The sequence below is a fragment of the Mesorhizobium oxytropidicola genome, assembly GCF_056174625.1.
In genome coordinates, this window is the sequence record NZ_CM149692.1 from 6510059 (window position 1) to 6567729 (window position 57671).

Here is a 57671-nt window from a genome sequence, read left to right on the forward strand (position 1 = left end):
CTATTGGCCTGCTTGCGGTCGATCGGCATTCCCGTGCCCGTCGCGTTGAAGTAGCCAAGCTCGAACACGGCGCGGACGTGGCCTTTGTCGGCTGCCGCCTGGACGGCTTTCTTGGCTTCCTCGACCTTACCGGCCGCAAGCAGCGCCCGGCCCAGTTCGTAGCGGAAGCGGGCGACATCGGGATAGACCTTCACCGCCGCCTCGCAGGCCTTCACGGCTTCAGTGCCGATTTCATTCGGCAGCAGGCCAGGGACGACGCCTTGCAGGTCGAGAGGTTCGCCGGCGGCCTGGTCGCACGGGTCGACGCTTGGCGACAGCTTCATCGTGGCGGGCTTGGATGAGCTGCTGTCGGCCCGGATCTCGAAGCCGACCTCGACCGGCGCGGCGGCACCGATCTGGGGTTCGTAGCGCAGCTGGTCGACCTCATCGGCCATCAGGCTCGACTCCGGTGACAGGGCACGATCCGGCAGGGACAGGGTTCCCGTTGCCGGATAGCTCGCAAGTTTCAGGCTGACCGCGGGATCGTTTGTCGGGAAATCCAGCTTCAGCGGAACCGGTCCGACACCGACCGGAACGCTGATCTGACGGTTTTCGATCGCCTCGGCGGCACCGGTGATATGGATGCCCCGCTCCAGCACCTGCTGCTTCTGCTCGGTCTCGAGCGAGGCGACAATCTGTTCGCCTTGGGCGCCCTCGCCGTTCTTGACACGGAACACCATGATGCCCTGGGATTGGCCACCCCAATTGTCATGCGTGGCGTAGGCCAGCATGTCGACCTCTTCGGGTGTACCGACGCCCTTGGGCACATCCATCTTCAGGCGCGGCAGGTCCCGGCCCTCGATCGGTTCGCCGACCGCGACAGCCTTGCCGTCCAGCAGCAGGCGCCCAAGTGCTGGCGGCCTTTCGATGCTGACGGTGATCGATCCGCCATCGACATCGACCGGTTCCGGCAGGTCCAGGGCAACAGGTCCGACGCCCGACGGGACGACCTTCTCAAGAACCGGCGGCAGCGAGGGCCGGCTGGCGCGGCGCATCAGCACGACTTCGTCGATGAGCGAGGAGTTTTCCCAGGGGACCTGCTTGCCGTCGGTCGCCTCGACCACATCGCGGCGCACAGCGGCCATCACCGAGCGTATCTCCTGGTTCGGCGCCAGCGCACGACGCGAGAATGCGGATGAGAACGGGCTGAGGTCTCCCGCGCCATCATAGGCGACCGCCCCCGGCTCGGTGGCAAAGGCAATCAGCGTGTTCAGCGAGCTTTTGACCTGCGCAAGACCGGTGTTGCCCGCCGTGATCAGCTGATCCCGCAGCCAATAGTCCTTGCGCGGAAACGGATTGTTGCGACAGGCATCGAGGATGATCACCTGGATCTTCGATTTGGCGCGCAATTGCTGCAGGACGTCGTCGAGCTTGACTGCCTGGACCTCTATGTCGGCCGCGTTCTTCAGCGAAGCATCGACGGGGATCAGGAAATTCTCGCCGCCGATCTGAAAGCCATGGCCGGAATAATAGACGACGGAAAGATCGGCGCCGTCCGCCGCCGCGAGGTAGTTGCGGAACTGCTCCTCGAACTGCAGCTTCGTCAGATCCTTGGCAACGAACACTTCGAAGCCGGCCAGCCGGAATGTCTTGGATACGTCCTCGGCATCCTTGTCGGGGTTCTTGAGAGCGGGGATTTCCCGGTACTCGGAATTGCCGATCACCAGGGCGACCCTTCGATCGGCCGACGCATCGAAGCTCGCAAGGGCCGCTACAAGGAAGACCGCGATCAATCCGCAAAGTCGGAGCATGGCAACTGCCTCAACCGCCGCGACCTGACGACCACAAGCTCCCCAGATTGCGGTATCAAGGTCTGTTGAAGAACTCACAATCCGCCGCGACAGGAACGGAAAAAGACCGAAAAACCGTCGCGGCAGCAGGCACCTTCCTCATCCGGATGTGTAAACTACCTCAGAGCCGAACCGTCCGCAATGAGTGTCGAACCGCCCCGGCGTCCGGCTCCGAAGCACAATTTTTTGAGCAGAAGGGTACGGCAGGCAACCTCGTGTAGCAGCCGCCTGCTACCAACGAGGTGAATTTCGGCGCTACCTATTGTGAATGGCGCATCTGGCGATGGCAGTGTAGGGTTCGCTGCAAATAAGAGCGACCGTACTCACGGCACCGCCAAGCCAACGAATCTGGGAGGATTCATGGTCGAGATCATCTCCAAGCGGGACGGCCCGCGTCGCGAGGATGTTCAGGTCAAACGACTGATCGAACAGAACCGCTCGACCATCACTCGCATTGCCGACCAGATCAGCGGCGGCGGCTATTCGGCTTCGAAGAAGCCACGCCAGCAACCCAAGGCGGAAGGACTGATCATCCATGTCGGCGGCAGCGCTGCAACCGCTGCCGAAGCGAGCCCATCCATCCGCGTCACCATGAACGGCCGTGTGATCTCCAAGGATCAGAACAGCGGCCGCCAGCTTCATCATATCGGCGACGTCCGCAATCGGGACGGAGAGCAGATCTTCGTGCTGGCAACGAAACACAACGGCTTCTTCTCGCCGGTCGACGAAACCATCGCCGAGGCGCTCGCCGGGCTGGACGGGTCCCGGCTGACCGCGACCTATACCGAGGACCAACTGGCAGCCGACATCGGCGCGAAACTCGGCATCGACTGACGGCAGGCAGTTGGGCGTCGCTGCGCACGTCCAATCCGCGACAGCATACAGAAATGGCATACCTCAAAGGTACTGTGATGACTGAATGAGACACGCGAGCGGCCCCAATCCGATGAAAACCGATGCTCTTTCGACGCATGCGTCGATGGCCACCGGACAACTGGTTCTGGACAGGATCGACTATGACGAGCGCGCCACCATGCGCGCCTGGGAAAGTTTTCTCTCCGACGAGCCGACATCCGCGCGCGATCCGGTCCACGTCCGCTCGCTGATCCACGATTCCTGGTATCGCAGCGCCACCGGCGGCATCAATGCTCAAGGCATCGAAGCGCCGCTGAGCAGCGATCGCGACGAGATCGAATATCTGACCCGCGCCAATGCGGAACTGCTTTCGGCGGCACGCCGGTCGTTCGCCTCGCTCGGCCAGTTGCTGGACGGCACAGGCGCGATGCTGGTACTCGCCGACAGCGACGGCGTGCTGATCGATGCCATCGGCGACAAGAAAACGCTGCATGACGGCATGGACATCCACCTCGCCATCGGTGGCAAATGGAATGAGGGCGCCGTCGGCACCAACGGCATCGGCACGGCGCTGTGGACCGGTGAGCCGACTTTCGTCCATGCGGCCGAGCATTTCTGCGCCGGCATCAAATCCTGGACCTGCGCTGGCGCGCCGATCCGCGATCCGCTGGACGGCAAGATCATCGGCGTCGTCGACCTGTCGGGCTATTCGCCGATCTTCCGGCCGCACAACACCGCGCTGGTCGCCGCCACCGCCAGGCAGATCGAAAAGGCGCTGGCCGAGCAGCAGCAGGAACAGCGCACGCGGCTGCTCGAAGCCTTCATTTCGTCGGCTCCAAGCTACCGCCGGAAGGACGGGCTGGTGATCGTCGACCATCGCGGCCGCGCCATCTTCTGCAACAACGTGCCCAATGGCGACACGACGGAGATGATGGACGGCCCGATGGAACCTGGCCGTGGCCGCTGGCTGATGAACCTGCCGGCCTCCGGCTCGGACACCGATCTCGCCAACGCGCTGCCGCCGCATCTGCGCTCCTGTCATGTCACGCCGCTGAAGCTCGATGGCGACCTTCGCGGCGCGGCCCTGGTGTTCCCTTCGGTGCCGGCCGTCTCCAGCACGACGGTGATCCGTCGGGAGGAGAACAAACACCTGCGGGCCGCCGCGGCGATGATCGTCGGCGAAAGCGAGAAATTGCTGGCCGCCGTCGATATTGCTTCCCGGGTGGCCGGGTCGAACGGGGTCACCTCGTTGCTGATAGAAGGCGAAACCGGTGTCGGAAAGGAGCTGTTCGCGCGACTTGTCCATGCCGGCAGCCGGCGCAGCGAAAACGACCCGTTCATCGCCATGAATTGTGGCGCGATCACCAAGGAATTGTTCGGCAGCGAATTGTTCGGCCATGTGGCCGGCGCCTTTACCGGCGCTTCGCGCGACGGCAAGCCAGGCATCTTCGAACTCGCCAATGGCGGCGTGCTCAGCCTCGACGAGATCGGCGAGTTGCCGCTCGAAATCCAGCCCTTCCTGTTGCGTGTCTTGGAAGAACGTGTGGTCCACCGCATTGGTGACTCCCGGGGTCGGCCGGTGGATGTGCGGCTGGTCGCCTCGACCAATCGCGACCTCAAGCAGGAGGTCGCGGCCGGACGCTTCCGCAGCGATCTCTACTACCGCATCGGTGCGGTCTCGATCCATGTCCCGGCGCTGCGCGAACGCGGCGACGACGTGCTGTTGCTGATCGAGCATTTCAACCGGCAGATCGCTAAGCTGGCCGGCAATGATCCGCTGGAGTTTTCGAACGAGGCGCTCGACGCGCTGCGGGCCTATCGCTGGCCTGGCAATGTGCGCGAACTGAAGAACCTGGTCGAACGCCTGCACATATTGGCGCGCGGCGGGACGGTCGAACTCCAGGATCTTCCCGGAGAAATCAGTGCAGGCAATCGCAACGCCATGGCCACGCATGGCGACCATCCCGCAACCATGCTCGAAGCACCGGTATGCTCATTCGAAGATGCGGAACGCCAGGCGATCAAGAATGCGCTTGCCGCGGAGAGCGGCAATCTCAGCAAGGTTGCGCTGCGGCTCGGCATTTCGCGGCCGACGCTCTATCGCAAGCTCGGCCAATACGGCATCCGACGCGGCTTCCTCTAGTCCTCACAGCGGCATTGGATTGAACTATTTGGGTACGGTGTAGAACTCGTGGGTGTTCATCTGAGCATTGATCCCCGGCATGCCGTCGGATTGGAAGGAGCCGCCGGCGACATGGAACTCGCTGCCAATGAAGCCGGCTACGAAGCCGTGGCGGGCAATCTGCATATGCGGTAGCGTCTGCCACGTGTCTGTTGCGGGATCGTAGGCCTCAAGAGCCCAGAATGTGCGTTTGCCCGCCGCGTCCTGGTACTCGCCACCCGTCACATAGATCTTCCCGCCATAGACACCGCCCGACACCCCACCGCGCGGTGTTGGGGAACGGCCCTTGTAGGTCCAGGAATCGGATTCGGGATCGTATTCCTCGACCAGATCGGTGACGTCGCTCTTGGTCACGAAGGGCAGACCAATTCGACCGTCAATCGCATAAATCTTCCCACCGACAGCAGCGGCGAGAAAGTGATTGCGGCCGGTCTGCATGGGAGCCCGGCTTGTCCAAGTGTTGGATGCGGGGTCGTAGACCTCGACAGTCCTCCCGACGATGTTGGGAACTTCGGCCCAAAGGGGCTCCTTCATGTCGCGGCCATGCTCGTGGGCATGCGCGCCGCCGACGACATAGATTTTTCCGTCGAGTACCACAGCCGCAGCCGCTCCGCGGGCAGTTGGCATGGGTGCAAGCCTGGACCAGCTGTCGGTCTTCGGATCGTAGACAAAAGCATCAGCGGTCGGTTGCCATTCCTTGGTGCCCGGCTCTCCGACGAAACCACCGAACACGTAGACTTTGCCGTCGTAAGCCACCGTTGCTGTATGATGGGCCGGCTCAGTCATTGCCGCTCTCTGCGACCAGGTTTTCGTATTCTCGTCATACATGACAACCGTGCCTACAGGCATAACCTCCGGCACGTCGATGCCGCCAATGACGAACCATTGATTGCCCACCACGGCGCTGGAGTTCTCGCTCTGAGGCTCCGGCATCGGCGTTCCCATCCGCCACGTGCCCGCCTGGGCGAACGCTGGCGCGAGATTAAGTGCCAGATTGATCATCGCTGCGGAAACCAGCCATTTCGTCTTCATTGGAAGCTCCTCGGTTGCGGTTGGGCGCCGACCGGGAATTGCCTGAGCGCCTTCGCCTCGCAACGGGAGGTAACTGACCGTATGAACAATGAGAATTATCGAATATGGAATGGACCCTTTGGACTCGCCAAACAATGCGACGGCAGGGCCTAGCGAGGAAGACAAATGCACAAGCCCGAATTGCGGGAGCTCATCGCCTTCGCGGAGGCAGCTCGGCACTTGAACTTTACCCGGGCCGCCGCCGCACTGGGGGTGTCGCTACCCAGCTTCAGCCAAACGCTGAGGGGTCTGGAAGAGAAGCTCGGCGTGAGACTGCTCACTCGAACCACCCGTAGTGTGTCGTTGACCGCGGCGGGCGAAGAGCTTCTTACCAACATAGGCCCGATATTGAGCGGACTGGACAGTGTCCTCGACGGATTGAACAAGTTCCGTAGCGCTACGGGCGGAAAACTGAGAATTCTGGGTTCACGGACGGCAACAACCGTCCTGATAGCCCCTCTTATCGGCCGCTTCCTTGCAAAGCATCCCGAAATTGAGCTCGAAATCCTCGTCGATGATCTTCACCTCGATCTGGTGGAACACCGCATCGACGCGGGCATTCAGGTCGGGGAACGCATCGAGAAGGATATGATTGCCGTTCGGATCGCCGAACCCTTCAACGAAGTTCTTTTTGCTGCGAAGGACTACCTGGTGGCTCATGGTGAGCCAAGCGAGCCCAGCGCACTGGCGGATCACTGGTGCGTTCGCCTTCGATCCCCGTGGGATGGCACAATCCAACCCTGGACCTTGCACAAAGGGGCTGAGAAGGCCGAACACGCCACCGGCATGCACGTCGTGGCCAACGATCTTCGTGCGGTCGCCAGTGCGATTGCCGGAGGCGCCGGAATCGGCCTGGTGCCAACCGTTCTTCTGCAGGATGAGCTGCGGTCGGGGCGCGTCGTGACCGTCCTCGATGGGTGGGGTTCCCAAATCTCCGGGATCTACTTGTACTATCCCAGCCGCCGGCAGATTCCTGCAGCCCTTGCTGCCTTCATAACATTCATGAAGCAGAACAGACCCGCGCCGATATCTGCCTGCAACGAGAAGGCCGCGGGCGCGGTGGAACCCTAGAAAAGCAGCGGCAGCCTTTTCGGGTGGCCGCTGCCCTCCAAGCAAAGCAGAGCTCAGGGCTGCGGAACAAAGATGCCGCGGGAGTAGACAGGCAACGATACGACCGAGACAAGGCTCTCGCTGCCGTCGAAGATCGCGGTCAACTTTCCACCTTCGGCCTTCATGGACAGGCTGCGGAGATGGTTTGCGTCGCCGGACCTCACGACGTCAGCGGCTTCATTGTAGCGATAGATGCGCGAGAATTCTGGCTTGAGCTGCGAGTAGACGTGACTGTCGCCCTTTTCCAGGGTCACCGGGCCACGTTCGAATTCCGTTTGCAGTGAAACCTTCTCACCGCCACCTTCGAAGTTCCAGGTCTCGCTCACCGTCGTCGGGCCCGAGTTGTAATGAACCTCACGATTGACGTCGTCGTTGGCCGTTTCGGCAATGCCGTAAGGACCGGCTCCACCGCGCGAAAGGCCATCGAACAACATCAGCACGCTCTCGCTGCTTCCGGTCTTGCGAACGGGGATGCCGAACAGCACGTAGCGGTACGGAGCCCCGACGGTACCCTTGGGATCCACCGCATAAAGCTGGTCCACAAATTCAACCTGGAGGTTGGCGCCGGCGGCAGGTGCTGTCGTAAACGGGCTGAACTCCCAGCCCGCTGGCAGGAACTTGGAGAGCGTGGCGGTCGAAGCCTTGTAGTAGAGAATCGTACGGACATCGGAATTGCTTCCGCTGTAAAGCTCGGCGGCGTTTGCCAGAGAAGGCAATGCAAGCGCAACGACGAACGCGGCGGCCAGGGCAAGACGGTTGCCCGGCGATTTGTGTTTCATCATTTCAATGGTTCCTTTGGGGTACGTCGGCTCCGTCGGGTGCCGTCGCTGAAAAGAGGATCAGAAGCCGGCGAGGCCGGCCTTGGCGCACTGCTCGTCCTGCGCGCCCGTGCCGCCGCTGGCCGAGATCGCACCGATGATCTTGTCGTCCTTCATGACCGGAATGCCGCCAGGCGCCGCGATGACGTGATCCATGTTCAGCATGAACGGCCCCATCTTGGCGGTGACATCGAAGAAGTCGCGTGTCGGACGCTTGTAGAGGGCTGCCGAAGCTGCCTTGTCCAAGGCGATCTGGGCGCTCGCCACCTCGGTGTTATCCGCCTTCTCGTAATAGACCAGGGCGCCGTGCGTATCGACGACGGCGATGGCCATGAGCCACTTGTTGGCTGCGCATTCCTTTACAGCGCCGGCGGCAACCTGCTTGGCCTCCGACAGAGTGATGTCGGGACCATAAACATCAGCGTCGCTGGCAAATGCGGAGGTGGTAACCGAAAGAAACCCAATGGCTGCGGCGGTTCCGGCCCATTGTGATATAGACATGTTGAAACCTTTCATTGGTCATGCGACCTTGTTTCGTCGAGACGAAGCGAAGGTCGCTGCCCGCCTCACGAGAAAACCAAACGGGCACTCATCAATCCTTGGCGGATTTGAGAGTGAATGCCGTTGGTCACTGGACAGGGATATGCCTGCCTGTCCCGCGAATGAATGACGAATTGCGAAATGGCGTATTTGGGGATGTGAAAGAATGGGCGAGATGACAGTTGGTGATCACTGAAAATCCCGCATCTTTGCGACTCCGCGAACCAAGCCCAGCTCCTTTCACCTGCGCTACAAAAAACCCGCGGCATTCGCGCCGCGGGTTGGGGAAATTCGTCTACCGAAATTGCCCTCAGGCAGCGGCCACGGAGATGATCAGGTCTTTACGACCGCACCGGTCACTTTCTCCGAGACGTAGCCGAGGGTGTTACCGATGATCAGCGAAATCACCACGGCGGCCGCGACCTTGACGATGCCGCCGATGCCTTCGCCATAGGCGGCGGCACCAAGCAGAAAAAGCGCGGCGGTCGTTGCGTAGCCATAGACCGCCGACGGAATGACGCTCAACAATGGCAGTTTGGCCGCGAGGATCAGGACGATGATTGAAATGCCGACGCAAATGCCGGCCGTGATCGCCGTAACGCCAATGGACGTCAGCGCTATCAGTGCGCCAGCCGCGCAAATCGCACCCCAAAAATTGGCAACCGCCGAGTTCTTGAGCCCGGCTTCCTTGCCGCCACAGTGATAGAAGCTCCCCCAGCCGACGAATACCGCCCAGATCAGCAGATAGGGGCTGCCGACCGTGATCGCCGCCCATGTTGCAATGCCACCCATAATGCCGATGACGACGGCCAGCCCTGTAACAAGATCCATGTTGTCCTCCCGTTTTTGCGCGAAGCAAGGAACTCGTTTCAGGATCGCGCTTCGCTGACGTCCCGATACGGAAATGCCATGGCATCAACCACGGAGCTCAAGAGGGAAGGCTTGCCGGGTCAGGCAAGCGGTCAGATCGAACTGGACGCGGCACCGTTCGGCGCCGCATCCGGTCCAAATGCTTCAGGGTACGATGACGCCGCGGCCGGTGAACCGGCGGTTCTTGAAATCGTCGAGCGCGGTGTTGATGCTGGCGAGATTATATTCGGTGTAGTGCATCTTCACCTTGCCGTCGGCGTTGAGCTCCATCAGTTCGACAAGCTCGGTGAAATTGCCGACCAGGCTGCCGCCGATGTTGATCTCCTCGATGACGAGATGCGCGGTCGGCACGTTGATGTTGCCGCCATAGCCGACGACGAACAGTTGCCCGCCCTTGCGCACCATCTTCCAGCAGATGTTCTCGACACCGAGCTCGCCGACAAAGTCGATCACCACATGGGCGCCGCCGCCGGTGATCTGGCTGACCTCCTCGACGACATTCGGGCCGCCATCGAGGACGAAATCGGCGCCCAGATCCTTGGCCAGCACGCGCGCCGCCGGCTCGCGGTCGACGGCGATGATGCGGCAGCCCGAAATCGCGTGCAGCGATTGCAACGCGATGTGGCCGAGCCCGCCTATGCCGAGCAGCACGCAATAGCTGCCGGGTCGCAGCAGTTTGGCGGCACGCTTGGCGGCGCGGTAGGCGGTGATGCCAGCGTCGGCCAGCGGCGCCACTTCGATCGGCGTGATGTTGGCGTTCAGCTTGATCAGCGAGCGCTCGCTGGTGATGAAATACTCGGCGAAGCCGCCATTCATGCCGAGGCCGGGGAATTGGCCGTTGTCGCAATACATGTCCTCGCCATGGCGGCAGTTGAGGCAAATGCCGCATGAGCGGAAGGGATGGCAGATCACCGCATCGCCGCGCTTGACCGACCTGACGCCGCTGCCGACCTCCTCGACCCAGCCGGCATTTTCGTGCCCCATAATGTAGGGCAACAGCGTGCCTTCGGGATCCATGGTCGGCTTCCATACGCCTTCGATGATGTGCAGGTCGGTGCGGCAGAGGCCGGCGGCTCCGACCCGCACGATCACCTCGTCGGGCGCGGTGATCGTCGGCGCCTTGACCTCCTCGATCTTGAGCTGGACGTTCATCTTCGGATCGTATTCGTAGAGTCTGGCAGCTTTCATCGTCGTGTCCTTTCAACGTCGAGATTGTCTGGATTGCTTCAGGCGCGCCCGAGTTTTTCGGAGCCGCCGCCACGCGCCGGCCCGGCCGTCGGATCCTCATCCTCGGCGAGATCGCCAATCAGCGTTTCGGTGGTCAGGATCAGAGTCGCCACGGACGCCGCGTTGGCGAGCGCGGTGTAGGTGACGCGGACGGGATCGATGATCCCTGCCTCGAACATGTTCTGATACGCGCCGGTCGATGCGTTGTAGCCGTAGCCGCCATTGATGCGAGTGACCTCGACCACCACGGCTTCCGGATCGGCGCCGGCATTGGCGGCGATGCGCCACAGCGGCCGCGACAGCACCGACCGCACCAGGCGTACACCCTCGGCGACATCGCCATCGACGCCGGCCGCCACCTTGTCGAGCAGCGGCGCGATCTGGGCGAGTGCCGAGCCGCCGCCTGCGACCACGCCCTCTTCCGATGCGGCGCGCACCGCGTTCAAGGAATCCTCGATCAGCTGGATGGTCCGCTTCTGTTCGACCGGCGTGACGCCGCCGGCATAGAGGATCGCGGTGCCGCCCGAGAGCTTGGCCAGGCGTTCGCGCAGCTTGTCCTGGTCGATGTTGGGCTGCGAGGCCTCATACTGCCGCTGCACCTGGGCGCGGCGCGAGGCGATCGCCGCATGGTCGCCGCCGCCGCGGATGATCGAGGTGTAGGACGAGCTGGTCTTCACCCGGTCGGCCGTGCCGAGATCGTCTGCCGTGATATCCTCGAGCCGGCCGCCGAGATCGCGGGCGATCACCTTGCCGCCGGTGATGATGGCCAGATCCTCCATCATCGCCTTGCGCCAGTGGCCATATTCCGGCGGATGGACCACGAGGTATCGTCCCGGTCCCTGCTTGCCGAGCAGCGTCACCACCACTTCCGGCGACATTTCCTCGGACACGATCAACAGCGGCCGGCCATCCTCATCGGCGATGCGGCGAACCGCATCGAGCTGGCCGGGCTCCTTGATCTTGAGATCGGTCATCAGGATGTAGGGCCGGTCGAGCACGGCCTCCATCTTCTCCTGGTCGGTCACCATGTGGTGCGAGAGATAGCCGCGTTCGAAGGACATGCCCTCGACGACATCGAGCGTGGTTTCGGTGGTGACGCTGAAATCGGTGGTGATGACGCCTTCGATCCCGACGCGCTGATGGGCTTCGGCCACCAGTGCACCGAGCTTGCTGTTGGTCGCGGCGATGTTGGCGACCGACGCCAGGATGCCGTTGCCTTTGGCAGGTTTGGCCGAAGCCTTGAGCGCGGCCACCACCGCCGCCACGGCAAGGTCGATGCCCTTGCACAGATCGACGGATTTCACGCCGCGTTCATTCGCTTCGACGCCGCCCTGGATCAGTGCGTTGGCGAGCACGATGGCCGTCGTGGTGCCGTCGCCGGCGATCTCGTTGGTCTGCATCGACACTTCGCGGACGACTTGCGCGCCCATGTTTTCGAAACGGTCGTGCAGCTCGATCTCCGAGGCGATGCTGACACCGTCGCGGGTCACCATCGGCGTGCCGATCGGCCGGTCGATCATGGCGTTCATGCCTTTGGGGCCGAGCGTCGGCTCGACGGCGGCGGCGAGCCGGAAGACGCCACGGGCGAGCGCGCGGCGGGCCTCGGAATTGTGAAGCATTATCTTGGGCATGATTCCTCCTTCCGCCTTACGGGCGGGTTGTTGGTTAGGGGCCTCGTGCAAGGGAGGCCGTTGCTGTCGGCTCTGCTTCAGGCGGTCGGCGCGGTTCGTGCCGGCACGCGATCCATGATGAAATCGACCAGCGTCGGTTCGCCGTCGACCACATCCAGTTCCTTGTATCGGGTCTGCTTGAGCCCACGGCACAGCGCGCCGTTGAACTCCATGTTGATGCGCACACCGCGCAGTTCGGCGAGATGGGCACTGAGTGCTCCGGGCGGTATGGGCTGCCCTTCCCAGGTCACGAAGACCGGATCGTCGGCCCTGCGATCGGGAAACCGATCGAGCAGCGCCGCCCGGTATCGCGGCTTCTGTTTGGCCGCCTCGCCCGGCTCGAACCTTGCGACGTCGTAGGCCGGCAGGTCCATGCCGACGATTTCGCGATCGGTCAGGCCGTGCGCCTTGAGGCCGCGCAGGACCGCCTCCTGGCGCCGCTTGAAGGCCTTCATCGCAAAGGTTTCGCGCAAGCCGCCGAGATCCTGATCCTCGGCAAGCCCGGCGAAGACGTCGCCGAACGCCTTGCCTTCCGCCATGCCGCGATTGACCTCGTCGGCGAACATGTGGTCGTGCAGCTTGACGCGATAGGCTGGCGCCCAGGAGAGCTGGTCGAGCGCCTTGCGCACGCCGTCCAGCATCAGGAACGCGAAGTTGGGCGAGCACCAGTAGGTCGGCAGGCGGAAGTCGATCTCCACGCTGCCATCGCCCCTCACCTCAGCCCGCTCGACGAACCCCATCTCGGTGATGGGTTCGTCGAGTTCCGGGTCGTTGACCTCACCAAGGCGCCGCCAGAGTTCGTTCTGGCGGCCACCGGAAACGCTGGCGGTGGCCATGGCCCCTACTCCGCCGCGATGCTGAAGGGCGAGCTGGCCAGCGCCTTCTTCTTGGCTTCGATATCGATGTTGTACAGACGTGCGGCGTTGAGGCCGAGGATCTTCTCCTTGATCTCGTCGGTCAGTTGCACACCGCGTTCGGCGGCGATGTCCTCCGGTATCTGGTAGGCCCAGAATTTCTCGACCAGCCAGCGCGGCGTCCAGATCGCGTAGTCGGAGCCGAACAGGATCTTCTCCGGCCGAGCCAGAACAGCAGTTCGGCGATGACCTCGCCGAAATAGCGCGGGCGCGCGTGGATGAAGGGCAGCGCCACCGCCAGGCCGCCATAGACATTGGTTTCCTGCGTCGCGATCCAGCAGAAATCGTCGAGGCGCGGCAGGCCGCAATGCTCGACAATCCAGTTGAGGTTCTGGAAATCCGTCGCCGCATGGTCGACGTCATGGACGTCGAACGCGTCCTTCGAGAGCGGGATGATCGTCGGGCCCTTGTGGACATGGATGTTCCTGATGCCGAGCTTGTCGCAGAGTTCGAAGCATTTGTAGGCATCGGGATCGGTGAGCTTCCAGCCCTTGGAGGCGCCGTTCCACTCGGCCGTGTACATCTTCACGCCCTTGACGTTGTAGGTCTCCTTGAGGAAGTGGATGTACTCCAGCGCCTTCTCGCCATCGCGCGGATCGAAGGCACCGTTGACGATGAAGCGCTCGGGATAGCGTTTGGCCACCTCAGCGTTGCGCTCGATCGTGTTGAAGCCGTTCTTGTAGAAATCCTTGAGATAGGTCGACTGGACGATCGCGACATCGTCAGGGCCGTCGATGAACAGGTCGCGATAGAGATCGTCGGCGCTGTATTTCTCGAACTTGCTCTTCTCCCACAGCTGTTCCTTGGGGCTCAAGCCGGTGTGATAGGCATAGAAGCACTCGATGAACTGCTTGCCGTGGATGTTCTTCTGGTTCTCCGGGCTGCCGTCCCAGAAATGGGTGTGGCCGTCGACCACGAAAATGTCCTTGCCTTCCGGTGTTCTGTACATGGTTGCCTCCGCAGCAATCGCGTTGATCGGTTGGGCGCGCCGCACCTGGCGGCGCGCCGGATTTCTTGGGGCGGCTATTCGATGTACTCGAACATCTCGTCCATGTTGCCGAACAGGATCACGGTGTTGTCGTCGACGCGGACCATGCGGCCATAGTGGGTGGAGGTGTTGACCTCGAAGGTCTCGGCCGAAATCTCGCGACCAAGATACTCGCCGATCGCATCCATCTTGAAGATCAGCTTGCCGTCACCGTCGATGCGGATCAGCGCCGGCTGGTAGGTGATGGTCACGCCGGGCTTCTGGCCCATGAATTCGGCGATGGCGCGGGCCTCGACCGAGTCGTTCATGGTGACGCCGCACTGATGCGAGATCGTCTGCTCGAAGGTGATGTCCTTCATCGCCTTGAAGATGTTGGAATGCGTTGCGTCGCGTGCTGCTAGTGACATGACGATTTCTCCCTGTTTCAGCGCTTGAGGCCGAGTTCGCCGAGGATCTGGCCAATCCGTTCCTCGGATTTGGCGCGGACATCGACGAAAGCGACCGGCTTGGAATGCGGCATCGACCAGATCGGCTGCAGGCCGGTGGCTGCCTTGTCGGCGAGCGCGCCGTGTTTCTTGACCCAGCCCTGGAAGAGCTTCTTGTTCGCCGCGCCATGCTTCTCGTCATTGGCGAGCATGTGGATGAGGTCGATCGTGTTGGCGAGGTTGCGCTCGTAGTCGGCCTCGGCCGCCGAAATCACCGCCGGGGTGATGAAGTCGTGGTTGGCGGCGGCGATCTGCATCAGGAAGCCGGAGCGGAACACCTCGCCAACCAGCGGCTCGAAGACGATGTTGATGGCGAAATACTGCTCGAGATAATCGGTCGCGCCCATGATGGTCTCGACCGCTTCGCGCGTGCCTTGCCAGTTCTTGTCCTCGAGCCAGGCCTTCTTGCCGAGTTCGTCGTCCCAGCCGGGCAGGTCCATGCCGATCTCGGCAAGGTAGAGTGTGATGTCCTGGGCAAGCCGCAGCTTGTAGGACGAGTTGGTCAGCGTCGCGTTGTTGATCATCTGGGTGTAGCCGTAGCGTTGCGCCTGCATCAGCGAAGTGCCGAGCCCGAATTCGGCATGCTTCCAGGCGCCGAGCTGGGTCTGCAGGATCTTCACCCAGGCCTTGTCGAAGGTTTTCGGCGCGCCCGACTTGCGGGCATTGTTGATGACGCTCTGCACCATCGTCTCGATCTTCGACTGGCGCTGGTAGTGTGTGCGCTCCCATTCCTGGTCGGGGGCGCGGAAGGCATGCCAGTTGGAGCTCTGGGCGGCGGTGTTCTGCTTGACATAGGCGCCCTTGCCGTCGGCGAAGGAGATGATCCAGTCCTGGATCAAATAGCGTTCCGGATCGGGCTGAACGTCGACCGTCATGTCCTCATAGTGGGTGGCACGCTGGCCTTTCGGCTCGAAATACCGGTATTTCCGGCTGTCGGAGTCGGCGAAGATCGCAGCACCGGCGGCTCCGGATCCGACTGAACTCGAGGTTGCAGGCATAGTCTCTCTCCCTTGTTGCAGTTGTGGTTGGCTTGGCATGGCCGCCCTCAATGGGCCGGCGTTGCACCCGCCGAAGTGGTGAACTTGTCGAAGAAGATCCGCTCGGTTTCGAAGCCGTTCATGAACAGCACCGGCTGCAGCGCATCGATCATCGGCGGCGGGCCACAGGCATGGACATCGCCCTGCCCGTCGACCGCCAGTTGCTTGAGCTTGGCGTCGACACTCTGGTGCACGAAGCCACGCTCGCCCTGCCATTCGGCGTCGTCATTGGCGTGCGACAGCACGGGAATGAAGGTGACGTCGGAATGATTGCCGACCAGCTCGGCGATCCTGTCGAGGTAGAACAGGTCGTTGCGGGTGCGGGCACCGTAGAAGAAATAGACCGGACGTTTCTCGCCGCTCTTCAGGTGGTCGTTGAGGATCGACCAGATCGGCGACATGCCCGAGCCGGCGCCGACCAGGATCAGGGGTCCTTGCCGCTCGTCGCGGCGGAAACAGGTTCCGTAAGGTCCGACGACGGTGACTTCGGCTCCGGCCCTGATGCCTCCGGAATCGAGTTCTCCCGAGAACTTTCCCTCAGGGTATTTTTTGATGATGAAGGAGAGTTTTTGGGTTTGGTCCGGCGTATTTGCCATGGAGAACGAGCGCGTAATCGTCTCCCCTTTTTGCGTGGTAACCGTGATGTCGACATATTGCCCCGCCCAAAACTTCATCGGCGAGCCGAGTTCGATCTCGATGCCGCGAATGTCGTGGGTCAGGTGCTCGATGCGAGCAATCCGGCCCTTGTACGTTTTCACGGCGATCGCTTTCGCCAGAATCTCCTCGTCGTAGTTGAGAAGCTCGACTTCCAGGTCGGAGTAGGCGATGCAGCGGCACAACAGCACGTGCCCGCTTTCCTTCTCCATGTCGTTCAGTGCGAAGGTCGAGTATTTCAGCATGTCGACTTCGCCTTCGAGCAATACGCTTTTGCAAGCCGAGCATTGCCCTTCCTTGCAGCCGTGCGGCAGGGCGATGCCCTGGCGGAATGCGGCGTTGAGCACCGTTTCGCCATTCTCGACCTCGAATTCGACGCCGACCGGGCTGAGCCTGACCGTGTGGGTTTCCGACATACGGACCTCCAGTGAAAGGAAGGGGCGGGACGAACCCGCCCCCTTTTGGCCTGATCAGTTGCAGGGGTTGATGGTGAAGCCGGCCCGGTATTCCGCCAGGTGCTTCTCGCGATCGGCGGGCGACATGGCACGCAGCGCGTTGAGCGGCGATCCGAGCGTGTTGCCGCGCACATCGTCGAGCGTCCACATCTCCTTGTCGTCGAAGCGCAGATGCGGCTGCGGAACCAGCGTCTTGCCGTCGGAGCGGACGAAGTTCAGGTCCTTGATGGCATCGGCCAGATCCCAGCCGTCATAGAGCGTCTCCCATTCGCGCTTGCCGCTGAAGCGGCCCATCGCGGGCGTCGGACGGCCCTGATACTCGTCGGCGAAGGCGACCGTTGCGGTCCAGCGGTCGAGCTCATGGGCGAAGGTGTAGAGTTCGCCGTTGATCTCGCCGACCACCATGTCCTCGCGGATCAGGCAGGGAACCAGGCACGACCAGCAGCGGTGCGGATAGACGTAGCCGACATCGCTGTTGAACAGCAGCACCTTCTCACCCTTGTGGCTGAGCTTGGCGTACCATTTCCAGAAGTCGCCGAACTCGGCGTACCAGCCCGGATACTTGTGCTCGAACCATTCGAAGTCCTTGTCGGTCTGGGCTTCGATGCGCCAGAAATTGACCGGCCAGCCGACCGCGAAGAACTGGCCGACCTTGTGGACGTAGTTCTTCTTGGTGATGCGTTCCCAGGCCGCCTGGACGTCGTCGTGATGGACCTTGATGCCGTATTTCTCGAGCGGCAGCATGTAGGTGCGGTAGTAGTCCTCATAGATCCAGCGGTGCCACATTTCCGCGTAGGACTCCTTGTTCTTGTCGCGGTTGGTGGTGCCGTATTCGATGAAGGTGCCGATGGCCGCATCGACGATGGCGTGGTTCTGCCAGAAGGCGTAACGCAGGTCGCGCTCGAGCAGGAGATGGTTTTCCGGCTCCTTGAGTGCTGCCATCAGCAGCGAGTGGCCGTTGCCGATATGCCGGCTCTCGTCGGACTGCACCGACAGGAAGACGGTCGGCAGCGCATAGTCGCCGTTGCGGGCGGCTTCCGAAGGCATGGCGACGAACAGCGTGTTGGTAAAGGCGGTCTCGGCGACCACGGTCAGGTACATGCAGGCGGCGGTCATGGTGTCGCCGGTGATGAAGCCTTCGGCGAACTGGCGGCCGATGGTGGTGGCGTAGCACTTTCCGAAGGCTTCCTCGGTGATGTCGAAGCCGGCCGGATCGATGTAGTTCTCCATGTACCATTTCTTGAGATTCATCTGGATCGTCGAGTGACGGAACTCGTCGATCATCTGCATGGTGAAGCCGGTCCGGAGTTCCTCGCCAGGTGCGATGCGGGCGACCATCGCCATCGAGCGGGCGGCGGAGATTTCCGGGAAGGGGATGATGGCCAGGAAGAGCTTCATCCACTCGACCCAGCGCGGTTCGACATTGCGGAACATGTCGCCACGCAAGGCCGCATCGAGCGCGCCATAGACGCGGTTGTCCTTCTCTTCCTGCATGGGGAAGTAGGACCGCAGGACCTGCTTCATCGGGTCGCGCGGCGTCTTGTTGATCTTGTAGTCGGTCGGAAACGTCATCGCTTCCTGGACGTAGGAAGGATTCCAGCCGAGATCGGCAATCTTCTTCGTCGCCTCGCCAACGGAAATTCCGCGCTGCGAGGTAATCTTGTTGAGCGTCAGAGACGTCATGGTCATAAGCCTCCACCAGGTTTGAGCCGCAGGTCCCTTGACCCCGGCATGAAGCGGCAAAGCACCGCCAGTGAGAGTGCGAGCGGCATGACAAAGGGTTGCGCATCGAGGCGCGACCCGAGGTCCGGCCGTTCAAGTGGATCGGGGCAAAGGTTTCGAGGCGTCTGGCAGGGAGCCGCGGCGCCAACCGCAATTGCGATGGCGTATCGAAGCGGTCCTGCTTCCTCCGTTCCTTCGTTCTTTTGGCACCGCGTCAAGCGCGATGGGCTTCTTGTGAAAATGAACAAAGCAAGCGCCGTGCCAGTTTTGAAATGGCGCTCGTGGCCGGTTCTCAAAACAAGATCGTAGCTCTTTCGGCGCACGACCTAGCATCCAACTGTAACGTTCTTTTACAGATGTAACTTACGGCTGTAATATTTAACATATATTCGCATGTGCAATATATTTAGTTAGCAATCGCAGCAAATATCAAAACTCATATTATCTGTTTAACTATTGGTCTTTCCGGACTATTTGAAGGCGACGGCCCGCCGATGGGCCTCGCGCTGGAGAAAGACCATGCCGAACGACAAGGACAGCCGAGGATCACCCGAGCCAATGTCCAGCCATGCTGACGGCGTCACCGGCGATCTCGTCAAGCTGATGCCCCGCGATCTGGTTTTCGTCATGCGCTTCATGGGCGAGAGCCAGCACCGCCTGCAGAGCCACTTCCAGGACTTCATCCGGGCCGAGCTTGCCGCCGGCGGCGTCACGACGGAGACGCATCCGATGATCCATCTGTTCATCGAAAGCCATGCGATCCTGTTGCGCGACTTCGTGTTCTCAGGCGTTTCGCTGACGCGCCAGTTCCGCGTCGAGGAGATCGAGCGCCTGACCGGCGACAAGACATCGATGATCCGCGTCGACATCTGGGACCAGCTCAAGAGCCACATCGAGACGGCCGAAAAACAGTTCCAGTCGCAGGCCGGCACGTTGCCCAAATTGCTGTCCGCCTTCGAAAAACCGCAGGGATCTTCGGAGCGCGAAAAATGACCAAAGGATCCGAAACTGCCCGGCGCGACGCACTGCTCGCTCGCCGGCTCGATCTTGTCGCCAGCGTCTCCGCCCTCACCGCAGAGGCACTGCGGCTCAATCAGAAACGCGCCGGTATCGAGATGGAGGTGCTGCGCCTGGAGCTCGAAATCGACAGAAGCGGCGCCAGCGCGCAACTGGTGCGGGACTTGCATAAGGCTGAAGAGAGCGCCGCGGCAATCATGCAGGCGTGTGCGGCTTGCGAGGATCGCATCTTGGCGGCCGAAGGTGATGTCGAGGACGTCGATCGGCGGCTGGCCGCAACGGCGAACGAGACCTGACGGGAGAGACAGCATGAACCAGCAGACGATGCAGAACCTGACCTTGTTCGACCTTCTGGCCCGCAGTTGGCAGCGGCCGGCGGCGATCGCCGATCTGCGCTTCAGCGACGACGGTTCGGCTGTCGCTTTCACCGCGGTGGACGGGACCGTCGCCATTGCCGCGGTCGCCGATCACGAACCGCCGGAAGCGCGGATCCGGGTGAGCAACGATCTCGGCCAGACGACGATCCGCCCAGGGAAAAGCCGCCAGTGCCCTTGATTGCCATGGCGGCATTCGCTGACGGCGATGTCCCGCTCGCCGTCTATGGCGATTCCGGCTTTCTGGTCGGTGCGGCCAGCGGCGAGGTGCTGCATCTGACCGCCGGCGGTGAAGTCGCGGCCCCCCGGCTCAAGATCGACGGACCGGTCGTCGCCATCGACCACAGCGCCGCAGTGGGCAGGACAGCCGTCAGCAACGGGCACGATGTCATCCTGTCGCACGGCCAAGGCGATGCCGTGCGACTGGAACGCGATGCGGCATCGTCGACGGATGCCCTTGCCTTCTCGCCAGGCGGGCGGCGCCTTGCCTGCGGCCTTGATGAAGGGCTGTCGGTCTGGGCGGTCGACGGCGACGCGGCCTTGATCCGTGACATCCCCCTTTCCGCGCGCCCGGTGTCGATCCGCTGCAGCAGAGACGGCACCTGGCTGGCCTGCGGGCTCGAAGCCGGCGGCTTTGCGCTGGTCAACCTCGCCGATGGCCGCGCCGACATCGTCTCGGGGTTTCCATCGCCGGTCCGCACCGTGTGTTGGAGCCAGCCGGCGAATGCACTGTTTGCCTCGGGCGCTTTTCGGATCGCCGGCTGGTCGATGACCGCCCCGCCTGTTGGCGGCGAAACCTCGGGTGCGCTGGAGACGGGCCGCGCCGGGCTGGTTCTGGTCGAGACGGTGGCGGCGCACCCTGAGAAGAAGCTGATTGCCGCGGGCTACGCCAACGGCCGGATCACCATCGCCCAGATCGGCGCGCGGGACGAACTCCTGGTCAGGCCCCTGGGCAGCGCGGTCACGGCTCTCGCCTGGTCCGGCGACGGACGGCACCTGGCGATGGGGTCTGTCGATGGCACCGCCGCAATCGTCACTTTTCCCGCGCAGATGTTCAAATAGCGGACGCTGTCCGCTGATACAGGAGGACAAAATGCAGACCGAACTCACCCCAGAGGACAAGAGCAAGGACGAATTTTTCGAACGGCTGGCCGAATTGTCGGAAGAAATGGTGGCCAAGCATGGCAAGGATTTCAGCATGGGCGCGCTGGTGCTCGCCGCCCGCTGGATCGCCGAAAACCGCGTCGGCAGGCTGAAGACCAACTGACCGCCGCAGGCGGCTTCACCAACTATCGGGACCAATCGAGCGATTTTTTTCGGCTCGCGACATTGTGATGACGCGCTCAGGCCGTCTCGAAAAGTACCGTCACCGCCCCGGCCAAGGCGCCAGTCAGAAGCCCTAGAGATCGACAGGCAGCCGGTGTCGCACACACACCTGCCGCAGGCTGTGTGTCGTGAGCGCCGGCATCCTCTCGATTCCTGCCGAGTTTCCGGCTAGCTTGGGCGATAGATGGCTCAGTTCCGGTGGGTGAATCATAGTCAGACCGACCGTCAAGAGATTGACGGGCAGCACCTTTGGTCTCCCAGGACCGAGAGCAATCGCGCGCGAAGTGAGGTCTACAGCAATATGCGCCGTGCGACGCCCGGCGCCACTTTCAGTAACGAGGCGCTTTGTCGCGGCGGCGCGAATAGCCTGACCTTTGAAGTGATTAATAAGCTTGGACGACATTGTCGAACGTCGTATAGCGGACGACGATCAGCTTGAAGGCACTATCAGGAAGAGCGTCACCCTTGGACCGTTTGGTTGTACAACTTGAAATTGCGGCCTGATGTTCAAAACAGGTCGGTAGGCCCGCGAGGGTGGTTTCCAAGCCTGCGGGGTCGCCCACGACCCTCAAAGCGAGAGTTCTAAAAGACGTTCACTAATGACCCAGCACGCACAAGACGCTCGAATTCTGATGTACAGCCACGACACGTTCGGGCTCGGCCACTTGCAGCGCTGCCGGACGATCGCGCATTCGCTGGTCGAGGATTTCCGCGGACTTCAGGTGCTTATCATTTCGGGTGCGACTATCGCCGGCGCCTTCGACTACCGCGCCCGTGTCGACTTCGTGAAGATCCCCAGCGTCATCAAGTTGCGCAACGGCGAATACACCTCGCTTGAAAAGGATATCGATCTGCATGAGACGCTAAGGATGCGTCAGTCGATCATCCGCCACACAGCCGAGACCTTCCGCCCGGATATCTTCATCGTCGACAAGGAACCGCTCGGCCTGCGCGGTGAGATTGAGGACACGCTGTCCTACCTCAAGACGCGGGGCACCACGCTCGTGCTTGGCCTGCGCGAGGTGATGGACGCGCCGCATCTGCTCGAAGCAGAGTGGGCACGCAGGGATGTGATGCGCAAGATAGGTCTGTTTTACGACAAGGTCTGGGTCTATGGCCCGCCGGATTTCTACGATCCGTTGACCGGCCTGGATGTGCCGCCGGCTGTCAGGGCAAAGATGAGGTTCCTGGGTTTCCTGCAACGGAGCCTGCAGCGGAACGAGTTGCCCGGCCACCGGCCCGAGGGCGACTATATCCTGGTTACCACCGGGGGTGGCGGTGACGGCGCCGAACTCATCCACGACGTCATCGACGCCTATCAGCAGGATCCGCAATTGCAGCACAGGGCGCTGATCGTGCTTGGGCCTTACATGCCGGCGCGCAAACGCAACAAGCTGCTCAAAAAGGGGGCCAAGATCCCCTACGTCAAGATCATCGAGTTCGACAACCGCATGGAAGACCTGATTGCCGGCGCCAAGGCGGTGGTGGCGATGGGCGGCTACAACACCTATTGCGAGATACTGTCTTTCGACAAGCCGGCGCTGATCGTGCCGCGCGTCACGCCCCGCGAGGAACAACTGATCCGCGCTCGGCGCGCCGCCGAACTCGGCCTCGTCGAGATGCTTTTGCCGGAAGAAGCCAAGGATTCCCAGCGGTTTGCCGATGCACTGAAGGTGCTGTCGGACCGGCCCCGCCCATCGCAGAGCAATCCGCATCTGACGCTGGAAGGGCTGCCTCATATTTCCGAAATCGTCGCGGAACTGCTCGACCGGCGGGCCGGCCATCACCTGTCGGTCATTGAAGGCATGAACTGAGTTGCAACATCGCAAGATCGTCGTGGTTCTGAAGGGCTATCCGCGGCTGTCGGAAACCTTCATCGCGCAGGAACTGCTCGGTCTGGAGCGTGCGGGGTTCGACCTGATACTCGTCGCGCTCAGGCGGCCGACCGACGCAAAACGCCACCCCGTGCATGACGAGATCAAAGCGCCCGTCCATTATCTGCCGGAATATCTGCATCAGGAGCCGCTGCGCGTGGCTCGCTCGCTGTTTGCTTGTCTGCCGCGGCCGGGCTTCTGGCGCGCGCTCGGATCGCTGGCTGCCGATTTACCCCGCGACTTTACGCGCAATCGCGTGCGCCGCTTCGGGCAAGCGCTCGTGCTGGCGGCCGAATGGCCTGAAGACGCGGGATGGTTGCATGCACATTTCGCGCACACGCCGGCATCGGTGACGCGCTATGCCAGCCAGCTTCGTGGCCTGCCCTGGAGCTGCTCGGCCCATGCCAAGGACATCTGGACTTCGGCGGACTGGGATCTGGCCGGCAAGCTTTCCTCGGCGCGCTGGACGGTCACTTGCACGAAAACCGGCTTCGACCGTCTGAAAGCACTCGCCAACGGCAATTCGCCTGTGCATCTGAGCTATCATGGACTCGACCTTGATCGCTTCGGCAGTTTTAGCGAGGCGCGAAAACAGCATGACGGCTCGGCGCCCGGCGAACCGGTTGTCGTTTTGAGTGTCGGGCGCGCCGTTGCAAAGAAAGGCTACGATACGTTGCTGGAGGCCCTTGCCCTCTTGCCCGGTGATTTGGCGTGGCGTTTCGAGCATGTCGGCGGCGGCGAGGAACTGGAACGGCTCAAGGCGCTGGCGCGAAAGCTCGGACTGGATGGCCGCATCTCCTGGAAAGGCGCGCTTGCGCAAAAGGAGGTGCTTGAGCACTACCGAGGCGCCGACATTTTCGCCCTGGCCTGCAGGATCACCGCCAATGGCGACCGGGACGGCCTGCCGAATGTTCTGGTGGAGGCGGCCAGCCAGCGGCTTGCCTGCGTGTCGACCGATATTTCCGGCGTGCCGGAGCTTCTATCGCCGGAGGAAACCGGGCTGCTGGTTCCGACGGAAAACCCGATTGCGCTCGCACAGGCGCTGGAGCGCTTGATCCGCGATCCCATGCTGCGCGCCCGCCTCGGCGACGCCGCGGAGCGGCGCGTGCGAAGCAATTTCGATCATACGGCAAGCATTGGACAGCTCAAGCAACTGTTCCAGCAGGAGTGGCGGGCTGCCGAATGAAGCAGCTGCGCGCTTTCTTCTATGTCCAGCACCTGCTCGGCATCGGCCATCTCGCGCGCGCCAGCCGCATTGCGGCGGCCCTGGTCGATGACGGGTTCGACGTCACCGTCGTGACCGGCGGAGCGCCGATCGCGGGGTTTCCGGGACCGGGGGTAAAATCTGTAGCCCTGCCGCCTGTCACCTCCGGCGATGAAGGATTTTCCGGACTGGTCGACCTGCAGGGCAAACCCATCGGCGATGATTTCAAGACATTGCGTTCAGAGATGCTGCTGCAGGCATTCCGCGATTGCAGGCCGGATATCGTCATCATCGAGGCGTTTCCATTTGGACGCCGGCAGATGCGTTTCGAGCTCTTGCCGCTGATCGAGGCGATCGAGGCGACGTCGCCCAGGCCGCTGCTGGCGACCTCGGTCCGTGATATCCTTCAGGAGCGCGTCAAGCCGGGCCGAAACGAGGAAACGGTCGATCTCATCAACAGGCATTTCGACCTTGTCATGGTCCATGGCGATCCGGCTTTCGCAACCATCGACAAGACATTTCCACTGGCTGCGGCGATCAGCGTCGAGGTCACTTACACAGGGCTCGTTGCCGCACCGCCACCACCCGCGGCCTCCGAGCGCTTCGACGTTCTGGTGTCGGTTGGCGGCGGGGCTGCCGGAAAGAGCCTTGTCAACGCCACCATCGCCGCGGCACGGAATGCCGACAACGGCTGGAAATGGTGTTTGATCACCGGCCCAAACCTGCCGAAAGACGAGTTTGACGCGATCACACGCGATGCCACGCCGGGCCTGTCCATCTTCCGGTTCCGCGAGGATTTCGCCAGCCTGCTGACCGGCGCCCGCCTGTCGGTCTCGCAGGCGGGTTACAACACGGTCTGCGATGTCCTGCGCGCGGGTTGTCGCTCGCTACTGGTTCCATTCGCAGCCGGCGGCGAAACCGAACAGACGGTTCGCGCCCGGATGCTCGAAGAACTCGGTCTTGCAACGGTGCTGACGGAAAACGACCTGACGCCTGAAGGCTTGGCGCGAACGATCGAGCAGGCGCTTATGGGACCGATGCCATCCGCGCATCGTCTCGACCTGGAGGGTGCGCATCACTCGGCGCAAATCCTGCGCGAGCGGTATCGGACATGGTCCCTAAAAATCGGGGTCCGGTTTCGGAAAGGCGCAGGATCAAACAGACGAATCCTAACGGTTCATCGGCTTTCACGCACATCGTGTCCGGCAGGTGCGACGCGTTAAGTCCTTGGTTTATATCGTTGTCCCAAAACCGCTGCGCACTTTTGAGCGAAATGCATCAAACAGTCCCGATCAGCATGAAGCGCGTATATTTTTTTGTCGGCAGTTCGCCGGAAAACCGCACCTCGCGCAGCGCCGCCATGGCTTCGAAGGCCGCAAGGGAAGCCACGCAATTGATATGCGTCGGCTCGCTGAAATAATCGTTCGATTGCAGCAGTACATTCGTGCCCCGCGGAAGCAGGGCAAGCCAGGCGGGGAGATCGGCTATGTGTTCGCAGCTCGTATTAACCGTGAGGTCGGCCCCCCCGGCCGCATAGTCGAGTGCGTACATATCTGCCGTCAGCGCCTGGAACCGATCTCCGGCTTGCCGATTGAGGGTCCGGGCGACCGCCGCGACTTCGGGATCGATGTCGATGCTGTCGACCGCCGCGATGTCGAAGCGGGCGTCGTTGAAAAGCATTGCCGGCAAGACGCCGTACCATCCACCCAGGACCCATATGCGCGCGAACCGGCCGCCGCTGCTTTCGAACAGCTTGTCGAGCGCCCACATCTTGCAGGCGACCTGCTTGTGGTTGAAGGCATTGGCGATATCGGCCTCTGGGTGCTTGGCGATGACGCGCGCCAGCCCTGCCACGAGAGGATGGTTGACATAGGCGGCAATTCCCCGCGTGAGGTCCAGGGCCTGCTCGTGCCCGTCCGTGCCGACATTGCGTGGTTGCGTGACATCCATCATATTCGCCTTGTATGTTGGGATTTCGGGCGACACAACGCAATCTTGCCCGCAAAGCCGCCTCGCAGGCTTCGAGCGTGTCGCCGGCGACGATTGCCGATGCGCCGTTCACCAGCCGGTGCTTTTACTTTTGTTCTTTAAACTGAAGGCCCACAGTCGCATATGGAACCCAGCCTAGCCCGCTATATCTGGACACACACCAAGAGGCAGCAGGTCGGGATAGTGTTGATCGTCTTGCTTTCGATGATCCCGTATTTCATGTCCTTCGACCTGCCGAAGCTGATCGTCAATGGCCCGATCCAAGGTCGCGGCTTCGAGCAAGCGGACGCGACCCGGCCATTCCTGAAGCTGCACTATGATCTGCCGTTCTTTGGAGAGGTCCAGTTCTTTTCCGGTTTTCAGCTCGACCGCAAGGAGACGCTGTTTGCCCTCAGCTTTGTGTTCCTGTTGCTGGTCGTTATCAACGGCCTGTTCAAACTCTACATCAACACCTACAAGGGCCGCCTCGGCGAGCGCATGCTGCGGCGTATCCGCTTCGATCTGGTCGATCGTGTGCTGCGCTTCCCGCCGAGTTACTTCACGCGAGTGAAATCCGCCGAAGTGGCGACCATGGTGAAGGACGAGGTCGAGCCGCTGGGCGGCTTCATCGGCGATGCCTTCCTTCAGCCAGTGCTGCTCGGCGGCCAGGCGCTGACCGCCATGCTGTTCATCATGGTTCAGAATGTCTGGCTCGGGATGATAGCGCTTGTCATCGTGGCGATCCAGATCGTGCTCATCCCGCGAATGCGGCGCCGGTTGATCGTGCTCGGGCGCGAACGGCAGCTGACGGCGCGCGCGCTTTCGGGCCGGGTCGGCGAAATCGTCGACGGCATCGGCACGGTTCACGTCCACGATACATCAAACTACGAGCGCGCCGACATAGCTGCCCGGCTCGGGCTCATCTTCAAGATCCGCTTCGATCTTTACCAATGGAAATTCATGGTAAAGTTCCTCAACAATTTTCTCGCGCAGATCACGCCCTTTCTGTTCTACATGATCGGCGGGTATCTGGTCATCCAGGGGCGGCTGGACGTCGGCCAGCTCGTGGCCGTGATCAGCGCCTACAAGGACCTGCCCGGACCGATGAAGGAACTGATCGATTGGGATCAGGCACGGCAAGATGTCCAGGTCAAATATCAGCAGGTCGTTGAACAGTTTACCGTTGAGGAGCTCATTGCGCCGAGAATCGGGGCATTGACGATGGACGATCCCGATCCGATGACCAATCCCCTGTCGGCGATCAGTCTGTCCATAGCAGACGATGGCGGTGCAATGCTCCTCGACCGTATCTCCCTCCAGATCAAGCCGGGGGAGACGGTGGCGCTGGTCAGCACCGCAACAGGTGGAGCGGAGGCGCTTGCGGAAGCCTTCGCCCGCCTGAACTGGCCGGACAGCGGAAAGGTCGCTTCGGGCGCCGACGACCTGCTTGAACTCCCTGAAGCCGTCACCGGCCGGCGCATGTCCTATGCGTCGTCGGACGTTTTCCTGTTCCAGGCAAGCCTCCGCGATAACCTGCTCTACGGGTTGAAGCATGCACCGCTGACGTCGGTGACTTATGACGGGGCCGCGGCTGATCAGCGCCGCTGGAACATCAACGAGGCGCGCCGGTCCGGCAATACGGATCTCGATATCCACAGCGACTGGATCGACTATGCTTCCGCCGGCGCCACCGGCCCGCACGACCTCTTCGAAGCCGTGCGCCGGGTGCTCGACGCGGTTGTTCTGTCGCGCGACATTCTGGATCTTGGCTTGCGCTCTTCGGCCAACCTCGCCCGCCACACGGAGCTTCCCAGGCGGATCGTCGAACTGCGTGTGGCGCTGCGAACCCGGCTGGAACAGGAAGGGCTGAGCGGACTGGTGGCTCCTTTCGAACCAGGCGCCTACAACAAGGAAGCAACGATCGGCCAAAACCTGCTCTTCGGCGCCGCCGCCGGCCCCGAACTGGCCGACAAGGCCCTGGCGGCCAATCCCTATTTCGCTTCCGTGCTGGGCAAGCCGGCCTCGACCGCACGTTCTACGAAATGGGCATGGAGATCGCCGAACAGGCGATCGAGCTGTTTGCCGATCTGCCGCCCGATCACCAGTTCTTCCAGCAGCTCGCCTTCATGAGCGCCGAGGAGATACCCGCCTACGAAACCTTGCTGCAACGGCTCAAGAACCGTCCCTACGAGGCGGTTTCGGAGAGCGACCGGGCCATGATCGTCACCTTGAGCTTTGCCTATATCGAGCCCCGGCACCGTTTCGGCCTGCTGAGCGACGAGTTGATGAGCAAGATCGTCGCTGCGCGCAACCAGTTCTATGAAAACCTGCCGCCCGAGCTGCAAAATGCGGTCGAACGGTATGATCCTGCCAAATACATTGCCGCGGCCACCGTCATGGACAATGTCCTGTTCGGGCGTGTGGGCAACAACCATCCCGACGCGCCGGATCGCATACGCTCCATCGTCTATGACATTCTCGACGAGCTGGGGCTTTATGCCGAGCTTCTGGATGTCGGGCTGGACTTCAACGTCGGCGCCGGCGGCAGGCGGCTGACCGGCGCACAGCGACAGAAGCTCGATGTTGCCCGGGCCCTGCTCAAGCGTCCTGATTTTCTCATTCTCAACCGGCCGCTGTCGGCACTCGATCAGCGCATGCAGGATAGGGTGCTGCGAAACGTGCTCGAGGAAGCCAGACGCGACGGCCATTCACCGGCAATTGTGTGGGCCGTGACGAACCCGGCAATGGCGATGATGTTCGATCGCGTTGTCGTCTTCGACTCGGGTCAATTGGTGGAAGACGGAACACACGAGACACTTCTGGCAGGGAGCGGTATCTTTAAGGACCTGCTGTCATAGAGCAACGGACGTTCAGATGGGATCATTGCGCCGGTGAAAATTTGCTGCAAGGTCAAGGGATTCGGCGAAGGGCGTGGCGAGAATACATCCGCGCCGAAAGCCCGAAGGATTTGCCTAAACTTCACCCGGCTCTTCGGATCCGGCTGGCGGATGCCCATTTTGTCAGGCGGCATCGCCCGATCGCACAACATCGGGCTCGCCACCTTTCGCGTGGTTCGTCTCGCCATCCCGGGAAACAGAATTGATTCCATCCGGGCGGCCGTTGCTCTAGTCTGGCAAACGCGAATTTTTGGGAAGGTTTGCGACAATGCTGCTCAAGGATGAGGTTGGAATGCTGCAACGCGTTCCCTTGTTCTCCGGCATAGAGCCGGCAAAGCTCAAGCTGCTTGCGTTCACATCCGATCGCGTGAGCTACAGCGCCGGCGAGATCCTTTCCGGCAGGGCGACGAGGGAGACGCCGCCTATGTCATCCTTTCAGGCAGGGCGGATATTCTGGTCGATTCCGACAGCGGACCGATAAAAGTTGCCGAACTGGTGCCAAATTCGATTGTTGGCGAGATCGCCATATTGTGCAACAGCTCCCGCACCGCCACCGTCAGAGCCGCAAGCCAGCTGGAAGCCTTGAGAATCCGCAAGGATCATTTCCTGAGGCTTATGAAGGAGTTCCCGGAAATGACCATCGAGATGGTGCGGGTTCTTGCCGATCGCCTGAGCCATACGACCGCGGATCTGATCGACGCACGAAGCGCCAAGTGACGCGTGACGTGAGCTTAGTCCTCGCCGCCGTGATGGCACTGGCTACCATGGGCGACTTGACTGCGAAGGGGTAGCATGGACGACGACGTTTTCCTGGTCAGGTTTTGGGGCGTGCGCGGCAGCATTTCGGTATCTGGGCCAGAATTCGCTCGCTATGGCGGCAACACAAGCTGCATCGAGATGCGGTGCGGCAAGGATACGCTTTTGTTCGATGCGGGCTCTGGCCTGCGGCCTGCCGGCAGGGCGCTTCGGGCGTCGGGCGTGACCGATTTCGACCTGTTTTTCACCCATTGCCACTACGATCACATCATCGGGCTGCCAGCCTTCAAGCCTATCTATGAAAGGGGCTTCAAGGTTACACTTTGGTCCGGGCATCTCGCTGGACGCATGACGACCCGCGAGATGGTCGATGAGTTCATTCGGCCGCCGTGGTTTCCGGTGAAACTGGACATCTGCAAGGCAAATCTCGACTACCGCGATTTCGTATCCGGAGACGTGCTTCGGCCGCGCGAAGGGGTGGTGGTGCGAACCGGCAGTCTTACCCATCCGGGCGGCTGCATAGGCTACCGGGTCGAATGGGGCGGCCGCGTCGTGGCGGTGATCACCGACACCGAGCACGAACCGGGCAAACTCGATCAGGCGGTGCTCCGGCTGATCGAAGATGCCGACCTCGTCATTTACGATTGCACCTACACCGAGGAGGAAATGGAGCGCTACCGCGGCAACGGGCACTCGACATGGCAACAGGGCGTCAAGCTCTGTGAGGCCGCCGGTGCGCGCGGGCTTGCGCTGTTTCACCACGAACCGTCGCGCACCGACGGGGAATTGGACGAGATGGAGAAACTGGCCAAAGACAGGTTTGCCGGCGCTTTTGCCGCGCGGGATGGCCAAACGCTCAAATTTCCGATCTCATTAGACAAAAAGCGCTGAGCTATTTTCCTGAGCTGGCGCCGCGCTCGATCAATGTCCTGATCGGAAGCCATGCGCAGGCCTCGGTTTGTGCAGTGATGGTGAACAGCCGTTCGAGGAAAAGCCAGGCCGATTCATCATGCACGAGATGGTGGGTGAGCAGGCCGACCGGTTCGCCGCCGTCGAACGTATGCTGCAATTGCGCGGTGATAGCCTGAACCAACAGGCCATGATCGCGGCAACCGCGCGTGCCATGCCAATCCATGATGTCGACATTGCTGTTGATGACCGCCAGCGAAGCCGGCTTCGGCGGCCCATAGACCGACAATGCCGCAAATCCTATCGATCCAAGGTCGGATACCAAGCCGGCGTCGATCCTGTTCCAGGGTGGCACCAGCATCGGAACGGCACGTGCGCCGTGCAGGCCGGTTACGTGCGACAGCCCGCGTGCCAGATCATCAAGCACCGCCTCGCGTGGCCGATGCGGGCCGAGCTCCTGCTTTTTCTGGTCCTCGGGCGCATGATTTCGGTGCGTCCAGCCATGGATGGCGACCGTGGCATGCGGCGCCTGGTCAAGCCGGACGACAAGCTTCTCATCAGTCACGGCCGGAATGACGGCCAGAGTGACCGGAACCGCGAATTCAGCCGTGAGGTCGAGCAGCCGATCAAGCGCAGGCGTTGGATCCACGGCGTCATCGTCGCGCAGCCAGAACTCTGCCTTACGGCCCGCCCGTTGCCGGCGCACCAGTTCTTCCACCAAAGGCCGCCAGATTTGATCGGATGTCATGAAACCGGTATCTTCGCGAGAAATTCGGACAGACGCGCCGCTGCACCACCGAGGGAACGTTCTTCGAGGACGAACCGTCTGGCTTCTGCGGCCATGATGGTTCTTTCGTCGTTACGGGCCAGCAGCCTTTCAATGGCGGAAGCGAACGCCGCCACATCGCCCGGCGGGGTGAGAAACCCGGTCTGGCCATGCCGCACGACCTCCGGCACGCCGGCGATGTCCTGAGCCACCACCGGAAGGCCGGCGGCCTGCGCCTCAAGATAGGCAACGCCATAGGCCTCGCCGTAACCCGGCCAGACGTAAATTCCCCCACTGCACAGGATATCCGGCACGGCGGCTGGCTCAATCGCGCCAAACCATTCGATACGATCGGCGGGCAAGCCGGCGAATTGCGCTTTGACCTCGTCACGGGCAGGCCCGTCCCCGACGACCGACATGGTCCAGGGCAGGTGGCGGATCGAATCGAGCGCTTGCGCCAGCATGCGATAGCTTTCGACTTTGTCGCCTGAGCGCATCATGGCGACGGTAACGAGGCGCGTCGGACACCCCCGTGCCGGCGTTTCCTGGAACACCGATGTATCGATGAAGGGCGAAAGCATGCCGAAAGCGGCGTCGGGTATCGCATCTGCCAGTCCCTGACGATCCCTTTGCGTGAAGCAGATGTTCAGCGCCGCCTGTGCGACGGCTCGCGCCACCAACGCTTGCGCATCGGCCCACAGGCCGGCGTTTCGCCGCCTCGAATAGGAGGCTTCCGCTGTCACATAGGGGACAGCAAAGGCCGACGCCAGCTCGGGCCCGATCAGGTCGGGCGCCTTGTAGTAGGGATGATAGGTGAACCAAAGATCGGGCTTGCCGTCACGATCCCAAAGCCTGGTCAGCCGCGCGGCTTCTTCTCGGGCCTCGATCTTGAGCGCTTCGAAACTTTTCAATTCCGGATCGCGTAGATAGAAGCGTAATTCGGATGCCAGTTCGACGCTGTGCCCTGCGTGCTCCAGCGCCTTGATGAGCATCCGTGCCATCTGGCGGTCGCCGGAGGCAACGGGATGGTTGGGCGACTTCAGCGCCGCGTAGAAGGCAATTCGCATCGCCGGACCTATCCCCAGAAAGCCTGCGCAAGTCAATTTCAAAGCATGATCGCCTTCGCCTTCAAGCCGTGGAATGTGCTATCTGATGCTCATGGAAACAGCTGCCGCGTCCGACCCGTTTGTCGCTTCCCTGCCGGTCTTCGCAAAGTTCGAAAGCGTTGCCGATATCGACAACTATCGGCCTCTCCCTGATGGCTGGGCGCTGGCCACCGCCGACATCGTCGGCTCGACCAAGGCGATCGAGGCCGGGCGCTACAAAACCGTCAACATGGCCGGCGCCAGCGTCATTTCGGCGCTGCTCAATGCGCTGGGTCGGCAAGATCTTCCCTTTGTCTTCGGCGGCGACGGCGCGCTCGTGGCGTTTCCCGGCTCGGCGCTGGAGGTCACCCGCAACGCGCTGGCGGCTGTCCAGAGATGGGTGGCGGACGAACTGGACCTGACCTTGCGTGCCGCAATCGTGCCGATAAAGGACATAAGAGCGCAAGGCCTCGACGTTCGCGTGGCGAGGTTCCAGGCCTCGGAAGCGGTCTTCTATGCCATGTTCGCCGGCGGTGGCGGCAGTTGGGCGGAAGCCGAGATGAAAGCCGGGCGCTACCGCATCGATCCCGCGCCGGCCGGCGCGCGGCCGGATCTGACCGGCCTCTCCTGCCGCTGGAACCCGATAGAAGCCCGGCATGGTGAAATCGTCTCGATCATAGCCATACCGGGGCCGTCGCGCGACTTGCGCGGTTTTCAGTTTCTGGCTTCCGACATCATCGCCCTTGCCGGCAGGCAGGAGCGCGATGGCCACCCGGTGCCGGTGGACGGTCCGGGCTACAGTCTGCTGCCCGCCGGCCTCGATGTCGAGGCGCGGGCCACGGCGCCGCCAGGGCGGCGGTGGCTAACGAAGCTGTGGGTGATATTCCTGATGACGCTTACGGCGGTCACCGACAGATTTGGCTGGACCATCGGTCGTTTCGATCCGAAGATCTACAAACGCGAGGTGGCCAGCAATTCGGATTTCCGGAAGTTCGACGACGGCTTGAAGATGACGATCGACGTTGACGCGGATGTGTTGCAACGGATCGAGAGCCGGCTGAAACAGGCGGAAGAGGCGGGCATCTGCAGCTACGGCCTGCACCGCCAGAAATCGGCCTTGATGACATGCCTCGTCGCCTCGCCGCTGCAGCGCGATCATATTCATTTCGTCGATGGCGCCGCGGGCGGCTATGCGATGGCTGCCGCGAGCCTGAAGGCGAAGGCGCCAGTTTGATGACGGCTTGCGGAAATTGATCTTCCGCAATATGCCTCGGCCATGGTCCTTGGGACCGAGTGAGCCTCGCCATGGCAACGGACAGCCTGTCCGAATTGACTGGAAAGCAGACTTTTGGACGCCTCACAATCGATATATGACCGTCTTTTGAACCGGATTTCGACGCGCGCCGCGCAGGTCGGCGTGATCGGACTGGGCTATGTCGGGTTGCCGCTGGCGGTTGCGGTCGCACGCGCCGGCTTCCCGGTTTCCGGCTTCGACATCGAAGCCCGGAAGGTCGAGAGCCTGAATAACGGCCAATCCTACATCGAGGCAGTGACGTCGGCAGCCCTTGCCGGCCAGGTGGCGAGCGGACGGTTCCGCGCCACCGCGGATTTTACCGAACTGGCCGTCTGCGATGTCATCATCATCTGCGTTCCGACACCGCTGACGAAACACCGTGAGCCGGATCTCTCCTTTGTCACGAACACGGCAGGCACCATCGCGAAACATCTGCGTCTCGGCCAGCTCGTCGTGCTGGAATCGACCACCTATCCCGGCACCACCGACGACGTGATCAAGCCCATACTGGAAGCAACCGGCTTGCAGTCGAAGATAGACTTCTTCCTCGGCTTCTCGCCCGAACGCGAGGATCCCGGCAACCGCAGCTTTGAAGTCGCGACGATCCCCAAGGTCGTGGCGGGCGACGGCATTGAAGCGGCGGCGCTCGTGCAGGCTTTCTACCAAAGCGTGGTCAAGACCGTCGTTCCGGTTTCCACCACCGCGACTGCCGAGGCGGTCAAGCTGACGGAAAACATCTTCCGTTCGGTCAACATAGCCCTCGTCAACGAATTGAAGGTCGTGCTCGGTGCAATGGGCATCGACATCTGGGAGGTGATCGAGGCGGCAAAGAGCAAGCCCTTTGGCTACATGCCTTTCTATCCTGGCCCTGGACTTGGCGGGCACTGCGTTCCGATCGATCCCTTCTACCTGACGTGGAAGGCGCGCGAATACGAACTGCCGACCCGCTTCATCGAGCTGGCGGCAGAGATCAACACGGCCATGCCGCGTCATGTGGTCGATGAACTGGCGAAGGCGCTGGACCGGCGCTGCGGCAAGGCGCTCAGCCGCTCGCGCATTCTCATCATCGGGCTGGCCTACAAGAAGAATGTGCCCGACATCCGCGAAAGCCCCTCATTGCGGCTCATTGAGCTCATCGAGGAATGGGGCGGCAAGGCGGAATTCCACGATCCGCATGTTACCGAGATCCCGACCACACGGGAGCATATGGCGATCAAGGGGCGCCGCTCGGTCGAATTGACCGAGGCGGCCTTGAAGGGTTTCGATGCTGTGGTCGTTGCAACCGACCACGACGCGATCGACTACCAGACCATCGCTGATCACGCCCTTCTGATCCTCGACACACGCAATGTTTTTGGCCGCCTCGGGCTGGCCCGAGACACGGTGGTGAAGGCCTGACGGTGTCTGAGCCGGCGAATTTTTTGCCGGATGTCAGGATCGTGATTGCACTCCGCCGGCAGCCTCGCCACATAAGGCGACGCAGGACATAGATGCAGTTACGCCCGCTCCTTTCGTTGCAAGGACAGTCATCCGGGAAATTCCTTGACGCATGCAGCCGAAGCCGGCCTCATTGACGTCGGGGCTTTATCTTTGGGTCGTTGGCGGACTGTGTTATGGCGGATCAAAGGACAGGTTTCGGGATAGCATGAGCACAGCGCGAGCAGAAATTTCCACCATTCTCATGGATAAGGTTGCCGATTGGCTGAACCAATCGGCGCTGGCGGGCAGCGACCTGGAAACATTGGTAAAAGGCTTTTGCGAACGGCTGGCTGCTGCCGGCCTGCCGCTGAAGCGGGTGCATTTGAGCTTTTCGATGCTTCATCCGCTTTATGACGCGCTTGGCTTCACCTGGTTTCGCGGCCAGGGCATAGAAGTGGAAGGCTTCCGCGCCGAGCCCGGCGGGCCGTCGGACAGATTTCTGACCAGCCCATACTACCATCTGCTCAGCAACAAGCTCGACCATCTGCGACGCCGGATCGATCCGTCATTGCCGCCGGAGTTTCCTATTTTCGAGGAACTCAGGCTTATCGGCGTCACTGATTACATGGCTTTCGTCCATCCCTTCAGCGGCAACACCAGTCAGGGCATGATCGGGTCCTGGTCCACCGACAGTGCTACAGGCTTCAGCGACAGCATGATTTCGGCGCTGCTGCGCATCCAGAGCCATCTCGCTATCGCAACCAAGATGGCGGTGCTTACCAAGCTCGCCGACAACATGATGACCACCTATCTCGGCGGCGACGCCGGCAGGCGCGTGCTGGACGGCCAGATCAAACGCGGCGAGGGCGATACAATCCGGGCCGCGCTGGTCATGGGCGATATGCGTGGATCGTCGAGGCTTGCCGAAACCTCCGGCCGCGAAATCTATATCGATACGCTGAACCAGTTTTTCGACGCCGTTGCCGCACCTTTCAATCGCAAAGGCGGACAGATTATGAGTTTCATCGGGGATGGCTTTATTGCCGTCTACCCTTGCGAAAGACACCGCTCGCAGTCCGAAATCGCCTGCCAGGCTGCTCTTGCGGCCGCGCACAAAGCCACCGCGCGCATGATGGATCTCAATCTGCGCAGAAAGGAGCAGGGGTTGGGCGATATACAATTTGGCATCGGCCTGCATGTCGGCAATGTGATGTTCGGCAATGTCGGGCTTACCGACCGGCTCACATTCTCCGCCTTCGGCTCGGCTGTAAACGAGGTCCAGCGCCTCCAGACCCTGACCAAGAAATATCCGCACAGCGTTCTCGCCAGCGAAGACTTCGCCAGCTACTGCGGGACCAACAGCTGGTTGACGCTCGGCAAGGAGGAACTGCGAGGCATCAAGCAGAAGCTGACGGTGCTTGCACCGATCTGTCGGGTGCTCTCGCACTCGATGAAGACGCTGCGCTGGAGCCGATTCACGACCGAAGATCGGACGCCGAGCAGGTCATGCTGCTTCATCGCGATACCGCGCGGATATCGGCGGGCGACCCGAGCAAGCTCCAGTAACCGCACCAATCCGGTCCGAACGCCGTGGCGGGCAGTCCGGTCGTCGGTCCCGCCAAGGGCGACCGTTTCGAATCCAAGTTGCTCTAGGCTGGCAATGCGCTAGTCTCGCTTTCTGGACTGCCAGAGTGGGGCTGGTGCGAGAATGAATTCGGGTTTTGATCTGCTGCGGATCGAAGATGTTGGCATCTCTTTTGCCATTATCGGAGGACCGTTGCATGCCGTCAGGCGCGCAAGTCTTCGCGTCCTGCCCGGCAAGGTTACCGCGCTTGTGGGCGAGTCAGGTTCCGGAAAATCGGTTCTCAGCCAGGCTGTGATGGGCATTTTGCCGAACACAGCCCATGTTCGCGGCCGTATCCTGTTTTCCGATCCTGAAAAGCCCGGCACGACGCAGGATATCCTGCAGATGCCGCGCGATGGACCCGAAATCCGGGCGTTGAGAGGCAGCCGCATCGGCAAGATCTTTCAGGAGCCGATGACATCACTGTCACCGCTGCACACGATCGGCAACCAGGTCAGCGAATCGCTGCAGATCCATACGCCCATGGCTCGGGTGGAGCGCAAGGCGCGGACAGAGGAAATGCTCAGCCTTGTCGGCTTTCCCAATCCCAAGCGCGCCTATGACATGTATCCCTTTGAACTTTCTGGAGGATTGCGTCAGCGCGCCATGATCGCCATGGCTCTTATCTGCCGGCCCGCTTTGTTGATTGCCGATGAGCCGACGACGGCGTTGGACGTCACCATCCAGGCGCAAATCCTGCAGTTGCTGCGCGAGCTTCAGACCAAGCTGAACATGGCGATGCTGCTGATCACGCACGACCTCGGCGTTGTCGCCAATGTCGCCGACGAGGTGGTGGTCATGTACCATGGCGAGATCATGGAAGCGGGACCTGTGGAGGCGATATTCCGCCGGCCGGGCCACCCCTACCTGAAGGGCCTGATGGCAGCCGTTCCGCATTTCGACCTGAAGCCTGGCGAAAGGCTCAAAGCGCTCCGCGAGGTGCCGGTGAATGTCGGAAACCTGCTCGGCAAGCAGACGGCGCCGGCATCGATGGGGCCGGACGACATCCTGCTGTCGGTCAGGGATCTGAAAAAGGTCTTCACCACCCGCAAGTCCGGATGGTTCGGCGGAGATCATCAAACCACTGTTCGCGCCGTGGACGGCGTCAGCTTCGATATCAGGCGGGGTGAGTGCCTGGGTCTGGTCGGCGAAAGCGGCTCCGGCAAAACCACCGTCAGCAAGATGCTGATGCGGGCAGTCACCCCTAGCGGCGGCTCCGTGGTCTTCAACGGCCGCGACAGATCAATCGACGTCTTGGAGGCCGAGGGAGACACCCTGCGCATGCTGCGCGCGAAAATCCAGATGGTCTTCCAGGATCCGGTTTCGTCGCTTTCACCGCGCATGACGGTGGAGAACATCTTGAGCGAGCCGCTGGAAATTCATCAGCGCGGCAATGCCGCGTCCCGACTGGCCACCGTCAAGAGCCTGATGCAGGCAATCGGGCTCGATCCGCGCTTCATCAAGCGTTATCCGCACAGTTTCTCGGGCGGGCAGCGTCAGCGTATCGGCATCGCGCGCGCGTTGGCGCTGGGGCCTGAACTTCTGATCTGCGACGAGCCGGTTTCGGCGCTCGATGTCTCTGTCCAGGCGCAGATCCTGAACCTCCTGAAGGACCTGCAGAAGGAACTGGGCCTGACCTACCTGTTCATATCCCACAACCTGGCTGTGGTGGACTACATGGCAGACCGCATCGCGGTGATGTGCGGCGGGCGTATCGTCGAGCTTGCGCCGCGCGAAATTCTGCTTAGGAAACCGGTCCACCCCTACACGCGCTCACTGGTCGCCGCGGTACCTTTCCCGGATCTCGACAGGCCGATGGATTTCAAGACGCTGAAGCTCGGGGGCGCTTCCGATACCAGCGCATGGGGACCGCAATTCCGCGACGAGGGCGACGAGGATATGCTGTCGCCGCTCGACCTTGGCGGCGGCCACCTCGTGCTGGCTCGACGTTCGGCCGATGTCAGAGACCTACGCCATTGATCAGCCGCCGCACCGTCCTTGGTCTCATGGCTTCGGCATTTCTGCCGGGCACGTTGCGCGCCGCCGATCTGGAGCCGGAATTTCTTCAGCCGCAGCTGAAGGCCAGGGCGCTGCCGGCGCTCGCCGAACGCCTGCCCAAGCGCCCGCGCGCGTTGAATCTCGCTGCGATGGGCCGGCAGCCCGGCCAGTATGGCGGCACGCTGCGCACGATCATCGGCAGCCAGAAAGATATCCGGATGATGACGATCTACGGGTATGCTCGGCTGGTCGGCTATGACGAAAAGCTCAACTTGCAAGCCGACATTCTCGAAAGTTTCGACGTAGCGGATGATCGCGTCTTCACCTTCAAGATACGGGAAGGACATAAATGGTCCGACGGCAGCCTGCTGACGTCGGAGGATTTTCGCTATTGCTGGGAAGATGTCTGGCTGAACGATGAACTTTCGCAAGACGGGCTCGCCCCTTCCCTGCTGGCGGACGGCAAGCCACCACGCTTCGAGATCGTCGATCCGTTGACGGTCCGCTATAGTTGGGCTGCGCCCAATCCCGACTTCCTGCCCAAGCTCGCAGCTGCCTCGCCGCTACCGCTTGTTCTGCCGGCCGCTTATCTCAAGCAGTTCCACAAGAAATACCAGGATCCCTTCCGGCTAGCCGGCCTGATGAAGGAGTACCGGGCGAAGAAATGGACGCTCCTGCATATCCGCATGTCGCGGCAGTATCGCCCGGAGAACCCGGAGTTGCCGACGCTCGATCCCTGGCAGAACCGGACCAAGCCGCCGGCTGAGCAGTTCATCTTCGAGCGCAACCCGTTCTTTCATCGAACAGACGAGAATGGCCGGCAACTGCCCTATGTTGACCGGATTGTCATGAATGTCAGCTCGTCGGCAATCATTTCCGCCAAGACCGGTGCCGGCGAGAGCGACCTGCAATGCATGGGAATCGACTTTGCCGACTACTCCTTCCTGAAGGACGCGGAGAAGCGCTACCCGGTGAAGATGCATCTCTGGAAACGCACACAGGGCTCGCGGCTGGCGCTGCTGCCCAATCTGAATTGTGCCGACCAGGTGTGGCGTGGCCTTTTCCGTGAAGTACGCGTGCGCCGCGCACTTTCGCTCGCTGTGGACAGGCGCGAGATCAATCTGGCTGTGTTCTACGGATTGGCGCAGGAAAGTGCCGATACGGTCCTGCCGGACAGCCCGCTCTACCGGCCGGAATTCGCGAAAGCCTGGGTCGCCCATGATCCCGACCAGGCCAATGCGCTGCTCGACCAGGTCGGGCTTCAGACGCGTGACGATGATGGCCTGCGGATACTTCCCGACGGTCGCCCGGCGCAGATCATCGTGGAAACGGCCGGCGAAAGCACGCTGGAAACCGACGCGCTCGAACTCATCACCGATCACTGGCGCAAGATCGGCATTGCCCTGTTCATCAGGACGTCACAGCGCGACATCTTCCGCAGCCGCGCGCTTGGCGGCGAGATCATGATGTCGATGTGGTCGGGCATCGACAATGGCGTGCCGACCGCCGACATGAACCCGTATCAGTTGGCCCCCACCGTCGACGATCAGTTGCAATGGCCGCTCTGGGGTGCTCACTATTTGTCTCATGGCACGCTCGGTGAGGCGCCCGACCTTCCGCCTGTGGTCGAGCTGATGGCTTTGCTCAAGCGCTGGAACGCATCGACCCAAGCCACGGAGCGCGCCGAAATCTGGAATTCAATGCTGTCGATCTACACCGATCAGGTGTTTTCGATCGGCACGGTGAACGCAACGCATCAGCCGGTTCTGGCGTCCTCGCGGCTGCGCAACGTGCCTGACAAGGCGCTCTACGGCTACGACCCGACTGCCTATTTCGGTGTCTACATGATGGATGCATTTTGGCTTGGAGAGACCTGAGCGTGCTTCGATATATTGTCTGGCGCATCGCCGTGATGGTTCCAACGCTGCTGGTCATATCGGCGCTGGTGTTCACGATCATCGAACTTCCGCCCGGCGACTATTTCGACAGCTATGTCGCCGAGCTTCGGGCTCAGGGCGAAGCGGTGGATTCCGATCGCATCCAGATGATGCGCAAGGAATATGGTTTCGACCAGCCGCCGGTCATTCGCTACTTCTACTGGGTCGGCGGGATGCTGCACGGCGATTTCGGCTATTCCTTCGAGTATGAGCTGCCGGTTCGCGACGTCGTCGGCGACCGAATGTGGCTGACCGTGCTGGTTTCCTTCGTCACGATCATCGTCACCTGGCTCATCGCCTTTCCGATCGGCATGTACTCCGCCACGCATCAATACAGCTGGGGCGACTACGGCCTGACGTTCCTGGGCCTTCTCGGCCTTGCGATCCCGAATTTCATGCTGGCGCTGATCCTGATGTATTTCGCCAACATCTGGTTCGGCACGTCCATCGGCCATCTCATGGACCAGCAATATCTCGGCGAGCCGATGAGCTGGGCCAAGGCGCAGTCGATCCTCGCCCATCTCTGGATCCCGGTGTTGATCATCGGCACCGGGGGCACGGCAAGCATGATCCGGCGGCTGCGCGCCAATCTGCTCGACGAGTTGCACAAGCAATATGTCGTGACCGCGCGCGCCAAAGGCCTTCATCCCTTCAAGGCGCTGGTCAAATATCCGCTGCGCATGGCGCTCAATTTCTTCATTTCCGACATCGGCTCTATCCTGCCGGCCATCATCTCCGGCGCCGAAATCACCGCGATCGTGCTGTCCTTGGAAACGACCGGGCCGATGCTGATCAGAGCGCTGCAAAGCCAGGATATGTATCTGGCAGGGTCGTTCCTGATGTTCCTCGCCTTCCTGACGGTCATCGGTGTGCTGATTTCCGACCTGGCGCTGGCGCTGCTTGATCCAAGAATTCGTTTGCAGGGCGGCAGCACCAAATGAACACGCAATCGCCGCTGCCCGCTCCGGGTGCTCCACTGCAACACTACGTTTCCATCGCGCCCTTTGACCTGCAGTCGGTCGAGGCGATGACGCCGGAGCAATCGAAGGTCTATCAGGCGTCGCAGCTAAGGCTGATGTGGTGGAAATTCCGAAGGCACCGGCTTGCCGTTGTATCCGGCATATTCCTGGCAGTGCTTTATTTCGGGATACTGATCTGCGAGTTCCTGGCGCCCTACAATCTGCATACGCGCAACATGGACTACATCTATTCGCCGCCGCAGCGCGTGCACCTGTTCCACAACGGCCAGTTCGTCGGGCCTTTCGTCTATGGCCGCCAGATGACGCTGGATATGGACACGCTCAAGCGGAACTACACAGACAAACAGGATGATGTTCAGCGGATCCGTTTCTTCTGCAAGGGCGACAGTTACCGGTTCTGGGGCCTGATCGAAGGTGACAGGCATTTTGTCTGCCCCGCCGAAAACGGCCAGCTCTTTCTGGCAGGCACCGACAGGCTGGGGCGCGATGTGCTCTCGCGCATCATCTATGGCGCACGCATTTCACTGACAATCGGCCTCGTCGGCATCAGTTTCAGCTTCCTGCTCGGCATTGTCATCGGCGGGCTGGCTGGCTACCACGGCGGTATCTTCGACCTGATCGTTCAACGGATAATCGAAGTTCTGCAATCGATCCCCAGCATCCCGCTGTGGCTGGCTCTGGCGGCGATCATGCCGATAACCTGGAGTCCGATCCTGATCTATTTCGGCATCACCGTCATCCTCGGGCTGATCCACTGGACCGGACTGGCGCGGGCCGTGCGTTCTAAGCTTCTAGCCTTGCGCGAGGAGGACTACGTTCTGGCCGCGCAATTGATGGGCGCCAGCAGCAGCCGCATCATCGGACGGCATCTCATTCCCGGCTTCATGTCGCATCTGATCGCAACGGCGACGATCTCCATACCCGGCATGATCCTGGGCGAGACGGCGCTGAGCTTCCTCGGGCTCGGCCTGAGGGCGCCGACAACCAGCTGGGGCATCCTGCTCACCGAGGCGCGCAGCGTCAGCGTGATCGCCTTCTATCCATGGCTGCTGTTGCCGATGCTCCCCGTCATTCTCGTCATCATGGCGTTCAACTTCTTCGGCGACGGGTTGCGGGACGCCGCGGACCCCTACAAGTGACACCGCCATTCCGCAGTGCGCCGCGCCGCCGCCCCCTGTATGCTCCTTGCCGGCGGCCTGTTCGATTATTGCGGTGTTCATCGTTCGCCTCTATATGCGGCGAGACTTGATCGGGCTTTAACACGTCGCCCTCGGGTTCCGCCCGGACCCGTTCCGGTCGGGGGCATTGCCGATCTCTTGGGCTGGTTCAGGACACACAAACGCATATGAGTCGCCTCGAGAGTTTCATCCGCAGGATGACCGCACAGCGCGACATTCTCGATCAAGTCTGCGCCGAGGTGGCGAAGATCGAGGGCCCAGTGCTCGAACTCGGCCTCGGCAATGGCCGGACGTTCCACCATCTGCGCGAGCGCCTGCCGGGACGCCGGATCGTGGCGTTCGACCGCGCACTTGCCGCACACTCCAGCTCAATTCCCGAAGCTGAAAACCTCGTGCTCGGCGAAATACACGAGACGGCGAGCAGGTTCATTGGCATCGACGCCGCTCTTGTTCATGCCGACATCGGCACCGGCTATGAAGATCGCGATGCCGTGACCTCTACCTGGCTTCCCGATCTGACCGCGCGCCTGCTTCGCGTCGGCGGCATCGCGGTCAGCGGCACGCCGCTCGATCACCCGCAGTTGCAACGCGTCCCGCCGCCGCCTTCGGTATCAGCCGATCGTTATTTTATCTACAGGCGCGTGTAAGGGCCTAACGGCCCGGTTTTCAGGGGATCGTATATACGGCTATCTCTCGCTCAATGCCACGCAGCGAGACCTCGTGGGGCACCGGCGTCAACGCGTTCCTGCGCAACAGATCGGCGGTGAGATCGTCGTCGACCACCGCACGCGTGGCGAAGATCGCCTGCGCAGTGGCAAGGTTCTGGACCCGCGAAGCAATGTTGACCGTCTGGCCGAAATAGTCCTGTCGCTCGTTCATAGACACCGCAATGCAGGGGCCGGCATGGATTCCGATCTTGAGCAGCAGATCCTCGCGCCCGCTCTTTTCGTTGAGCGCACGCATGGCATCGCGCATCCTGAGGGCCGCAGCAATCGCACGATCGGGCGTCGCGAAAGTCGCCATCACCGCATCACCGATCGTCTTCACCACCGCGCCTGCCTCCGCCGCGACGATCTCGTGCAGAACCTGAAAATGCGCGCGTACGAGATCGAAGGCCGAAAGGTCGCCCACCCGCTCGTAAAGCGCGGTCGATCCGCGCAGGTCGGTGAACAGGAAGGTCAGGCTGGTGATCTTCAGGCGCTGGTTGATGTCGAGCGTATCCGTGCGATAGAGATCGCGAAACGTCTGGTTGGTGAGCAGGCGCTTGGCGGTGAGGAAGGGCCGGCGTTTGCCCAGGAGATCATGCAATGCCTGGCCGGCGATGAAGACCGTCGGCAGCACGCGGGTGTCGGTCCTGTTTTCCAGCGAAATGCGCAACGGGCCGGGTTGCATCTCCAGCGTCTGGTTCTGGACATGGTCGCGGTCGAAGACCAAAGAGAGGCTTCGGCGCTCCTTTGTCGGTTCGCCCTTCACGTCGATGAACTGCGCTGAATGGGTGACCGGCTCGAAGACAATGATGAATTCGGATGGAAGCTGTATGGGCAGGACCGCCTTTTCACCGGGCGCAAGCTCGATATCCTCCAACGAGAACGCTTCGATCGTTTTCGCGAAATCCTCATCCGGCAGATCGACGCCGGACGCCCAGTAGATCTGCCGGAAATATTCCATCAACGGCAGTTCGTGTGGGTTATGGGCGGCAATCCTGCGCATGCGGGGACTGACGGTGAATGTCACCTCGACCATCTCGTCGAGGGTCGGCGAATAGCCCTCGGAGCACAGCGCGCAGGTGTATTCGTCCTTCTGCAAGGTTTTCAGCGTGGCGTTGGTGTCGAGCACGCCGCCACAGCCGGGGCACAGAACATTCCAGGAAATGTCGAAGATGCCTACCCGCGCCGCATGGAGAAAGGCGCCTATGGCGCGCTCCTCGTCGAGGCCATGCTTGCCGGCGAAGGCCGGCACATTGATGCGGCAAAGCTCGCGATCCTCGCCCTCGGCGATGGTTCGCTTGATCGCGTCGATTGCCCGTGGATCGACATCGGTCGATTGCCGCAGAAGCGAGAACAGATCCTGTGCTTCGTTCATCGTGCAGGCTCCGGAAAATGTGCCTCCCGAGGCGTGTTGACCGGACCGCTCCTTGGTCCGAGTCTGCCATTTTACGTCGAAACGGACCGTACGGCCATTCGAATAGATAAACCTGGTGACAGCTCGATTTCCATCCGACCGCAAGCGGCACTATGATGATCCACGGGTATTCACCTTTTGGGGGCCCTTTCCATGCAGACGTCCGACAACCCGCCATTTCCAGCAGCCCTGCGCATTTTCTCCGCTGGGGTCATCATCGTCCTGATCGTGGGCGCCGGCCTGTTTTTCGCGCCGGCGCTGGTCAAGCCGCGCTGGCCCTGGCCCGTCACGCCATTCAGTGCCCGCTTCCTCGGCGGCTTCTACACCGCCGAAATGGCGGTGATGGCGGCGCTCTTGTTCTGGAATCGCTGGTCGCCCGGCAGGCTGGTGCTCGTCATGGCCTTCATCTTCACCGTCATCGTGTCGGCGGTTTCGTTGATCAATCTCGGCTATTTCAACTTCGAACGAAAAGCGGCCTGGCTTTGGTTCCTGGTCTATCTAGCCTCGGCCGCGGTATCCGGGCTGTTCCTGTGGTGGGCCAGGGCCCGTCCTTCGGCAAAAGGCGTGACCCTGAATCCCGCATGGCGCGGCTACATGCTGGCGGAAACGGCGATCCTTGGGCTCTACGGCGTCGGTATGTTGCTGTTCCCCCGGGTGGTCAGCAGCAGCTGGCCGTGGCCCGTCGATCCCTTCCACGGCCAGGTCTACAGCGCCATCTTCCTCGCCGGCGCCGGCGGCACATACCTCGCCTGGAAAGGCGCGCCGCGCGAGGAACTGCTGGTGCTCGGCCTGGCACAGTTTCTGGTTGGCCTGCTTGCAATCCTTGGCCTCGTCATCACCGACGCTGCGGTGCACCGGATCGACTGGGCGGCGACCAGGACGTTGTGCTGGCTCGCCCTTTTTGGCTGGATCGGCATCAGCGGCGTCTTCAAACTCTACGCCGCCTCCCGCTATTTTGGCTCGCAATCGGCGGCATAGGCTGCAGAGATAGCTGGATTTTCAGGTGACGTCCGGTGCATCGTGCCGGGCCGATTGCCTTAGAGCATTTCACCGTTTCAAGGAAACGGCGAACTGCTCTATCACTTTGTTCTGACGCAATTCCGGGCGGAAAACCGCTCACACTTTTCCTGGAATTGCTGTAGCCGGGAACGCCATGACCAGCACGACCTCTTCCGAGAAAATCCAGCCGCAGCTCCGCGCCATACGGCCAAGCGATGCGGAGGCGCTTTGCGCCATCTTCAACATGCCGGGCTTCCGCTGGGGCACGCTCAGGATGCCCTTCGAGATGGTGGAGCAGGTGGAGCGGCGCATCGCCAAGTCCGGCCAGGAAACCACCTGGATCGTCGCCGAGTTGGACGGCAAGGTCGTCGGCCATGGCAGCCTGGTCGTGCAGGGTTCGCCGCGCCGTTCGCATATCGGCGAGATCAATATCGGCCTTGACGATGGCTTTGTCGGCAAGGGCATCGGCTCTGCCATACTTGGCGCATTGCTTGACGTGGCCGATAACTGGCGCGCCCTGAAGCGGGTCGAATTGACCGTCTATGCCGACAACGAACCGGCCATCCGTCTCTACTCAAGCCACGGCTTCGAGGTTGAAGGCCGGCATGTGAAGGCCGGTTTTACCGACGGGCAGTACCACGACCTCCTGAGCATGGCCCGGCTGCGGTTCTAAACCTTGGCTGATCGAGTTGATGATCTGGCCGGCCGCATCCACCAAGTCCAGTCTCCCTTGGCGTTTGCACCGCAAGCGGCTAGACGGGACCGATGACCGCCGTCTCTGACCCAACCCCTACGCCTCCGGCGGAAATTCTGGCTGTCCTGTCGCGGCTGTGCCCTGAAGTCGTGCGCGACATCGAGCTAAACTGGAATGCACCGGTTTCCGATTACGCCCGCCATCTGTGGCGGCCGCTGGCAAGGCCTGCATCGGGGCCGGCGATCGCTGCCCGTTCGATCCTGCGCGAAGTCCTGCATCAGCGCCTCGGCGCGATCATGCCGCCTGAGGCGATCGGCAAGGCACTCGACGAGTTCGAGCACAGACCGGTTGTCCAGTCCGGCCTGCACTGCCTGCTTCTGATGGACCGGATCACCTTCGATGCCCTCCTCCTTGCCTGGCTCGGCGCTGTCGAAAACGGGCTGTCGGCCTTCTTCTGCTTCATGGGAACGACAATGACCATGGAAACAATAGGCAAGGAAGGGCCGGGATGGCTTGATGTCGGCGACGACAAGGTCAATCTGTTTGGCATGGGGCGCCACAAACTGTGCCGCAAAAGCACCTGCGCGGCCGGTCCCGTCTCCCTCAACAAGCCCGCGCTCGAAGCGGTGGGCGATGAAACGGATGCCAGCCGCTGGCTGGGCACACTGCTTGCCAGTCAGGACAAGGTGTTTGGAACCGCCGCCGATGCGCTGACAGAACTCAATGAGGATCTGGTCGCAAGTTGGGATCGTTCCGACATGGCCCGGCCGGTTTTCATCGACGATCGGCTCGCCGCTTCCGCCATGGCGCGGCATCTGGAGCATGACGGCAGCCTTCTTGCCAGGCTGCTGATTGAGCCCGCAAGACGCCAGCGTCTCGACCATGCCTTGCAAAAGGCCGCATCGGGACCCTTCGGCAGGTTCCTGCCCAACACCACGGACTATTTCTGGGGCATCCGCGAGCAGCGCGTGCGCAAGCTCGTCCTCGAGAACGGGCACCTGATCGAACCCGACAGGCCGCATGGTCTTTCCATCCCGTTCGAGCGGCCGCACCTCAAGCAGGCGCTGCTGGACGGACTGCTGCTGCCGAACCTGTTCCTGACGTTCCTCGTCCTAGCCATATTGCCGCGGGTACGGGTTGTGGGCGGCCTGAGACAGATTGGCTATGTCGCGCTTTTCCATCAGATCCTGCTGGCCGCGCTGGACGAAAACGTGCCGGAAGAGCGTGATCTGGTTGCGGAGCTGCAGGTTCGGGAAAATGCCTGGGGCATGCGGGTCATCGATGAAAAGATCTCGGTCCGCGAGCAGCTTGCCAGCCTGCCGGAGGGGGCGCTCTTCCCGGACCTGCTCCGGCAATACCGTTTGCGGACTTTTGCCGAGACGACCGACGACCTGAAACTGGTTCGCGAAAACGCCCGGTGGCGCAAGATCGGCCAGGCAGGGATCAAGGCGACCTGAGCCTGGCGTCAGGCCTTACTTCAGGTTTGATTTTCTGGTGCGCAGCCGCATGGCCTCATTTGTCATTGCACCACACCGGCCTTGCGGAGCCCTTCGACCATGAGTTCGAAATCGGCAGAGTTCTTGTAAGGCAAGACTTTGCGACGGTATTCCAGCGAATAGTCGGGATTGACGCGAAGCACCTCCTGCCATGCCGCGCGGGCCTCCTCCAATCGGCCCAGATGGCCGTAGCTGGCGGCCAGAAGCGCGCGCGAGACGTCGGTGACAGCATTGCGAGCCAGCCGTTGCAGCAAGAGGTCGACGGCCTCGTCGTACCTTCCCAGTTGAAACAACGCCAAAGCCTGGAAGTGCAGAAGCACGTCCGGAAAGTAGGGGTTCAGGGTCTTTCCCCGGTCGAAACTCTCAAGGGCCTCCACGGGTCTGCCTGAATAGTAAAGTGTTTCGCCGCGGCAGACATGCGCTTCGGCGAAGTTCGGATTGAGGACCAGTGCGCGCTCGACCTCGTCGATGGCCTCATCGTGCCGTCGTGTGTACAGCTTGGCTATCGCCAGCGCCCAGTGCGCCCAGGGATCGTTGTCATCCAGCGTTACCGCCCGCGTTGCGACCTCTTCGGCTTGCGCCATCGATTCCGGCGGTGACACCCCCCACCTGTTCAGGTAATCGACACCGTGCGTGAGGGCAAGGAAAGCGTAGGCAGAGGCAAAGTTCGGGTCCAGCTCGGTGGCACGTTGCAAGAGCTCGCGGGCCGCGACGTTCGTGTCCTTCGTCAGCCGATGCCACAGCTCCCGGCCGCGCAGGAAACAGTCATACGCCTCCGTGTTGCGCGGGTGCTCCGGCGCCAGCCGCAGACGGGCGCCATCAGTCAGGTTGAGCGCCAGCGCATCGACGATCTGCTGTGTCACGTCGTCCTGCACGGCGAATATGTCGGTCAGGTCGCGATCGAACCGTTCCGCCCAAAGATGGCCGCCCGAAATTGCATCGATGAGCTGCGCGGTGATGCGTACCCTGTTCCCCGACTTGCGGACGCTGCCCTCAAGCACATGCCGCACGCCGAGCTTCTTGCCCACCTCCTGCACATGGACGTTCTGGCCCTTGAAGGTGAACGATGAATTGCGTGCGATGACGAAGAGCTGCGACAGTTTGGACAGCGCCGTGATGATGTCTTCAGAGATGCCGTCGGCGAAGTAGTCCTGTTCGGCGTCACCGCTCATATTGGCGAACGGCAGGACAGCGATCGACAGCTTGGGCGGCGCAGCCGTCGCCGGCTGGCTCGTCGCGGTTACCGAGGTCGCGGCCTTGGTCTCGGCACTGCCGACTTGCAGCGAATAGACCCGGATCGGCTCGGCGATGTTCTTGAGCTGCGTGCTGCCGAGATCACTGACCGAGAGGTCGAGCCTCGCCCTGACCTGGCGATAGGCATCCTCGGACAGGCAAATGGCGCCCGGCGCCGCGACGCCTTCCAAACGCGAGGCGATGTTGACGCCATCGCCCATCAGGTCGCCGTCGCTTTCTTCGACCACATCCCCCAGATGAATGCCGATCCTGAACTCAATGCGGCGGTCCTGCGGCACGCCGGCATTGCGCTCAACCATACCATTCTGAACCTCGATGGCGCAGCGCACGGCATCCACCACACTGCGGAACTCAACCAGCGCCCCATCCCCGGTGCGCTTGATCACACGTCCGTTGTGCACTGCGATGATTGGATCGATCAGGTCGCTGCGAAGTGCCCGCAACCTCGCCAAAGTACGATCTTCGTCCGCGCTTGCGAGCCGGCTGTATCCGACCACATCTGCAGCCAGGATTGCGGCGAGCTTGCGATTCTCGCTCATGGGTCCGTCTCCTCATCTCCACGATAGCAGGAAGACGGAGGCAAGAGGGAACTTTCGCAAACGACGGCCACGCAGCCGCCCGCATCGGCAGCGCTCTGCCACAGGCCCATGTCGATCGCCTGGTGCCCATTTGAGCTGCCGCTTGCTGGCCGACGTCTATCGGTTCATCCTTGTGGATACGCTGGCCGTGAACTGCGTAGCGAGATCACCCCGTCACGGCCCCTAGTGAGGTCTTGTCCTATGGACTGCTCGGGCTGTGGTTTCGAGGTTGATGGCGGCTTCGCTTTCTGTCCGAAGTGTGGCAGGCGCCAGCCCGTGCCATGCGCCAGTTGCGGCTACCTCTGCGCACCGGATTTCGAGTTCTGTCCGAAATGCGGGACAAGCCTCGGTGCGCCCGCAAAAGCCGTCGAACGGCCTGCTCCGACACCAAGCCGGACCATTGTGCCGCCGTCTCCGTCTCTGCTTGCGAACATCGAAAGTGAAGAAGGACTGCATCCCGTCTCTGAGGCCGATCGCCGGACGGTAACGGTCCTGTTCGCCGACCTCTGCGGCTTCACGACACTCAGCGAGCAGCTCGACCCCGAGGTCATGCAAGCGCTGCAGAACGAACTGTTCAAGGAATTGACGGCGGCCGTGCGAAACTTTGGTGGTTTCGTCGACAAATTCATCGGCGATGCACTGCTCGCTTTGTTCGGTGCGCCGGTCGCGCATGAGGACGATCCGGAACGTGCGCTTCGCGCCGCTCTCGACATGATCGCCCGGACGGCGCGGCTCGGCGAAAGCGCCCCCCACTCCGGCACGCCTCTGTTGCTCCACATCGGCATAAACACCGGACCGGTCGTCACTGGCGGATTGGGCATCGGCACCGCCAAATCCTATTCAGTGACCGGCGATACGGTGAATACGGCGCAACGCCTGCAATCGTTGGCCGCACCGGGTGAGGTTCTGGTAGGCGAGCTCACACACAGACTGACCCGGCATGCCTTCTCTTACGAACCGCTGGGTGATGTCGTGCTTCGCGGCAAGGCTGGCAGTGTGCTCGTCCATCGACTGGATGCACCGCTTGCGGCGCCGCGTGCAGCGCGTGGGCTCGAGGCACTCGGCCTCAGCGCGCCGATAATAGGACGTGGTGCGGAGCTCCACAGAATGCTGGCGAGCCTTGACCAGGCTTGCGCCGGCTCGGCCCAACTTGTCCGCCTCGTCGGAGAAGCCGGTATCGGGAAATCGCGGCTGGTCAAGGAGTTCGTCGCCCGCGTCGGCGACGAGGATCGTTTTCGCAACGTCGCCGTGCGGCAGGCCACCTGCTCACCGCTGGGCGAACAATCATTCGGCGCCTTGGGCGCGGTGGTGCGCAGTGCTGCCGGGATGATGCAAAACGACAATGGGGACGAGATGCGGGGGAAGCTCGCAGACTTGCTTGCCGATCTCGGCCTGCAGGGCGAAGAAGCGAAGCGGCTGATGCCTTTGCTCTACCATGTGCTTGGCCTTGGCGACCCCGATGCCACCTTGCAGCATGTCGAGCCCGAGCAGTTGCGGCGGCAAATTCTCTACGCCGTCCGCACAATCATCGAACGGCGGCTTGCGTTGTCGCCCCTGTTGATTGTCGTCGAAGACCTGCACTGGGCCGACGCCGTGTCGCTCGAGGCACTCCGTTTCGTCATGGACAAGTTGGAGCGCACGCGGTTGATGTTGCTGGTCACGCATCGTCCGGGGCCTGACAACGGCCAGCTCGACTCAAGTCGGGTCAGTCACACAGCGCTCAGGCTTTCTCCGCTCAACAGGGATGACGGACGCAGCCTGCTGGCGGCGCTTCTCGGCGAGAGCTGGGTAAACTCCGCAGGAAGGCTTCTCGACCAGATCCTCGAGCGTGCGGGCGGCAACCCGCTTTTTGTAGAGGAGATCGTTCGCGGCCTTATCGATCGCGGTGCACTGATACGCGAGGGTCAGCGATGGCGGACTGCGGCGGGCGAAGTCGCAACCGACATTCCCGCCACCATCCAGGCAATGTTGCTTGCCCGCGTCGACCGGCTGCCCCAAGAGGTGCGCCGGTTGGCCCAGGAAGCCGCGGTAATCGGCCCGCGCTTCGATGCCACACTTCTGAAAACCGTGACGGCCGACCCCGGCCGGCTGGAAGCCGGCTGCGAACTGCTTTGCGATGCGGAGATCATCGAGGAAGTTGCCGGATCAGGCTCGGTCTCGTCGCAAAGCTACCGCTTCACGCAAACATTGCTCCAGGACGTAATCTACCAGAATCTGCTCCTGCAACGCCGGACCGACATCCACGGGCGGGTCGGTGCTGCCTTGGAGCAACTGTACGGCGACAAGCCGGAACGGCTCGAGGATTTGACCGTGCTCGGTCATCATTTCGCACTGAGTGCTGAGCGGGAGAGAGGCGCGCATCACCTCCAGGCGGCGGGCGATCGCGCTCGCATGATATACGCCAATGACGACGCCCTTCGTCTCTACGAGCGAGCACTGACTGCCTTGGGCGCGATCGGGCAAACACCGCTCAAACTGGCAATTGCAGAGCGCATTGCCGATTTGAGCGGCCCGGCAGGCCGCCGCGAAATCGCGCACCAGCACTACGAGACGGTGCTGCAGGCATACCGCGAGTCAGCCGATCATGTCGCCTCGGCGCGCGTTTTGCGCAAGATTGGCCGGCTGCTCTGGGACGTCGGTAAGCGGGACAACGCAGAATCCCGCTACGCCGAAGCGGCAGCGCTCCTCGAGGGAGCGGATGCCCCGGTCGAGCAGGCGTATCTCTGGCAAGAGCGTGGCCGGCAGGCCTTCCGCAGCGGAGATCATGCTCTCGCGGCAAAATGGGCGGACGCGGCGCTGGATTGCGTAGGCAGCCTGACAACGGAGCATGTCTCCGAGGTGGGGCGAGATGCCACTCTCGTGACCGCGGAGGCACTCAATACCAAGGCTGTCGCGCTGGCTCGCCTTGGGCGAAACCATGAGGCCGTGCGTCAGGTTGAGCGCAGCATCGAATTGGCCGAAGCCGCCGGTCTGCTGGGCGCGGCCTGCCGTGGCTACACCAATCTCGGCGTGCTTTATACGACCATCGATCCGGCACGGGCGATCGAAGTCTGTCGGCGCGGTCTCGACGTGGCGCGCCGTATCGGTGATTTGGGCTTCCAGGCGCGCCTGCTGGCCAATCTGGCGGTCGCCTGCTGTACCTTCACGGATCGCTGTCCGACAGAGGGCGTGCCTGCCGCAGAGAAGGCCATCGAGATCGACCGGGCACTCGACCAGCGCGAGCACCTGCCGGTGCCGTTGATCGTGCTGGGGCAGATCCACCAATGCAACGGCCGTCCGGAACTGGCGGTTGGGTTGTTCCACGACGCGCTGGACGTGGCCCGCGAAACGGGCGAACCCCAACTGCTGTTTCCATGCTATGATGGCCTGGCAACGCTTAATCTCGACCTCGACAACCTGGCCGAGGCCGAACGCTACTTTTCCCTGGCGCAGGATATATGCGCCCAGCACGGGCTCGACCCGGAATCGCTCGTGGTGCTGCCTTTTCTCGACTAGCCGGGATTGGAGGTTGAAATGTCCGCGCCTAGTGACTTGGTACCGCTTCAACCGGGTGACCGCGCGCCGAACGTGGTACTCGACGCCATTACCCAGGAAGGCAAGATCGCCCTTGACGACTTTCGTGGACAAAAGCCAGTGCTGGTCGGCCTGTTTCGAGGTCTGCATTGCGCGTTTTGCCGGCGCCATATAGCCGCCCAAGCGCGGCTTGATCCGGAGCTGCGCGAAAAGGGTGTGGAGAGCCTGACGGTGGTCAACACGCCGATCGAGCGGGCGCGTCTCTATTTCCGCTACCACCCGATGCCGAATCTGCTTGCGGCTTCCGACCCCGAACGCGCTTCACATCGTGCTTTTGGACTGCCCAATCTCGAATTCACCGAAAACGAGACGAACTGGCCGTACAAGGTCGCGATGGCAGCGGCAAAGGGCTTGCGGGTCGACATACCAGGCGTGCTGCCCGGCCCAATGGATCCTTTTGCGGCCGGCGAGTTCCTAGAGAAGAAGGACCCCTACGAAGTGACCGAAGCCGACGAGCAGATGATGGCAACGGGACACGGACAACTGGTCGGTCAGTTCCTGCTGGACCGGCAGGGGATCGTGCGCTGGAGCTTCACGGAGGTTCCGGAGGGCGGGCGATACATGTTTGGGGCGCCAAACCCACGGGAGCTGATGTCGGCCGTGTCGCAAGTCGCCCAGTAGACAAGTTCACCGTTCATCGAGCACGGCCTCGACAATGGCAACAAAGTCATCGAGCGAGCGATCCCCGCGGATCTCAATGCGTGGAAGGTCGATGGGATCGCCATCGAGGCCCGCCGGCCCGTGTCTGCCGCCGAAGCCGATCCGGTAGCCGCACTCCCTGGCCAGCCGGCCAAGCCGTCGGTCGGTGACAGAGAAGGGTGCCGCGAACGCCGTGGTCGGCCGGCCAGTCCACCGTTCGATGAACATACGGGAGCGCAGGAGCTCGGCGGCCAGGTCAGAGCTCGACAGACCATCGATCGCGCGATGCGTCGCCATATGGCTTCCGAAGAAGGCACCCTCGCCAGCGAGGCGTCGCACCGTCCCGGCGTCCATAAGCGGCGTCGGCGGACCGCTGTGGGCGTCCCACCGTGCACTTTCACCCACCAGGTCCGTCACCAGGAACACCTCCGCGGTCAGGTCGTTGGCGCGCAAGATCGGCCAGGCATGGTCGGCAAAGTTCTGGAAGCCGTCATCGAAGGTGATGAGCACCGGGCGGCCAGCGAAAGGCTCACGGTTGGCGATGGACCATTCCAGCTGCTCGGACGCAATCGCGTGAAAGCCATTGGCGCGCAGCCATGCCATCTGGCTGCCGAATAGGGCGGGCGTACACCGAAAACGGGCGAGCGCGGCCGGACCATCATCGGCGATGCTGTGATACATGAGGACAGGGACACGCTGCCGCCGCTCGCTGCGGGCGACGTCGCGGCGCAAGGCCCGCGCCCCGCCCCAGACGATTTTTCGCGCAACCCCGATTTCGATGGGCGCGCGGATCGGCACATGATCAATCCTCGGTTCCGCCGCCACCTCATCTGGTGACAGGCGGCGGAAGCGGTCTATGCGATAAAGCTCGGTCTGGATCGATTGCTCGAGGACGAGGCCTTCGGTCGCTGCCAGTGCCTCTGAGATCGCTTGTGCACCGAATGTGTTCCAGTCGAAGCCCGTCCTTTCAACATTGTCACGCAGCACGAATGCATGCGCGCTGATGAAACTGCCGCCAGGCGCCAACGCCTCGGCGAGTTTTTTAGCGACGCGCCGCAACTCGGCGAGATCATCCAGGTAGTAGAGCACTTCCGAACAGACGATCAGATCCATCTCGCCCGGCAGCGTATCGGCTGAGAAATCCAGCACGCCGAACTCGACATTCGGCTGATCGCCGCATCGCGTCCGCGCCCGCCCGATGGCTACGGCCGAGATGTCAGTTGCGGTCAAATGGCCCACTCGCGGCGCCAGCTGCCGCGTGAAGTGGCCCTCCGCGCAGGCCAGCTCAAGCGCCCGTCCGATGGCACCAGCAGGCAGAATTTCGAGCTGCCGCTCATATTTTTCCTGCTCATAGGGAGAACCGTACTTCCAGGGATCCTCAGTCGCGAAATGGCGATCCCAGAACGACGTGCGATCATTGTCGTGCCCATCCGCGGCCGGTGCACGGCGCAGCGCTGGAAGAGGCTCTATAGGCTCGGCGCTCGACCGGACCAGCTCCTGCGCTTGTGCGGCCAATCGCGCGAGTTTGCCGAAGTGGCTGTCCCGATCAGACCGGTGTGTAAGCCGCTCTGGGGGCACGAAATCGGGGGGCAATTCAATCCAATGACGCCTTGTCACAGTCCCGAGTGCGCCGAACTGCACGCGAGCCTCGACCTGGCCGTCCACCATCAGCCAGGCGTAGATCTGATCTACCCCTTCTGGAAGTTCGGTCGAGGTCGGATTTTGAGTGTCGACGCGAATTCCAAGTGTCAGTGCCAGTCTGCGCGGCGCGGCAAGGTCGTCGACGTCGAGAAGCATTTGCTCAAGGAGATACTGGACGCGGCGACCCGCTGCGGGATCGCCCCAGATCTTGCCGAGTTCGACGATCAACGCGGTGATGGCCCCGCCGAACCTGTCCCACCTGGCAGCCAATTGCGCTGGCGCCGACAGGCTTCCCGCCATAAGCCCATCGAAGATCACCTTGGCGGCCTTGCGCACCCCTTTCCGCCCTGCCGGCAGCGCGCGCAGGGACTGTGGGTTGATCGGGCGCGAGCCGCTGCCGCAATCCGACGCGGCATTCCACAACGCGGTCCACGCAAGGGCTTCGGAAGCGGTACCGCCGTTCGCATTGTCCTTGGCCATCGAGCTTTCGTTTTCTTCGGCAAGAGTCGGCGAATGTCAAAAACGGATGACGGCATCGGCTGGCAGCACTGCTCTGTCAAGGTCGGGGCGAATTAGAGACAGGCAAAAGACTTGGTGACAGGGCTGAATGGCAAGCGCTCACGCTCTCATAGTATGGGCCTGGGATCCTGGTGCCGGCGTTCTGCGCCCGGAATCACCGAGCCCGGTCATGGAACGCCCGGAGGCCGGGTCGAGACCGAAATGCCCTGCCCCTGCGGCTAGTAGACACCGCCAAGTATCCGGCGCAACGGTCTAGCCTGAGCTGATGACGTCTTGCACCACAACATCGGCTTGTTCAAGGTAGGAGCAACGACGGACATAGATGTCGTCGCTCGCCGATTTGGCCGGAAGGTTACAGCACGATGCCACTCATGATTCGACGATTGGGAGCCAGGAACCTGGCGCGCCCGGCGTGGCGTCTCGCAGATCTGACGGCGATGTTTGTCCTGATCGCCACGCCGCTCGTCTTTGGGATCGCTCTCCTGTTGGCTGGCCCGACACAGGCACAGTCACCGGCGACCGTCCCGCCTGAGAGGGTCAAACAGCTGTTCGAGCTTCTCGACGATCCGTCAGTGAAGGCCTGGGTGGCCGAACAACGAAAACAGGACGCCGGATCAACGGCAGCACCTGCCGAGGCCGGCGCTTCGCCGGCCGACGCATCGTCCGGCGCCGTGGCCGCACCAGCCCAGATGAATACGATGGCATCCTCGACGCTCGATCGGATCAAGCATCATATCGAGAGAATCGTGCGAACTTTGCCCTTGCTGCCAGGCCAGTTTGCGCGCGTTCGGGCACAGACCATGGAGGATATGTCCAGCAAAGGGCCTGCCGGCGTATTGGTGCTGATTACGATATTCATCGCTGCCGGCCTGGCTCTCACTTGGGCGACATACAAGCTCACCCGCCCATTTCGTCTTTGGATCATCGCCCAATCGAAGGATACGCCCATCGGGCGAGCCAAGAAGATTGGCGGCCGCCTGCTTTATTCCAGCCTGCTGATCGTCTCGTTCGCACTGGGCAGCGCCGGCGCGTTCATGCTGTTCGACTGGCCAATGCTGATCCGCGAGATTGTGCTGACATTTCTGATGGCTGCAGTCTTCACATGGGGTGTGCGCACTTACGTT

The 57671-nt window shown here is 61.8% G+C and carries 43 protein-coding genes and 4 pseudogenes (2 of these 47 running past the window's edge); 28 read left to right on the top strand and 19 right to left on the bottom strand.

Annotated elements, in window-relative coordinates:
* Positions 1–1790 carry the 5' portion of a caspase family protein gene (locus AC0V8S_RS32530; RefSeq protein WP_475435629.1) on the bottom strand. Its footprint begins 760 nt before the window's first position, so only the first 1790 of its 2550 coding nucleotides appear in the window; it begins with the start codon at positions 1788–1790; its stop codon lies beyond the left edge, outside the window.
* Positions 1791–2189: 399 nt separating this feature from the next.
* On the opposite strand from AC0V8S_RS32530, the gene AC0V8S_RS32535 reads away from it, so the two are divergent.
* Both AC0V8S_RS32535 and AC0V8S_RS32540 read left to right on the top strand, forming a co-directional pair.
* On the top strand, positions 2190–2663 hold the full coding sequence (locus AC0V8S_RS32535; RefSeq protein ID WP_475435631.1) for a hypothetical protein: 474 nt from the start codon (positions 2190–2192) through the stop codon (positions 2661–2663).
* A gap of 85 nt (positions 2664–2748) precedes the next feature.
* Positions 2749–4827, top strand: coding sequence for a sigma-54-dependent Fis family transcriptional regulator (locus tag AC0V8S_RS32540; RefSeq protein WP_475435632.1), 2079 nt, complete (start codon positions 2749–2751; stop codon positions 4825–4827).
* A 24-nt stretch (positions 4828–4851) separates the two neighbouring features.
* On the opposite strand, the gene AC0V8S_RS32545 is transcribed toward AC0V8S_RS32540, so the two are convergent.
* The gene (locus AC0V8S_RS32545) at positions 4852–5898 is read right to left on the bottom strand and encodes a Kelch repeat-containing protein (protein ID WP_475435634.1); all 1047 of its coding nucleotides are present in this window, start codon (positions 5896–5898) and stop codon (positions 4852–4854) included.
* Between the two features lie 165 nt (positions 5899–6063).
* Between AC0V8S_RS32545 and AC0V8S_RS32550 the strand changes: the two genes are divergently transcribed.
* Complete coding sequence (locus tag AC0V8S_RS32550; protein WP_475435636.1) at positions 6064–7008, top strand: LysR substrate-binding domain-containing protein; 945 nt, start codon at positions 6064–6066, stop codon at positions 7006–7008.
* A 53-nt stretch (positions 7009–7061) separates the two neighbouring features.
* Here the strand turns inward: AC0V8S_RS32550 and AC0V8S_RS32555 are convergent, their stop codons facing one another.
* The 11 genes and pseudogenes from AC0V8S_RS32555 to AC0V8S_RS32605 all read right to left on the bottom strand — a co-directional run bounded on the left by AC0V8S_RS32555 (position 7062) and on the right by AC0V8S_RS32605 (position 18394).
* The gene (locus AC0V8S_RS32555; protein WP_475435638.1) at positions 7062–7829 is read right to left on the bottom strand and encodes a hypothetical protein; all 768 of its coding nucleotides are present in this window, start codon (positions 7827–7829) and stop codon (positions 7062–7064) included.
* Positions 7830–7886: 57 nt separating this feature from the next.
* Complete coding sequence (locus AC0V8S_RS32560) at positions 7887–8366, bottom strand: GlcG/HbpS family heme-binding protein (protein WP_475435640.1); 480 nt, start codon at positions 8364–8366, stop codon at positions 7887–7889.
* Positions 8367–8738: 372 nt separating this feature from the next.
* On the bottom strand, positions 8739–9236 hold the full coding sequence (locus AC0V8S_RS32565) for a DUF1097 domain-containing protein (RefSeq protein ID WP_475435642.1): 498 nt from the start codon (positions 9234–9236) through the stop codon (positions 8739–8741).
* A 183-nt stretch (positions 9237–9419) separates the two neighbouring features.
* Positions 9420–10463: an NAD(P)-dependent alcohol dehydrogenase gene (locus AC0V8S_RS32570; RefSeq protein WP_475435644.1), complete on the bottom strand. Its 1044-nt coding sequence runs from the start codon at positions 10461–10463 to the stop codon at positions 9420–9422.
* A gap of 38 nt (positions 10464–10501) precedes the next feature.
* Positions 10502–12133, bottom strand: coding sequence for a chaperonin GroEL (gene groEL, locus AC0V8S_RS32575; RefSeq protein WP_475435646.1), 1632 nt, complete (start codon positions 12131–12133; stop codon positions 10502–10504).
* A gap of 77 nt (positions 12134–12210) precedes the next feature.
* The gene (locus AC0V8S_RS32580) at positions 12211–13008 is read right to left on the bottom strand and encodes an iron-sulfur cluster assembly protein (RefSeq protein ID WP_475435648.1); all 798 of its coding nucleotides are present in this window, start codon (positions 13006–13008) and stop codon (positions 12211–12213) included.
* Between the two features lie 5 nt (positions 13009–13013).
* Positions 13014–14035: pseudogene (locus AC0V8S_RS32585) on the bottom strand (amidohydrolase family protein).
* A 74-nt stretch (positions 14036–14109) separates the two neighbouring features.
* Entirely contained in the window at positions 14110–14481 is a 372-nt protein-coding gene (locus AC0V8S_RS32590; RefSeq protein ID WP_096455128.1) for an MmoB/DmpM family protein, read from the bottom strand.
* 17 nt (positions 14482–14498) lie between these two features.
* Complete coding sequence (locus AC0V8S_RS32595; protein ID WP_096455126.1) at positions 14499–15557, bottom strand: aromatic/alkene monooxygenase hydroxylase subunit beta; 1059 nt, start codon at positions 15555–15557, stop codon at positions 14499–14501.
* A gap of 47 nt (positions 15558–15604) precedes the next feature.
* A complete protein-coding gene (locus AC0V8S_RS32600; RefSeq protein WP_475435650.1) occupies positions 15605–16666 on the bottom strand; it encodes a 2Fe-2S iron-sulfur cluster-binding protein in 1062 nt (353 codons plus the stop codon).
* A 54-nt stretch (positions 16667–16720) separates the two neighbouring features.
* Entirely contained in the window at positions 16721–18394 is a 1674-nt protein-coding gene (locus tag AC0V8S_RS32605; protein WP_202351141.1) for an aromatic/alkene/methane monooxygenase hydroxylase/oxygenase subunit alpha, read from the bottom strand.
* Between the two features lie 552 nt (positions 18395–18946).
* Here AC0V8S_RS32605 and AC0V8S_RS32610 point away from each other — a divergent pair.
* The 8 genes from AC0V8S_RS32610 to AC0V8S_RS32645 all read left to right on the top strand — a co-directional run bounded on the left by AC0V8S_RS32610 (position 18947) and on the right by AC0V8S_RS32645 (position 25445).
* The gene (locus tag AC0V8S_RS32610) at positions 18947–19420 is read left to right on the top strand and encodes a hypothetical protein (protein WP_475435652.1); all 474 of its coding nucleotides are present in this window, start codon (positions 18947–18949) and stop codon (positions 19418–19420) included.
* Complete coding sequence (locus AC0V8S_RS32615) at positions 19417–19740, top strand: hypothetical protein (protein ID WP_475435654.1); 324 nt, start codon at positions 19417–19419, stop codon at positions 19738–19740. The genes AC0V8S_RS32610 and AC0V8S_RS32615 overlap by 4 nt, the downstream gene beginning before the upstream one ends.
* 13 nt (positions 19741–19753) lie before the next feature.
* Positions 19754–19999 (top strand): hypothetical protein, encoded by a 246-nt coding sequence (locus AC0V8S_RS32620; RefSeq protein ID WP_475435655.1) that lies wholly within the window; start codon positions 19754–19756, stop codon positions 19997–19999.
* Entirely contained in the window at positions 19990–20880 is an 891-nt protein-coding gene (locus AC0V8S_RS32625) for a WD40 repeat domain-containing protein (protein ID WP_475435657.1), read from the top strand. The genes AC0V8S_RS32620 and AC0V8S_RS32625 overlap by 10 nt, the downstream gene beginning before the upstream one ends.
* A 31-nt stretch (positions 20881–20911) precedes the next feature.
* A complete protein-coding gene (locus AC0V8S_RS32630; RefSeq protein WP_179297775.1) occupies positions 20912–21085 on the top strand; it encodes a hypothetical protein in 174 nt (57 codons plus the stop codon).
* 658 nt (positions 21086–21743) lie between these two features.
* Positions 21744–22958: a glycosyltransferase family protein gene (locus AC0V8S_RS32635; protein WP_096455114.1), complete on the top strand. Its 1215-nt coding sequence runs from the start codon at positions 21744–21746 to the stop codon at positions 22956–22958.
* Between the two features lies 1 nt (position 22959).
* Positions 22960–24204: a glycosyltransferase gene (locus AC0V8S_RS32640; RefSeq protein WP_475435659.1), complete on the top strand. Its 1245-nt coding sequence runs from the start codon at positions 22960–22962 to the stop codon at positions 24202–24204.
* On the top strand, positions 24201–25445 hold the full coding sequence (locus tag AC0V8S_RS32645) for a glycosyltransferase family protein (RefSeq protein ID WP_475435661.1): 1245 nt from the start codon (positions 24201–24203) through the stop codon (positions 25443–25445). Before AC0V8S_RS32640 ends, AC0V8S_RS32645 begins: the two co-directional genes overlap by 4 nt.
* Positions 25446–25500: 55 nt before the next feature.
* On the opposite strand, the gene AC0V8S_RS32650 is transcribed toward AC0V8S_RS32645, so the two are convergent.
* The gene (locus AC0V8S_RS32650; protein WP_475435663.1) at positions 25501–26175 is read right to left on the bottom strand and encodes a class I SAM-dependent methyltransferase; all 675 of its coding nucleotides are present in this window, start codon (positions 26173–26175) and stop codon (positions 25501–25503) included.
* A gap of 159 nt (positions 26176–26334) precedes the next feature.
* Here AC0V8S_RS32650 and AC0V8S_RS32655 point away from each other — a divergent pair.
* The 3 genes and pseudogenes from AC0V8S_RS32655 to AC0V8S_RS32665 all read left to right on the top strand — a co-directional run bounded on the left by AC0V8S_RS32655 (position 26335) and on the right by AC0V8S_RS32665 (position 30734).
* Positions 26335–29048, top strand: a pseudogene (locus AC0V8S_RS32655) (ABC transporter transmembrane domain-containing protein).
* Between the two features lie 307 nt (positions 29049–29355).
* A pseudogene (locus AC0V8S_RS32660) lies at positions 29356–29804 on the top strand (cyclic nucleotide-binding domain-containing protein).
* Positions 29805–29879: 75 nt separating this feature from the next.
* Positions 29880–30734: an MBL fold metallo-hydrolase gene (locus AC0V8S_RS32665; protein WP_095197946.1), complete on the top strand. Its 855-nt coding sequence runs from the start codon at positions 29880–29882 to the stop codon at positions 30732–30734.
* Position 30735: 1 nt separating this feature from the next.
* On the opposite strand, the gene AC0V8S_RS32670 is transcribed toward AC0V8S_RS32665, so the two are convergent.
* Complete coding sequence (locus AC0V8S_RS32670) at positions 30736–31500, bottom strand: polysaccharide deacetylase family protein (RefSeq protein ID WP_475435665.1); 765 nt, start codon at positions 31498–31500, stop codon at positions 30736–30738.
* Positions 31497–32585, bottom strand: a complete 1089-nt coding sequence (locus tag AC0V8S_RS32675; protein WP_475435667.1) for a glycosyltransferase family 4 protein — start codon at positions 32583–32585, stop codon at positions 31497–31499. Before AC0V8S_RS32675 ends, AC0V8S_RS32670 begins: the two co-directional genes overlap by 4 nt.
* 73 nt (positions 32586–32658) lie before the next feature.
* Here AC0V8S_RS32675 and AC0V8S_RS32680 point away from each other — a divergent pair, with 73 nt between their 5' ends.
* The 8 genes and pseudogenes from AC0V8S_RS32680 to AC0V8S_RS32715 all read left to right on the top strand — a co-directional run bounded on the left by AC0V8S_RS32680 (position 32659) and on the right by AC0V8S_RS32715 (position 43680).
* Positions 32659–33837, top strand: a complete 1179-nt coding sequence (locus AC0V8S_RS32680; protein ID WP_475435668.1) for a DUF3095 domain-containing protein — start codon at positions 32659–32661, stop codon at positions 33835–33837.
* Positions 33838–33951: 114 nt separating this feature from the next.
* Positions 33952–35295 carry a nucleotide sugar dehydrogenase gene (locus tag AC0V8S_RS32685; RefSeq protein WP_475435670.1) on the top strand — a complete coding sequence of 448 codons (1344 nt, stop codon included), beginning with the start codon at positions 33952–33954 and terminating at the stop codon, positions 35293–35295.
* Between the two features lie 247 nt (positions 35296–35542).
* Positions 35543–36882 (top strand): annotated as a pseudogene (locus tag AC0V8S_RS32690) (adenylate/guanylate cyclase domain-containing protein).
* A 142-nt stretch (positions 36883–37024) separates the two neighbouring features.
* A complete protein-coding gene (locus AC0V8S_RS32695) occupies positions 37025–38920 on the top strand; it encodes an ABC transporter ATP-binding protein (RefSeq protein WP_475435672.1) in 1896 nt (631 codons plus the stop codon).
* Complete coding sequence (locus AC0V8S_RS32700) at positions 38917–40815, top strand: ABC transporter substrate-binding protein (RefSeq protein ID WP_475435673.1); 1899 nt, start codon at positions 38917–38919, stop codon at positions 40813–40815. The genes AC0V8S_RS32695 and AC0V8S_RS32700 overlap by 4 nt, the downstream gene beginning before the upstream one ends.
* Positions 40816–40817: 2 nt before the next feature.
* Positions 40818–41816, top strand: a complete 999-nt coding sequence (locus AC0V8S_RS32705) for an ABC transporter permease (protein ID WP_027031334.1) — start codon at positions 40818–40820, stop codon at positions 41814–41816.
* A complete protein-coding gene (locus AC0V8S_RS32710; RefSeq protein WP_183456738.1) occupies positions 41813–42994 on the top strand; it encodes an ABC transporter permease in 1182 nt (393 codons plus the stop codon). Before AC0V8S_RS32705 ends, AC0V8S_RS32710 begins: the two co-directional genes overlap by 4 nt.
* 206 nt (positions 42995–43200) lie before the next feature.
* Positions 43201–43680, top strand: coding sequence for a class I SAM-dependent methyltransferase (locus AC0V8S_RS32715; RefSeq protein WP_183456736.1), 480 nt, complete (start codon positions 43201–43203; stop codon positions 43678–43680).
* A gap of 19 nt (positions 43681–43699) precedes the next feature.
* Here the strand turns inward: AC0V8S_RS32715 and AC0V8S_RS32720 are convergent, their stop codons facing one another.
* Complete coding sequence (locus AC0V8S_RS32720) at positions 43700–45115, bottom strand: adenylate/guanylate cyclase domain-containing protein (protein ID WP_183456734.1); 1416 nt, start codon at positions 45113–45115, stop codon at positions 43700–43702.
* A gap of 192 nt (positions 45116–45307) precedes the next feature.
* Here AC0V8S_RS32720 and AC0V8S_RS32725 point away from each other — a divergent pair, with 192 nt between their 5' ends.
* The 3 genes from AC0V8S_RS32725 (at position 45308) to AC0V8S_RS32735 (ending at position 48304) form a co-directional block, all read left to right on the top strand.
* A complete protein-coding gene (locus AC0V8S_RS32725) occupies positions 45308–46132 on the top strand; it encodes a hypothetical protein (RefSeq protein ID WP_183456732.1) in 825 nt (274 codons plus the stop codon).
* Between the two features lie 175 nt (positions 46133–46307).
* Positions 46308–46826: a GNAT family N-acetyltransferase gene (locus tag AC0V8S_RS32730; RefSeq protein WP_183456730.1), complete on the top strand. Its 519-nt coding sequence runs from the start codon at positions 46308–46310 to the stop codon at positions 46824–46826.
* Between the two features lie 92 nt (positions 46827–46918).
* Positions 46919–48304: a hypothetical protein gene (locus tag AC0V8S_RS32735; protein WP_475435677.1), complete on the top strand. Its 1386-nt coding sequence runs from the start codon at positions 46919–46921 to the stop codon at positions 48302–48304.
* Between the two features lie 62 nt (positions 48305–48366).
* Here AC0V8S_RS32735 and AC0V8S_RS32740 read toward each other — a convergent pair whose 3' ends face one another.
* Positions 48367–50136 (bottom strand): adenylate/guanylate cyclase domain-containing protein, encoded by a 1770-nt coding sequence (locus AC0V8S_RS32740; protein WP_475435678.1) that lies wholly within the window; start codon positions 50134–50136, stop codon positions 48367–48369.
* Between the two features lie 240 nt (positions 50137–50376).
* Between AC0V8S_RS32740 and AC0V8S_RS32745 the strand changes: the two genes are divergently transcribed.
* Positions 50377–53670: an adenylate/guanylate cyclase domain-containing protein gene (locus AC0V8S_RS32745; RefSeq protein WP_475438738.1), complete on the top strand. Its 3294-nt coding sequence runs from the start codon at positions 50377–50379 to the stop codon at positions 53668–53670.
* An 18-nt stretch (positions 53671–53688) separates the two neighbouring features.
* Entirely contained in the window at positions 53689–54369 is a 681-nt protein-coding gene (locus tag AC0V8S_RS32750) for a redoxin domain-containing protein (protein ID WP_183465167.1), read from the top strand.
* A gap of 6 nt (positions 54370–54375) precedes the next feature.
* Here AC0V8S_RS32750 and AC0V8S_RS32755 read toward each other — a convergent pair whose 3' ends face one another.
* Positions 54376–56508, bottom strand: a complete 2133-nt coding sequence (locus AC0V8S_RS32755) for an SAM-dependent methyltransferase (protein WP_475435680.1) — start codon at positions 56506–56508, stop codon at positions 54376–54378.
* Between the two features lie 401 nt (positions 56509–56909).
* Between AC0V8S_RS32755 and AC0V8S_RS32760 the strand changes: the two genes are divergently transcribed.
* Positions 56910–57671 carry the start of a mechanosensitive ion channel family protein gene (locus tag AC0V8S_RS32760; RefSeq protein WP_475435682.1) on the top strand. The gene runs 1539 nt beyond the window's last position, so the window shows 762 of its 2301 coding nt (coding positions 1–762); it begins with the start codon at positions 56910–56912; the stop codon falls past the right edge of the window.

Excerpts from the sequence above, each read along its gene's own strand:
- AC0V8S_RS32535 (WP_475435631.1), top strand. The coding sequence starts at position 2,190 with ATGGTCGAGATCATCTCCAAGCGGGACGGCCCGCGTCGCGAGGATGTT.
- AC0V8S_RS32540 (WP_475435632.1), top strand. The coding sequence starts at position 2,749 with ATGAGACACGCGAGCGGCCCCAATCCGATGAAAACCGATGCTCTTTCG.
- AC0V8S_RS32545 (WP_475435634.1), bottom strand. The coding sequence starts at position 5,898 with ATGAAGACGAAATGGCTGGTTTCCGCAGCGATGATCAATCTGGCACTT.
- AC0V8S_RS32550 (WP_475435636.1), top strand. The coding sequence starts at position 6,064 with ATGCACAAGCCCGAATTGCGGGAGCTCATCGCCTTCGCGGAGGCAGCT.
- AC0V8S_RS32555 (WP_475435638.1), bottom strand. The coding sequence starts at position 7,829 with ATGATGAAACACAAATCGCCGGGCAACCGTCTTGCCCTGGCCGCCGCG.
- AC0V8S_RS32560 (WP_475435640.1), bottom strand. The coding sequence starts at position 8,366 with ATGTCTATATCACAATGGGCCGGAACCGCCGCAGCCATTGGGTTTCTT.
- AC0V8S_RS32565 (WP_475435642.1), bottom strand. The coding sequence starts at position 9,236 with ATGGATCTTGTTACAGGGCTGGCCGTCGTCATCGGCATTATGGGTGGC.
- AC0V8S_RS32570 (WP_475435644.1), bottom strand. The coding sequence starts at position 10,463 with ATGAAAGCTGCCAGACTCTACGAATACGATCCGAAGATGAACGTCCAG.
- groEL (WP_475435646.1), bottom strand. The coding sequence starts at position 12,133 with ATGCCCAAGATAATGCTTCACAATTCCGAGGCCCGCCGCGCGCTCGCC.
- AC0V8S_RS32580 (WP_475435648.1), bottom strand. The coding sequence starts at position 13,008 with ATGGCCACCGCCAGCGTTTCCGGTGGCCGCCAGAACGAACTCTGGCGG.
- AC0V8S_RS32590 (WP_096455128.1), bottom strand. The coding sequence starts at position 14,481 with ATGTCACTAGCAGCACGCGACGCAACGCATTCCAACATCTTCAAGGCG.
- AC0V8S_RS32595 (WP_096455126.1), bottom strand. The coding sequence starts at position 15,557 with ATGCCTGCAACCTCGAGTTCAGTCGGATCCGGAGCCGCCGGTGCTGCG.
- AC0V8S_RS32600 (WP_475435650.1), bottom strand. The coding sequence starts at position 16,666 with ATGTCGGAAACCCACACGGTCAGGCTCAGCCCGGTCGGCGTCGAATTC.
- AC0V8S_RS32605 (WP_202351141.1), bottom strand. The coding sequence starts at position 18,394 with ATGACCATGACGTCTCTGACGCTCAACAAGATTACCTCGCAGCGCGGA.
- AC0V8S_RS32610 (WP_475435652.1), top strand. The coding sequence starts at position 18,947 with ATGCCGAACGACAAGGACAGCCGAGGATCACCCGAGCCAATGTCCAGC.
- AC0V8S_RS32615 (WP_475435654.1), top strand. The coding sequence starts at position 19,417 with ATGACCAAAGGATCCGAAACTGCCCGGCGCGACGCACTGCTCGCTCGC.
- AC0V8S_RS32620 (WP_475435655.1), top strand. The coding sequence starts at position 19,754 with ATGAACCAGCAGACGATGCAGAACCTGACCTTGTTCGACCTTCTGGCC.
- AC0V8S_RS32630 (WP_179297775.1), top strand. The coding sequence starts at position 20,912 with ATGCAGACCGAACTCACCCCAGAGGACAAGAGCAAGGACGAATTTTTC.
- AC0V8S_RS32635 (WP_096455114.1), top strand. The coding sequence starts at position 21,744 with ATGACCCAGCACGCACAAGACGCTCGAATTCTGATGTACAGCCACGAC.
- AC0V8S_RS32645 (WP_475435661.1), top strand. The coding sequence starts at position 24,201 with ATGAAGCAGCTGCGCGCTTTCTTCTATGTCCAGCACCTGCTCGGCATC.
- AC0V8S_RS32650 (WP_475435663.1), bottom strand. The coding sequence starts at position 26,175 with ATGATGGATGTCACGCAACCACGCAATGTCGGCACGGACGGGCACGAG.
- AC0V8S_RS32665 (WP_095197946.1), top strand. The coding sequence starts at position 29,880 with ATGGACGACGACGTTTTCCTGGTCAGGTTTTGGGGCGTGCGCGGCAGC.
- AC0V8S_RS32670 (WP_475435665.1), bottom strand. The coding sequence starts at position 31,500 with ATGACATCCGATCAAATCTGGCGGCCTTTGGTGGAAGAACTGGTGCGC.
- AC0V8S_RS32675 (WP_475435667.1), bottom strand. The coding sequence starts at position 32,585 with ATGCGAATTGCCTTCTACGCGGCGCTGAAGTCGCCCAACCATCCCGTT.
- AC0V8S_RS32680 (WP_475435668.1), top strand. The coding sequence starts at position 32,659 with ATGTGCTATCTGATGCTCATGGAAACAGCTGCCGCGTCCGACCCGTTT.
- AC0V8S_RS32695 (WP_475435672.1), top strand. The coding sequence starts at position 37,025 with ATGAATTCGGGTTTTGATCTGCTGCGGATCGAAGATGTTGGCATCTCT.
- AC0V8S_RS32710 (WP_183456738.1), top strand. The coding sequence starts at position 41,813 with ATGAACACGCAATCGCCGCTGCCCGCTCCGGGTGCTCCACTGCAACAC.
- AC0V8S_RS32715 (WP_183456736.1), top strand. The coding sequence starts at position 43,201 with ATGAGTCGCCTCGAGAGTTTCATCCGCAGGATGACCGCACAGCGCGAC.
- AC0V8S_RS32720 (WP_183456734.1), bottom strand. The coding sequence starts at position 45,115 with ATGAACGAAGCACAGGATCTGTTCTCGCTTCTGCGGCAATCGACCGAT.
- AC0V8S_RS32725 (WP_183456732.1), top strand. The coding sequence starts at position 45,308 with ATGCAGACGTCCGACAACCCGCCATTTCCAGCAGCCCTGCGCATTTTC.
- AC0V8S_RS32730 (WP_183456730.1), top strand. The coding sequence starts at position 46,308 with ATGACCAGCACGACCTCTTCCGAGAAAATCCAGCCGCAGCTCCGCGCC.
- AC0V8S_RS32735 (WP_475435677.1), top strand. The coding sequence starts at position 46,919 with ATGACCGCCGTCTCTGACCCAACCCCTACGCCTCCGGCGGAAATTCTG.
- AC0V8S_RS32740 (WP_475435678.1), bottom strand. The coding sequence starts at position 50,136 with ATGAGCGAGAATCGCAAGCTCGCCGCAATCCTGGCTGCAGATGTGGTC.
- AC0V8S_RS32745 (WP_475438738.1), top strand. The coding sequence starts at position 50,377 with ATGGACTGCTCGGGCTGTGGTTTCGAGGTTGATGGCGGCTTCGCTTTC.
- AC0V8S_RS32750 (WP_183465167.1), top strand. The coding sequence starts at position 53,689 with ATGTCCGCGCCTAGTGACTTGGTACCGCTTCAACCGGGTGACCGCGCG.
- AC0V8S_RS32755 (WP_475435680.1), bottom strand. The coding sequence starts at position 56,508 with ATGGCCAAGGACAATGCGAACGGCGGTACCGCTTCCGAAGCCCTTGCG.